Annotated in this window: 45 protein-coding genes, 12 tRNA genes and 3 rRNA genes (2 of these 60 cut by a window edge); 53 read left to right on the top strand and 7 right to left on the bottom strand. The window is 42.8% G+C overall.

The features are described 5' to 3' along the window. Positions 1-299 carry the 5' portion of an MmcQ/YjbR family DNA-binding protein gene (locus ACVPPQ_RS03445; RefSeq protein ID WP_463495710.1) on the bottom strand. 385 nt of this gene lie to the left of the window's left edge, so 299 of the gene's 684 nt are visible here — the first part of the coding sequence; the start codon lies at positions 297-299; its stop codon lies off the left edge, out of view. A 328-nt stretch (positions 300-627) separates the two neighbouring features. On the opposite strand from ACVPPQ_RS03445, the gene ACVPPQ_RS03440 reads away from it, so the two are divergent. From ACVPPQ_RS03440 to ACVPPQ_RS03290, 31 genes are all read left to right on the top strand, one after another. After that, on the top strand, positions 628-5,856 hold the full coding sequence (locus ACVPPQ_RS03440) for a SpaA isopeptide-forming pilin-related protein (RefSeq protein WP_463495708.1): 5,229 nt from the start codon (positions 628-630) through the stop codon (positions 5,854-5,856). Between the two features lie 383 nt (positions 5,857-6,239). Then, on the top strand, positions 6,240-7,682 hold the full coding sequence (locus tag ACVPPQ_RS03435; protein WP_463495707.1) for a helix-turn-helix domain-containing protein: 1,443 nt from the start codon (positions 6,240-6,242) through the stop codon (positions 7,680-7,682). After that, positions 7,663-8,013, top strand: coding sequence for a hypothetical protein (locus ACVPPQ_RS03430; RefSeq protein WP_463495706.1), 351 nt, complete (start codon positions 7,663-7,665; stop codon positions 8,011-8,013). Before ACVPPQ_RS03435 ends, ACVPPQ_RS03430 begins: the two co-directional genes overlap by 20 nt. 13 nt (positions 8,014-8,026) lie before the next feature. Beyond that, positions 8,027-8,482 carry a MarR family winged helix-turn-helix transcriptional regulator gene (locus ACVPPQ_RS03425; protein WP_463495704.1) on the top strand — a complete coding sequence of 152 codons (456 nt, stop codon included), beginning with the start codon at positions 8,027-8,029 and terminating at the stop codon, positions 8,480-8,482. Between the two features lie 228 nt (positions 8,483-8,710). Then, positions 8,711-10,420 carry a MucBP domain-containing protein gene (locus ACVPPQ_RS03420; RefSeq protein WP_463495703.1) on the top strand — a complete coding sequence of 570 codons (1,710 nt, stop codon included), beginning with the start codon at positions 8,711-8,713 and terminating at the stop codon, positions 10,418-10,420. Between the two features lie 231 nt (positions 10,421-10,651). Then, the gene (locus ACVPPQ_RS03415) at positions 10,652-11,323 is read left to right on the top strand and encodes a YoaK family protein (RefSeq protein WP_463495701.1); all 672 of its coding nucleotides are present in this window, start codon (positions 10,652-10,654) and stop codon (positions 11,321-11,323) included. A 26-nt stretch (positions 11,324-11,349) separates the two neighbouring features. Further along, positions 11,350-11,961 (top strand): LysE/ArgO family amino acid transporter, encoded by a 612-nt coding sequence (locus ACVPPQ_RS03410; RefSeq protein WP_463495700.1) that lies wholly within the window; start codon positions 11,350-11,352, stop codon positions 11,959-11,961. Positions 11,962-12,132: 171 nt separating this feature from the next. Beyond that, positions 12,133-13,701: an Nramp family divalent metal transporter gene (locus ACVPPQ_RS03405; protein WP_463495699.1), complete on the top strand. Its 1,569-nt coding sequence runs from the start codon at positions 12,133-12,135 to the stop codon at positions 13,699-13,701. A 21-nt stretch (positions 13,702-13,722) separates the two neighbouring features. Beyond that, entirely contained in the window at positions 13,723-14,151 is a 429-nt protein-coding gene (locus tag ACVPPQ_RS03400; protein ID WP_413476543.1) for a universal stress protein, read from the top strand. A gap of 93 nt (positions 14,152-14,244) precedes the next feature. After that, positions 14,245-15,087 (top strand): alpha/beta hydrolase, encoded by an 843-nt coding sequence (locus tag ACVPPQ_RS03395; RefSeq protein ID WP_463495697.1) that lies wholly within the window; start codon positions 14,245-14,247, stop codon positions 15,085-15,087. 130 nt (positions 15,088-15,217) lie between these two features. Continuing rightward, positions 15,218-17,068, top strand: a complete 1,851-nt coding sequence (locus ACVPPQ_RS03390) for a heavy metal translocating P-type ATPase (RefSeq protein WP_463495695.1) — start codon at positions 15,218-15,220, stop codon at positions 17,066-17,068. Between the two features lie 75 nt (positions 17,069-17,143). Then, positions 17,144-17,365 carry a heavy-metal-associated domain-containing protein gene (locus ACVPPQ_RS03385; protein WP_025083987.1) on the top strand — a complete coding sequence of 74 codons (222 nt, stop codon included), beginning with the start codon at positions 17,144-17,146 and terminating at the stop codon, positions 17,363-17,365. 13 nt (positions 17,366-17,378) lie between these two features. Beyond that, complete coding sequence (locus ACVPPQ_RS03380; RefSeq protein ID WP_463495693.1) at positions 17,379-17,921, top strand: ferritin-like domain-containing protein; 543 nt, start codon at positions 17,379-17,381, stop codon at positions 17,919-17,921. Between the two features lie 21 nt (positions 17,922-17,942). Next, positions 17,943-18,611, top strand: a complete 669-nt coding sequence (locus ACVPPQ_RS03375; protein ID WP_463495692.1) for a Crp/Fnr family transcriptional regulator — start codon at positions 17,943-17,945, stop codon at positions 18,609-18,611. Positions 18,612-19,148: 537 nt separating this feature from the next. After that, positions 19,149-20,720, top strand: a 16S ribosomal RNA gene (locus tag ACVPPQ_RS03370). 90 nt (positions 20,721-20,810) lie between these two features. Further along, positions 20,811-20,884 (top strand) — tRNA-Ile (locus ACVPPQ_RS03365). A gap of 29 nt (positions 20,885-20,913) precedes the next feature. Then, positions 20,914-20,986: transfer RNA gene (locus ACVPPQ_RS03360), tRNA-Ala, on the top strand. Between the two features lie 167 nt (positions 20,987-21,153). After that, positions 21,154-24,072 (top strand): 23S ribosomal RNA (locus ACVPPQ_RS03355). A 90-nt stretch (positions 24,073-24,162) separates the two neighbouring features. Beyond that, a 5S ribosomal RNA gene (rrf, locus tag ACVPPQ_RS03350) occupies positions 24,163-24,279 on the top strand. Together the 16S, 23S and 5S rRNA genes with 12 tRNA genes alongside form the textbook arrangement of a ribosomal RNA operon. Before the next feature lie 10 nt (positions 24,280-24,289). After that, positions 24,290-24,362: transfer RNA gene (locus ACVPPQ_RS03345), tRNA-Val, on the top strand. Between the two features lie 2 nt (positions 24,363-24,364). Next, a tRNA-Lys gene (locus ACVPPQ_RS03340) sits at positions 24,365-24,437 on the top strand. 27 nt (positions 24,438-24,464) lie between these two features. Beyond that, a tRNA-Leu gene (locus ACVPPQ_RS03335) sits at positions 24,465-24,548 on the top strand. A gap of 39 nt (positions 24,549-24,587) precedes the next feature. Then, positions 24,588-24,660 (top strand) — tRNA-Thr (locus ACVPPQ_RS03330). 7 nt (positions 24,661-24,667) lie between these two features. Next, positions 24,668-24,739: transfer RNA gene (locus tag ACVPPQ_RS03325), tRNA-Gly, on the top strand. A 14-nt stretch (positions 24,740-24,753) separates the two neighbouring features. Then, a tRNA-Leu gene (locus ACVPPQ_RS03320) sits at positions 24,754-24,839 on the top strand. 14 nt (positions 24,840-24,853) lie between these two features. After that, positions 24,854-24,927, top strand: a tRNA-Arg gene (locus ACVPPQ_RS03315). A gap of 5 nt (positions 24,928-24,932) precedes the next feature. Further along, positions 24,933-25,006: transfer RNA gene (locus ACVPPQ_RS03310), tRNA-Pro, on the top strand. Positions 25,007-25,034: 28 nt separating this feature from the next. Next, positions 25,035-25,106 (top strand) — tRNA-Gly (locus tag ACVPPQ_RS03305). Between the two features lie 36 nt (positions 25,107-25,142). Continuing rightward, positions 25,143-25,216 (top strand) — tRNA-Pro (locus ACVPPQ_RS03300). 142 nt (positions 25,217-25,358) lie between these two features. After that, positions 25,359-25,829: a CtsR family transcriptional regulator gene (locus tag ACVPPQ_RS03295; RefSeq protein ID WP_463496329.1), complete on the top strand. Its 471-nt coding sequence runs from the start codon at positions 25,359-25,361 to the stop codon at positions 25,827-25,829. A 17-nt stretch (positions 25,830-25,846) separates the two neighbouring features. Then, entirely contained in the window at positions 25,847-28,327 is a 2,481-nt protein-coding gene (locus ACVPPQ_RS03290; protein WP_463495690.1) for an ATP-dependent Clp protease ATP-binding subunit, read from the top strand. 50 nt (positions 28,328-28,377) lie between these two features. On the opposite strand, the gene ACVPPQ_RS03285 is transcribed toward ACVPPQ_RS03290, so the two are convergent. Beyond that, positions 28,378-30,309, bottom strand: coding sequence for a fructose-1,6-bisphosphatase (locus ACVPPQ_RS03285; RefSeq protein WP_463495689.1), 1,932 nt, complete (start codon positions 30,307-30,309; stop codon positions 28,378-28,380). 183 nt (positions 30,310-30,492) lie between these two features. Between ACVPPQ_RS03285 and ACVPPQ_RS03280 the strand changes: the two genes are divergently transcribed. From ACVPPQ_RS03280 to ACVPPQ_RS03255, 6 genes are all read left to right on the top strand, one after another. Then, a complete protein-coding gene (locus tag ACVPPQ_RS03280; protein WP_463495687.1) occupies positions 30,493-31,416 on the top strand; it encodes a peptidase U32 family protein in 924 nt (307 codons plus the stop codon). A 1-nt stretch (position 31,417) separates the two neighbouring features. Beyond that, positions 31,418-32,647 carry a peptidase U32 family protein gene (locus ACVPPQ_RS03275; protein WP_463495685.1) on the top strand — a complete coding sequence of 410 codons (1,230 nt, stop codon included), beginning with the start codon at positions 31,418-31,420 and terminating at the stop codon, positions 32,645-32,647. A gap of 618 nt (positions 32,648-33,265) precedes the next feature. Further along, on the top strand, positions 33,266-33,562 hold the full coding sequence (locus ACVPPQ_RS03270; RefSeq protein ID WP_463495684.1) for a hypothetical protein: 297 nt from the start codon (positions 33,266-33,268) through the stop codon (positions 33,560-33,562). 2 nt (positions 33,563-33,564) lie between these two features. Continuing rightward, entirely contained in the window at positions 33,565-33,726 is a 162-nt protein-coding gene (locus ACVPPQ_RS03265) for a hypothetical protein (protein ID WP_463495682.1), read from the top strand. Between the two features lie 510 nt (positions 33,727-34,236). After that, the gene (locus tag ACVPPQ_RS03260) at positions 34,237-34,398 is read left to right on the top strand and encodes a hypothetical protein (protein WP_463495681.1); all 162 of its coding nucleotides are present in this window, start codon (positions 34,237-34,239) and stop codon (positions 34,396-34,398) included. A gap of 413 nt (positions 34,399-34,811) precedes the next feature. Beyond that, positions 34,812-35,000 (top strand): hypothetical protein, encoded by a 189-nt coding sequence (locus ACVPPQ_RS03255; RefSeq protein WP_254680368.1) that lies wholly within the window; start codon positions 34,812-34,814, stop codon positions 34,998-35,000. A gap of 142 nt (positions 35,001-35,142) precedes the next feature. On the opposite strand, the gene ACVPPQ_RS03250 is transcribed toward ACVPPQ_RS03255, so the two are convergent. Continuing rightward, positions 35,143-36,069, bottom strand: a complete 927-nt coding sequence (locus ACVPPQ_RS03250) for a DMT family transporter (protein WP_254680367.1) — start codon at positions 36,067-36,069, stop codon at positions 35,143-35,145. Positions 36,070-36,246: 177 nt separating this feature from the next. On the opposite strand from ACVPPQ_RS03250, the gene ACVPPQ_RS03245 reads away from it, so the two are divergent. Together ACVPPQ_RS03245 and ACVPPQ_RS03240 are read left to right on the top strand one after the other, a co-directional pair. Next, positions 36,247-37,923 (top strand): aryl-sulfate sulfotransferase, encoded by a 1,677-nt coding sequence (locus ACVPPQ_RS03245; protein ID WP_463495679.1) that lies wholly within the window; start codon positions 36,247-36,249, stop codon positions 37,921-37,923. Between the two features lie 144 nt (positions 37,924-38,067). Further along, entirely contained in the window at positions 38,068-38,904 is an 837-nt protein-coding gene (locus tag ACVPPQ_RS03240; protein ID WP_463495677.1) for a YitT family protein, read from the top strand. Between the two features lie 212 nt (positions 38,905-39,116). Here the strand turns inward: ACVPPQ_RS03240 and ACVPPQ_RS03235 are convergent, their stop codons facing one another. Beyond that, positions 39,117-40,337: an MFS transporter gene (locus ACVPPQ_RS03235; RefSeq protein ID WP_463495676.1), complete on the bottom strand. Its 1,221-nt coding sequence runs from the start codon at positions 40,335-40,337 to the stop codon at positions 39,117-39,119. A 192-nt stretch (positions 40,338-40,529) separates the two neighbouring features. Here ACVPPQ_RS03235 and ACVPPQ_RS03230 point away from each other — a divergent pair, with 192 nt between their 5' ends. Beyond that, positions 40,530-42,059, top strand: a complete 1,530-nt coding sequence (locus ACVPPQ_RS03230) for a YfcC family protein (RefSeq protein ID WP_254680170.1) — start codon at positions 40,530-40,532, stop codon at positions 42,057-42,059. A 300-nt stretch (positions 42,060-42,359) separates the two neighbouring features. Here the strand turns inward: ACVPPQ_RS03230 and lepB are convergent, their stop codons facing one another. Together lepB and ACVPPQ_RS03220 are read right to left on the bottom strand one after the other, a co-directional pair. After that, the gene (gene lepB, locus ACVPPQ_RS03225) at positions 42,360-42,971 is read right to left on the bottom strand and encodes a signal peptidase I (protein ID WP_254680171.1); all 612 of its coding nucleotides are present in this window, start codon (positions 42,969-42,971) and stop codon (positions 42,360-42,362) included. Positions 42,972-43,057: 86 nt separating this feature from the next. Further along, complete coding sequence (locus tag ACVPPQ_RS03220) at positions 43,058-43,258, bottom strand: hypothetical protein (RefSeq protein ID WP_463495674.1); 201 nt, start codon at positions 43,256-43,258, stop codon at positions 43,058-43,060. A gap of 145 nt (positions 43,259-43,403) precedes the next feature. Between ACVPPQ_RS03220 and ACVPPQ_RS03215 the strand changes: the two genes are divergently transcribed. The 4 genes from ACVPPQ_RS03215 to ACVPPQ_RS03200 are packed head-to-tail and all read left to right on the top strand — an operon-like array spanning position 43,404 to position 47,257. Further along, positions 43,404-44,657, top strand: a complete 1,254-nt coding sequence (locus tag ACVPPQ_RS03215) for a carboxylate--amine ligase (RefSeq protein WP_463495672.1) — start codon at positions 43,404-43,406, stop codon at positions 44,655-44,657. A gap of 6 nt (positions 44,658-44,663) precedes the next feature. Further along, positions 44,664-45,374 (top strand): aspartate/glutamate racemase family protein, encoded by a 711-nt coding sequence (locus ACVPPQ_RS03210; protein WP_025082624.1) that lies wholly within the window; start codon positions 44,664-44,666, stop codon positions 45,372-45,374. A gap of 12 nt (positions 45,375-45,386) precedes the next feature. Further along, positions 45,387-46,061, top strand: coding sequence for a 2,3-bisphosphoglycerate-dependent phosphoglycerate mutase (locus ACVPPQ_RS03205; RefSeq protein WP_254680173.1), 675 nt, complete (start codon positions 45,387-45,389; stop codon positions 46,059-46,061). An 8-nt stretch (positions 46,062-46,069) separates the two neighbouring features. Next, positions 46,070-47,257 (top strand): serine hydrolase domain-containing protein, encoded by a 1,188-nt coding sequence (locus ACVPPQ_RS03200; RefSeq protein ID WP_463495670.1) that lies wholly within the window; start codon positions 46,070-46,072, stop codon positions 47,255-47,257. Between the two features lie 68 nt (positions 47,258-47,325). Here ACVPPQ_RS03200 and ACVPPQ_RS03195 read toward each other — a convergent pair whose 3' ends face one another. Further along, on the bottom strand, positions 47,326-48,120 hold the full coding sequence (locus ACVPPQ_RS03195) for a tyrosine-protein phosphatase (protein WP_025082626.1): 795 nt from the start codon (positions 48,118-48,120) through the stop codon (positions 47,326-47,328). A 252-nt stretch (positions 48,121-48,372) separates the two neighbouring features. Here ACVPPQ_RS03195 and guaB point away from each other — a divergent pair, with 252 nt between their 5' ends. The 9 genes from guaB to ACVPPQ_RS03150 form a co-directional block, all read left to right on the top strand. Beyond that, positions 48,373-49,854, top strand: a complete 1,482-nt coding sequence (gene guaB, locus ACVPPQ_RS03190) for an IMP dehydrogenase (RefSeq protein ID WP_463495668.1) — start codon at positions 48,373-48,375, stop codon at positions 49,852-49,854. 208 nt (positions 49,855-50,062) lie between these two features. Continuing rightward, entirely contained in the window at positions 50,063-50,749 is a 687-nt protein-coding gene (croR, locus tag ACVPPQ_RS03185) for a response regulator transcription factor CroR (protein ID WP_025082628.1), read from the top strand. After that, positions 50,749-51,945: a sensor histidine kinase gene (locus ACVPPQ_RS03180; RefSeq protein WP_463495665.1), complete on the top strand. Its 1,197-nt coding sequence runs from the start codon at positions 50,749-50,751 to the stop codon at positions 51,943-51,945. The genes croR and ACVPPQ_RS03180 overlap by 1 nt, the downstream gene beginning before the upstream one ends. Before the next feature lie 4 nt (positions 51,946-51,949). Next, entirely contained in the window at positions 51,950-53,278 is a 1,329-nt protein-coding gene (locus ACVPPQ_RS03175; protein WP_463495663.1) for a serine hydrolase, read from the top strand. A gap of 120 nt (positions 53,279-53,398) precedes the next feature. Continuing rightward, the gene (locus ACVPPQ_RS03170) at positions 53,399-54,943 is read left to right on the top strand and encodes a UDP-N-acetylmuramoyl-L-alanyl-D-glutamate--2,6-diaminopimelate ligase (RefSeq protein ID WP_463495661.1); all 1,545 of its coding nucleotides are present in this window, start codon (positions 53,399-53,401) and stop codon (positions 54,941-54,943) included. Positions 54,944-55,064: 121 nt separating this feature from the next. After that, on the top strand, positions 55,065-55,673 hold the full coding sequence (locus ACVPPQ_RS03165; protein WP_025082631.1) for a hypothetical protein: 609 nt from the start codon (positions 55,065-55,067) through the stop codon (positions 55,671-55,673). 146 nt (positions 55,674-55,819) lie between these two features. Next, entirely contained in the window at positions 55,820-56,704 is an 885-nt protein-coding gene (locus ACVPPQ_RS03160; RefSeq protein ID WP_463495659.1) for a metal ABC transporter solute-binding protein, Zn/Mn family, read from the top strand. Continuing rightward, positions 56,704-57,384: a metal ABC transporter ATP-binding protein gene (locus ACVPPQ_RS03155; protein ID WP_025082633.1), complete on the top strand. Its 681-nt coding sequence runs from the start codon at positions 56,704-56,706 to the stop codon at positions 57,382-57,384. The genes ACVPPQ_RS03160 and ACVPPQ_RS03155 overlap by 1 nt, the downstream gene beginning before the upstream one ends. A gap of 34 nt (positions 57,385-57,418) precedes the next feature. Next, positions 57,419-57,671: the 5' portion of a metal ABC transporter permease gene (locus tag ACVPPQ_RS03150; RefSeq protein WP_035438852.1), read on the top strand. The gene runs 524 nt beyond the window's last position; only the first 253 of its 777 coding nucleotides appear in the window; the start codon lies at positions 57,419-57,421; its stop codon lies off the right edge, out of view.

The following is a 57,671-nucleotide window of genomic DNA, read 5'->3' as shown; positions in this document are numbered from 1 at the left end:
TCAGCCAGTTGTTCAATCTGTTGCCGCACAGCTTGGCGTAATTGACTGACGAACGGGCCAGTCGCTTGTTCCGATTGATAGGGTGGATAAGGTAATTCGGTTGTATTATCTGTAATTTGAGTCGTCAGTTGCTGATCAACCGTTAACAAAACCGTTAGTGTGAATTGTTGATCGAGAATGGTGGTCTGGTAACGATAATCCCCGGTCGCGGTCTGCTGAAAACCATAAGCTAGCAACTGTTCGGGACGCGTACTTTGGGTAGCGATTAAATCATTGAGAAATGTTTGATGGGTATACATAGGAAGAAGCCTCCGGGGGTAACGAAAAAGGATTATGTCAATTAAAATTAGTATGGCGGTGTTGGCTAGTAAATGCAATTGAAGTAGCTTTTATTTTGAGAAAATAGGAGTGCGGGTAGTTAATCAGGAATGAATGACGTCAAAATGATTGTACACAATGTACTTTGCTAGATTTTTAATTCGGTCAAAAATCCAGGAATAATAATGATTGAATAGGCTATGAATACTTAAAGGTATAAATTATACTTAACTGTACGTAATAACGTGTTGAATAATATTGAATTATTTATTTAATGTGATTAATTTTTTAATTCAGGAGGATGTTTAAGTGAATAAACTGAAAAAAGGGTTCCAAATAATATTAATGCTGATGATGATTTTTACGCAATCAGGTATTGTCAACGCGGTTGGCAATCAGAGCGTCAAAGTAAGTGGCGACGATCCAGGCGTAACGATTAAAGCGACTGATCCAATTGAATCACGATGCCAAGTTGAACTTGATGTGACCGTGTCGAGTTCAGCCGGTAAATTGGATGAAGATGGTAGCGTCAATGTGACAATACCCAAGAGTATTGTAGAAGATCCGAGCCAATTAGCAGATGATATTGTGATTGGGGATCCTTTTTATCTTGGTTCGCCAGCCTATACCGATGACGGTAAGGGCAACTATGTTCTGAATGTTAAATACGATCATACCAAAATTGACCAAACTTCAGCTGTTGGTTATACCTTCAAGGTGATGTTTAAAGCCCCTTATTTTGTTGATAATAGTACAATCCCAGAATCAGTTGATTTCAACACACAACTGAATGTCGGTAATAATCAGGTCAGTACCGACCAAACGACCTCTCAGACTAAGCTTAGTCAGACAGGCCAACCCGCATTTATAAAGTATACTAATTTACCGTTTAAAACGATTGACGGTCAAAAGACGTTCCTCTTAGATACGACTGCTGGGACAAAAGAAAATACGTTTATTCTAATCGTTAACTATGACCGCCAATCATACGATGATGTGACGATTACGGATCAATTACCTGCTGATACGACTATGGCTGATGGTAATTCGATGTTGACCGGAATGACGAGTGGTGATGCAACACCCTATCAACATATTAATTTGTATAAGGTTGATAAATGGAGTGCAGCTGGTACCCCAGAACATTTTACTTATGTGACTTCGCAATTAACGAATGATATTACCACGACCACAGATTCATTAGCCATCCATCTTGGCAAGTTAACGAGCGATGATGCTTACGTCATTACTTATGGGTTGAACGTCGATCCTAATATGACTGCCGAAACATTTGGTACTCGGTATAATGATGCCCAAGAATTAAATAATAATAGTGTGATTAATCAAAGCAAGATTCCTGTAGCGATTAATGAAAATCAATATCAAGCCGTCACGTTAAATAAAAGTGTCGATCATAAAACGTTGGCCACTAAAAATGGCGCGATCACGTATTCATTAGATTTATCTAGCCTTAACGATAAAGTTAAAGCGGGAACGGTGATTACTGATCCGTTACCAGCGAATACGACATTTGATCAAACGGTTAGTTATGATGCTGATTATGTCTCGGCCGTTAAATATGATCAAGCTAGCAATACAATCTCATATACCTTGTTAAAAGATTTAGAGATGGGTAAAACGACGACGATTAAATTCAAAGTCAATTATAGTAATCCGGACGCCCAACCGGGAGAAAAAATTATCAATAAAGCCTCGATTGATTATGCGGGGAGCGATATCTACAGTAATGATGCGACGACGACGTTAAACGGGAGTGCCTACCTCTATAAAACGGATAAAGAGACTAAAAATCCGTTAGCGGGTGCGACCTTTAAGATTGTCGATACTTCAGGGAAAGTGGTTGCTGATCAATTAACGTCCGATGCGGACGGTTTTATTAATTCAGGTTTATTGGAAGTTGGCGATTATTCGTTTATCGAAACCAAAGCGCCTGCTGGGTATGAATTAGATGCCACGCCAATTCCGTTCAAGGTGACTGAAGGTCAAGAAACACCAGTTAACTTGGCGGCCATCAATCAGTTAACCCCTGGCGATGTCTTGTTAACGAAACAAGATGACCAATCTGGGGATGTTTTGCAAGGCGCCGTCTTTGAATTGAAAGATGCCGATGGTAAAGTGATTCAAAGTGGTTTAACGACTGACAAGCAAGGTCAGTTGAGTGTAACGGATTTAGCACCCGGCGATTATACGTTTGTTGAAACGAAAGCCCCGACCGGCTATGAACTGGAGACAACACCAATCGCTTTCACCATCAAAAAGGGTCAAACGAGTCCGGTTAAAGTGGTTAAAACCAATCAATTAAGTCCCGGCGATGTTATTTTAACGAAAAAAGATCATCAATCAGATGTCACTTTGCAAGGTGCGGTTTTCGAACTGAAAGATAGCGCCGGTAAGGTCATCAAAACGGGCCTAACCACTGATGCGAGTGGTCAAGTTTCTGTGACGGATTTAGCGCCCGGTGATTATACATTTGTTGAAACGAAAGCCCCAACCGGCTATCAACTCGATAAAACACCTGTTAAATTCACGATTACTAAAGGCCAAACAACCGCCGTTAAAGTGGTTAAAACGGATAAATTAATTCCCGGTAGTGTTATTTTGACCAAACAAGATCATAAAGATAGTGCAACACTCCAAGGTGCGGTCTTTGAACTAAAAGATGGCGCTGGCAAAGTCTTACAAACGGGCTTAACGACTGATGCGAGTGGTCAAATTGTCGTTAAGGATTTGGAACCAGGTGATTATACGTTTGTCGAAACCAAGGCCCCAACCGGTTATGATCTCGATCAAACACCCGTTAAATTTACGATTGTTAAAAGTCAAAGTAGCGCCGTTAAAGTGACTAAGACGGATAAACTGACGCCGGGCAGTGTCATTTTAACGAAGCAGGATAACCAAGACGGTTCAACACTGCAGGGTGCTGTCTTTGAATTAAAAGATAGTCAAGGCAAAGTCTTACAAACGGGCTTAACGACCGATGCGAGTGGTCAGATTGCCGTCAATGATTTAGAACCAGGTGATTATACGTTTGTCGAAACGAAAGCCCCAACCGGTTATGATCTCGACCAGACACCAGTTAACTTCACAATTACTAAGGGCCAAGCAAGTGCGATTAAGGTCGTTAAAACCGATCAATTAACGCCCGGCAGTGTCATCTTAACCAAACAAGATCATAAAGACGCTTCTGTTTTACAAGGGGCTGTTTTCGAATTGAAAGATAGCAATGGGAAAGTCCTACAGACCGGTTTAACGACCGATGCGAGTGGTCAGATTGCCGTTAATGATTTAGAACCCGGCGATTACACGTTTGTCGAAACCAAAGCGCCCATGGGTTATGACTTGGACAAAACGCCCGTTAAATTTACGATTGTTAAAAACCAAGGGAGTGCGGTTAAAGTCATTAAAACGGATCAGTTGACGCCGGGCAGTGTTCTCTTGACCAAACAAGATAACAAAGACGGTTCAACACTGCAAGGTGCGGTCTTTGAATTAAAAGATAGCGCTGGTAAAGTGCTCCAAACGGGTTTAACGACCGATGCGAGTGGCCAAATTGCGGTTAAAGATTTAGAACCAGGTGATTATACGTTTGTCGAAACGAAAGCCCCAACCGGTTATGATCTCGATAAAACGCCAGTTAAATTCACCATCACTAAGAATCAAGGCAGTGCGGTGAAAGTGACTAAAGCCGACCAATTAACACCTGGCAGTGTCATTTTAACGAAACAAGATGATCAATCTGGAGAAATTTTACAAGGCGCGGTTTTTGAATTAAAAGATAGCAAGGGGAAAGTCCTCCAAAGTGGTTTAACGACCGATGCGAGTGGCCAGATTGCCGTTAAAGATTTGACGCCTGGGGATTATACGTTTGTCGAAACCAAAGCGCCAACGGGATACGACCTCGATAAAACGCCAGTTAAAGTAACGATTGTAAAAGGGCAAACAACGGCCGTTAAAGTCGTAAAAACGGATCGATTAACACCAGGGAGTGTTGTTTTAACCAAACAAGATCACAAAGATGGTTCAACGTTGCAAGGTGCGGTCTTTGAATTAAAGGATAGCGCTGGTAAAGTTCTAAAAAGCGGTTTAACGACCGATGCGAGTGGTCAGATTGCCGTTAATGATTTAGAACCAGGCGATTACACGTTTGTTGAAACCAAAGCGCCAACCGGTTACGATCTCGACCAAGCACCAGTGGCCTTTACAATAACTAAGAATCAAGGTAGTGCAGTCAAGGTGATTAAAGCCGACCGGTTAACACCGGGTAGTGTGATTTTAACGAAACAAGATAACAAAGAGGGTTCAACCTTACAAGGTGCGGTCTTTGAATTGAAAGATAGTGCTGGTAAAGTCCTGCAAACTGGTTTAACAACCGATGCGAGTGGCCAAATTGCCGTTAATGATTTGGCACTTGGTGATTACACATTTGTTGAAACCAAAGCCCCAACCGGCTATGACCTCGATAAAACGCCGGTGGCCTTCACAATTACTAAGGGCCAAACAAGTGCGGTTAAAGTGACCAAAGTGGATCAATTAACACCAGGTAGTGTGCTCTTAACGAAACAAGACAATAAAAATGGGGCAACACTCCAAGGTGCGGTCTTCGAATTAAAAGATAGCAATGGCAAAGTTTTACAGAGCGGTTTAACGACCGATTTTAGCGGTCAGATTGCCGTTAATGATTTAGAACCGGGTGATTACACATTCGTTGAAACCAAAGCACCGACGGGATATGAATTGGATAAAACCCCTGTTAAATTTACAATTACTAAAGGGCAAACAAGTGCCGTTAAAGTGACCAAGACGGATCAATTAATTCCGGGTAGTGTGATTTTAACCAAACAAGATGCTCAAACCGGTGCTGCATTAGCCGGTGCCACTTTTAAAATTATGGATAATCAACAAAAAGTCATTAAAGAAGATTTAAAATCAAACCAAAATGGTCAAATTGTGGTCACTGATTTAGCACCCGGTGACTATACGTTTGTTGAAACAAAAGCGCCAACGGGGTACGTTTTAGACGAGACACCAGTAGCCTTCACGGTTAAGTCACAAAAACAAGCAGTTCAAGTGACCAAAGAAAATCAACAAGCAACCCACCAAGTGCGGGTTGAAAAAAGAGCACAGACCACTAATCAATTATTGGCCGGTGCGGTGTTTAAATTAGTGGATCAAAAAGGAAAGACTATTCAAACTAATTTAGTCACTGGGCAAGACGGAGTCGTTTTATTGAAAGACTTACCAACCGGACAATATCAATTAGTTGAAACCAAAGCGCCTAAAGGGTATCAATTAGACCCAGTACCGTTAAGTTTTGAAGTGACTCAAGCGCAGAATAGTTTGACACTCGTCAAATACAACACGCTAGTTACTAAGCCAAAGCAACCAACGAAACCAACCTTTAAATTGCCACAAACGGGTGTAGCGGCTAGCAAGTGGGCTATTATTCTTGGTGGTCTGGTCGTTATTCTAGTGGCGATCATTTATTGGTTTAGAAGTCGTAAGAAAAAAATCGGCTAATGTTTAATCGATAAGACTGAAATTCTTTTAGCGTGAGACGTGACAGTAGACAAAAGAGACTACCAACCAAGTAATGACTGGCAAGTAGTCTCTTTTGTCTATCTTATGGAATCATTTTTTGTTGATAAATTTTCTGGTTTTAAAAAATGCTGGAAAATAGTTCGAAAATAAGTCACCTATATAGATTATTAACCGATATACTGAATCTATAGCCTAATTATTAATGGCAAAAATAATCGCGAAGCGGACTAATTGTGACAACACTTTGGGATGAATCGATAATTGGGCAACGGTGGCCACCTATTTAGTCATTGATAAGTAGGATTGGAATTATTTTTGATTATCAAAAAAGAAGTCATCAATCAATGCAAATGGAGTTCATTATGAATTTTAATTACTTATTAACTGAAGACGATCGGTATCAATACTATATATTACAGTATTTAGAGTTAAACAAGACGAACTACATGTCAATTGACTTAGTCTGCGAATTTTCGGGGCTGTCGAAGTTTAAAGTTAAAAAATATTTAAATCAATTAAATCACGATTTAGCCGAACTTGGGGGAGCTACGGGTATCGATATTTTAGATAATAGCGAGATAACGGTTCAAGCGTTGAATACTTTAATGGTCAAAAAAATACGATTGCAATATTTACAGCAATCAGGCATCTATTTATTGTTGCAAAATGCGGTCACGGAAAACTTAGGAATCGAAGCTTTTGCCAAACAGCATTTCTACAGTAAGTCGTATACGTATGCTTTAAAAAAGCAATTGACGAAATTATTAAAAGAATATCAGATTGAGTATCGAAACAATGAACTTCATGGGGATGAACTGGTCGTTAGAAACTTTTTGTATACCATTTACTATGATTTCTATAATGGTTTGGACCGTGTTTTTACGCGCGAAATTGAGCAATTAATTGAACAGTTGGGCAAACAATTAACGCGTTTCTATACACTAGATTTATCGTTAGTTAAAAAGATGAAGCTTAATTTATTTCTAGGCGTTTGCATTCAACGAATCCAGCGACAGCATACACTGAGTGTGGTATATTTTACGACAGATGATGTGACTGATAAGGGTGTCAGTCTGATTGAAACGGTTTTGAAATTAAAATTAGGCTCGGTAGTTAATCAATGTGAATGCGATTATATTTTAACGTTTCTATTTGCTGAAAATATAACAACTACTTATTTGGGGCAAGCTCGATTAAAGCAATTTGAAGTCGTAATGGCTGGCACGCAAGCGATTAACGGAATTATTATGCGGGAATTGGCCTTGCCGACGACTGTTGAAGAACCACTTTATCAGCAGCTGGTCACGGTTAATTTGCGGTTAGCGTTATTCTATGCCGAAGTCAGTACGTTTACTTCAGAACATCAGATTACGTTTTTTCAAGAAAGTTATCCGACAAGTAGTCGGGTTGTGTTAAAACAATTACCGACTTTTTTAGAATTAGCGACCGTCAACTCACGGCTGCGAGTTAGTTTGTTCTATCAATATTTGTTCGCAATTATCGAGAGTGTCCCCTATCAAATATTGAATCCTGCGATTTACGTGTGTGTCGATTTTAGCATCGCGCAATCTTACACGCACTACATTGAAAAACAAATCATGGGTTTTAAAAATCTAAATATTATTTTAGAAAAAAAGATTACTCAAAAAACGCAGTTATTTGTTTCTGATTTTGCACAAGAGGCGTTAAAAATTAATCAAATCATTTGGAAGAACCCGCCAAGTACCGAAGATTGGGGCGACTTTGGTGATTTAATTATTCAGATAAAGAAGGGGCTGGTGTTGGATGAAGAAGCTAACCAATAGTATTGTCTTGATGGCGATATTAGTTGCGCAGGCAACCAAGCCCTATCTCTTCTGGGCTAAAGAAAAACCGCAATTAACTGAGAAAGGCCCTACTGAATATCAAGCGCGTTCACAAGACGATGAGTCCGTTATTATTTTAACCAAGAGTAACCAGCGGATTAATCAAGAGCAACGGCGGATTGTTTTGCAGGATATAACGAGTCTAATGGAGAGTAATATTATGAAAATTGAGGCAGCGAGGCAGCCAACTGTTCCTGAAACACATAGTGAATTAGGCAAATTATTGAGTCGATTATCCGGAAATGTATTATTTGGGGAAAAGAAAAAATAGAGGGGTGCTGACCATGACAACAAACGAACAAGAAATGTTAAAATTTAATCGAATTTATCAATGGTTAAACAATGATCTACGACCATTTTTAGGAGAAATTAGTCAAAAATATCATTTAACCTATGATCAATATACGCTATTGAAAGTGATTCAAACCCATAATCATATATCTGGCAGTGAATTAGCTGCGACATTGCATATTTCACGGGCCGCTATATCGCGCCGTTGTCGAGAATTGCAGATTTTAGCGCTAATTGAGGGTATCTCCCGACAAGAACCCGATTATCGTTTAACTTATTTTGAAACTTCGCAGTATGGTGATGAGGTGTTGGCTGCTTTAAATGAGCATTACGAAAAGTGGCTTGAAAAAGTCAACGAAGGTTATGGCTCAGAAAAATTCACACAGTTAGTGCAGTTAATGGATGAATTGGTCGTTCAAACCAATGTGGTTAAACGGCGTTTAGGCTAATTGAAACGTGATTAATAGAACGAATAGGCAATCATCTTTTTTAGGGTGGTTGCTTTTTTGGTTCACCTGATAAGTGCTCGGAAATAAATTAAGGCGATTAATTAAGTTAACTTTTTCGCCAGTTTAAGGTGGGTTGAGTGCAACTAAATTAAATGATATTTTTAAACGGTTATAAGTCGTAACTAAAAAGAAAAATAACAATCATCGTTATTTCATGGGGGATTTTAAGTGAAAAGTCTTAAATCAAGTATCGTTACTAGCGTCTTAATGTCAAGTTTGTTGTTACCAGTAATTAGCCCAGTCGCTAATGTGTTGGCGGCCGTACCGACTAATACTGATACGATAGTTCAAACTGATAAGTCAACGAATCAACCAGTGAGCGTCCCAGTTGCTAAGCCCGTCAATGCCCGAGGCTATGCGGTTGAAAATACAACTACGGTCGATCTAAGTCAAATGAACGCTGGTTTTGGAGCGACGACTTTACCAGATGGGTTTGCGTTTAAATATTCAATCGGCAAAGACGGTGCCAGTTCTAAAGGCTATTTAGTCGATCAAACGGGTACGCCTAATTTAGAAGTTTGTAGCTTGTTGGGCGATAGTAACTATATTCAAGCCAATACAACGATGCAATATTTTGTTAAAATTGATGGGACTTGGCATTTGCGTGCAATGAAGTTTATCAATACGCAAGCAACGGCAGGTGTGAAAGATTTTTATTTTGATACGACTGCCATCAATCAAGCCGCTATCAACGATGTCTATGGGAATACCATTAAAGAAACGATTGCGCCTGGTGTTGGAGTGTACATTAGCGCGACCGCTAATAAAGATGTGGTTCAAACTGCGACCGTTGAATATCAAATTTCACTTAGTGGCAGCAATGTCCCCGATTTTGATTTAGACGGTAACAATAATCACGATGGCTATGTTGCTGACACCGGCCGTCTCAATCAAGACACGACCTTCACGTTCTCGTATTTCAATGAACAAGGTAAGATGATGACTGGGGTGCTACATTTCAAGAAGGACGATGTCAAACCAGTTGCGAAACCGGTCACTGTTAATTATGTGGATGGACAAGGTCAAAAATTAGCGGACAGCACGACGTTGACGGGTGCGACCGGCGCTAGTTATCAAGCGACTGCTAAAACCGTTACGGGTTATGAATTAACGGCAACGCCAACGAATGCGAAAGGGACGTTTACCGACCAAGCACAAACCGTTAATTTTGTTTATAAAAAGACGGTCACAACGCCTGAAACAGCGAAACCAGTCACAGTCAAATACATTGACGAACAAGGTCAAACGATTGCCACCAGTGAAACACTCACCGGGAAATTGAATGAAGCGTATCAAACAACGGCTAAGGAAATTACTGGTTATGAACTCGTTAAAACACCCAGTAATGCAACTGGTCAATATAGTGTAGCGGCACAAACGGTGGTGTATGAATATCACAAGACAGCCGTTGCGAATACGGCGGTAAAAGTGACTGCGCAATACGTCGATGAACAAGGCAAAGAATTAATTGCACCAATTTCGAAAACGGGTCATACTGGTGATACATACGAAGCTAAGGCGGCCGTCATTAGTGGTTATGAACTCATCGCAATGCCAAGCAACGCTAAAGGCACGTTGGGGACCGAAGCGGTGAACATTAAGTTTGTTTATCGGAAGATTAACAACCAAACTGATAACAGCAACAGCAACAGCAACAGCAACAGCAACAGCAACAGCGATAAAACTAATTCTTCAGATTCAAAACCAGGGCATTTAGTAACCAATCAAAAGAAACAACCAGTAGTGACTAAGAAGACGACTAAAAAACTACCACAAACGGGTAGTCAAATGAGTATCGCGACGTCAGTGATTGGGAGTTTGATGGTCATGGTTGTTGGGATTATGCACTTCTTTAAAAAAGCGATTCGTAACCATTAACCAGTGGAACAAACGGCGTAATCGGTTTTAAAATGTTAAAATAAATAAGGCGTTAGCTTAGATAAACAATCAGAACACTGTCCGATTTATTTAATCTATTCGTCATTCGCGAGAGGTTTCAATCTGAAACCTCTTTTTTGTATGGATAAAAGTGCTGGAACCACTAGACTAACCGTTCAAATTCAGATAGAGTAGAAGTTTATAGTTTGATTTGAGGAGTCGAATATCTGAATGACAGAAAGAATGGTTTTAAGCGACAAATTATTGTATGGGGGCTTGCTCGCGGCCGCCGGTGGGTTTGATTCATACACTTATTTAGTTCACGGGGAAGTTTTTGCGGGGTTACAAACAGGGAATCTCATTTTGTTAGGGACACATCTAGGTCAAATGAAATGGGGCGTTTTACTACAGCATATGACGCCGGTCTTGGCATTTATGGTGGGGACAATTTTAACGCGGATGTTACAACACCGGTTTAAGGCTGCCGACTCGATTAATAAGCGCCAACGAATTGTTTTAGGGATTGAAGTCTTAGTTTTAACCATCGTGGCGGTAATCTCGCCATACGTCTCTGATTTATTATCGAGTGCACTCGTGTCGATGGTTGCTGCGGCGCAATTACAAGAATTCCGTCAACTCAAAGGGACACCATTCACCTCGCTAATGATGACCGGTAACGTCCGGACTTTAGCGGAAAGCTTGTATGATGGGGTTTCGAAGAAGAATCCATTAGCAATCGCCAAGGCGTGGGAGATTTTTAGAATTATGGTTAGTTTTACACTGGGGGCCGTCGTGGTCGGCTTAATGGTCGCCTGGCTGGGTGAACACACGATTATTATTTCGGCGTTATGCTTGTTGGGGACACTGACGATTTTACAGTTGAATCCGCAGAAAAGTATTTAATTAAGGGTTAGAAAAGGGGTTGTATGATGATTTTTTTAAAAGGGATGTTAATTGGGTTCGCGTTTGTGGCGCCGATTGGGATGCAAAATATTTTTGTTTTTAATAACGCCTTGTCCAATACGACCAAACGGGCTGTTTTGAATAGTCTGTTTATTTGGTTTTTTGACGCTTTATTTTCATTGGTGGCCTTTTACGGGATTGGCGCTTTGATTATTAAAAATGAAATGGTCAAATTAACGATTATGGGGATTGGCGGTTTGTTAATCTTATGGATTGGCTACACGATTATTCGCAGTGCCCGGGCCGCCGTTGAATTCGGTTCGCTACAAGCCATGCCGCTTAAAAAAGTTATCTTGACGGCTTTTGTCGCTGTTTGGGGGAATCCGCAAGCGTTGATTGATGGTACGTTGATGTTGGGCGCGTTGCGCGGTGATATGACAGCGAGTCAGACACTGCCATTCATTATCGGGGTGGTCACGGCGACGGCTAGCTGGTTCTTTGGGATTGCGATTCTATTCAGTATTTTTAGAAATAAAGTTTCGCCGAAATTCTTGATGTGGGTCAATCTGATCAGTGCTTTGATTATTATTGGCTACGGACTAATGTTAATCACCAAGGTTGCCTTTGTTTTATTCTAAGTTGAAAAGGGCGTTCTCAAACGAGAACGCCTTTTTTTAGTTCAATAACGTCTTATTTGTTTGAAAATAAAATATAAAAGTTAGGCACTACTAAAAATATTCTTTACATCTGGTTAAAACGGCGTACAATAAGGATGTCGTAGACAAATGGGATGTAAGGAAGTGGGATGAATGACCGCAACAAAAGCACCAAAGAAACATAAGTTGATTGAATATGCCAACGGGCCATCGCTAGAAGAAATTAATGGAACCGTTGAAGTGCCGGAAGGTAAAGGTTTTTGGAAGCTATTATTAGCTTATTCAGGGCCAGGCGCGTTAGTGGCAGTGGGGTATATGGATCCAGGGAATTGGTCGACATCGATTACCGGGGGGCAAAATTTCCAATACTTACTGATGTCCGTGATTTTAATGTCTAGTTTAATCGCGATGTTGCTTCAATATATGGCGGCTAAACTAGGCATTGTAACTCAGATGGATTTGGCGCAAGCAATTCGGGCGCGCACGAGTAAGTCATTAGGGATTGTTTTATGGATTTTAACAGAATTGGCGATTATGGCGACTGATATTGCCGAAGTCATTGGGGCCGCGATTGCCTTGTATTTATTATTCGGGATACCGCTGATGATTGCGGTGTTCATTACGGTTTTAGATGTCATGCTCTTATTATTGTTAACTAAGATTGGTTTTCGGAAAATTGAAGCAATTGTCGTCGCTTTGATTGTGGTTATTTTTGTGGTTTTTGCGTATGAAGTCGCCTTGTCCAATCCTGATTGGAGTGGGGTCATCAAAGGCTTGGTACCAAACGCCCAAACTTTTTCGACCACTAAACATATTGGTGGGCAAACACCACTAACGGGTGCCTTGGGAATTATCGGTGCGACGGTTATGCCACATAATCTGTATTTGCATTCCGCAGTGTCACAAACGCGGAAAATTGATCGTCATAATGAAGAACAGGTCGCTCAAACCGTTCGTTTTTCGACTTGGGATTCGAATATTCAATTGACGATGGCCTTCTTCGTCAACGCGCTGTTGTTAATTATGGGTGTGGCGGTTTTCAAAACCGGGGCAGTTAAGGATCCGTCATTTTTCGGGTTGTTCGAAGCCTTATCTGATACGTCGACAATGAGTAATGGTTTGTTGGCCAGTGTCGCGCGAACAGGTGTCCTTTCGACACTATTCGCGGTTGCCTTGTTAGCTTCTGGTCAAAATTCAACGATTACTGGGACTTTAACCGGCCAAGTGATTATGGAAGGGTTTGTGCATTTAAGAATGCCGTTATGGCTGCGTCGTTTAGTGACGCGGTTGTTATCGGTGATTCCGGTTTTAATCTGTGTCATGTTAACGAGCGGTAAGCCGGCAGTTGAAGAACACGAAGCGTTGAATACGTTGATGAATAATTCGCAAGTCTTTTTAGCGTTTGCCTTACCATTTTCAATGTTGCCATTATTGATGTTTACCGACAGTCGGGTTGAAATGGGCGAACGGTTCAAAAATAGTTTACTGATTAGAGGTTTGGGCTGGTTGTCCGTCATCGGATTAACGTATTTGAATATGATTGGTTTACCGGGACAAATTGAAGCCTTCTTCGGTGATCAAGCCACTAACGGGCAACTCGCTTTGGCAGATGATATTGCCTATGTGTTGATTGTCGGTGTATTAGCGTTATTAGTCTGGATGATTGTTGAATTGCGTAAAGGTAATCAGCGGTTCGAACAGCAATTAGCAACTGAAAAATAAGGGGAGGTTGGCAGTATGACGATGGTGGCAATGCACCGTATTTTAGTAGGCGTGGACGATTCACCAGATGCGTTAATGGCATTTGACTACGCGATTGAAGAAGCGAAAAAAGAAAATTTAGAATTAGTAATTGTTTCAATTCTTGAAAGTGATGAGATGAACGTTTATCAAGCGTTGAATAAGGATTTTGTGCACGGTGAATATGCTGATTTAGAAAAGCACGTCTTAAATTATCGCAACCAAGCCATGCAACGTGGCGTTCAAAATGTGCGGGTGGTGATTGCAGAGGGCGAACCAGGCGAAACAATCATTGACCAAGTGATTCCAAAAGTCCAACCCGATTTGTTAATTGTCGGTTCGAAATCGCAAAAAGGGGTCGCTAAATATTTTGGGAGTCAAGCGGCCTATATGGCGAAATACGCACCGATTCCAGTATTAGTTGTCCGTTAAAGGCGATAAAAAAAGAAGGCTGTGAGCCTTCTTTTTTTATTAGGGATTGAGATGTGCTAAAGTGGGTTTAAAAGTTTGTGGGAGGATTGGCTGATGCGTAAAGGGGTTAAAATTATGCTGGGGAGTTTAGCGATTGTCGGGTTACTCGTTTGGTATTTTGTCGCTAATACGCCACCCGCCAAAGTCAGCGCACGCGATCAAGTGCCGACTTTTTATCTGCACGGTTGGGGTGGGACTGCCAATTCGACCAATCAAATGATTAAATCCGCAGAACAGCAAAAAGACGCGACCAAAGTGTTAACGGCCAAGGTCAGTTCAACGGGGCAAGTGGCGTTAATCGGGAATTGGCACGCACCAACCAAACGTCCGATTATCCAGGTCTTGTTTCAGAATAATAAACAGAGCAATTATCAAATTACGAGTCGTTGGTTTAAAAAAGTAATCGTTGCGGTCAATCAGCAGCATCATTTTAAGCAATTTAACGTCGTCGCGCATTCGATGGGCAATCTCACGTTGGCTTACTATTTATTAAATAATGCAGAAAATGCTAAACTACCGCAGTTGGCGAAACAAGTGAATATCGCCGGCCATTTTGATGGCATTTTAGGAATGGACGATCAAGCCAATCAGAATCGGTTGAAGGCATCAGGCGAACCAGTGACAATGAATGCGACTTATCGGCAGTTATTAGCCTTACGCCAAGTCGTGCCAGCTAAACAGCTGCAAATTCTGAATATTTATGGTGATTTGGGCGATGGCAGCCATTCCGATGGTCGAGTCAGTAATGTCTCATCACAATCGCTCGCGTATTTATTGAAAGAGCGCGCTAAAAGCTATCGAGAGGTTAAGATGACGGGTAAGCAAGCCCAACACAGCACGCTACATGCCAATGCTCAAGTCGATCACCAAGTAGGACAGTTTTTGTGGGAGAAATAAACAATAGCGACTAAATTCGACAATATATCGGGTTTAGTCGCTATTTATTTGCAAACTTGATCCCCATCAATTATTAAAAAGCCGTTTCTTTCTATAATAAGGACATTCAGATAGAAGGAAGGCAATACAGATGCAAATTCAAAAATGGTTTCAACAACATAAAAATCACATCGCGTTGGTCAGCGGCTTATTAATTGCCGGCGCTTATAGCAGTCACTGGTTCGGTTTGCCGGATGGTTTCATGGACAGTTTATTAGTGACGGCGTCGATTATTGGGGCGATACCAATCATGTTGCAAGCGTATCAAGCGCTGAAGGTCAAAGTGATTAGTATTGATTTATTGGTTTCAATTGCGGTCATCGGGGCTTTTATCATTGGCGAATATCATGAATCGGCAATTGTCACGTGGCTATTTTTATTCGGCGGTTTTTTGGAACAGCAAACGTTAAAAAAGACGCGCGAATCGATTCGCTCATTAGCCGCGATGGCACCCCAAACGGCCGTTAAAATTGTAGGCCCGGATCAATTTGAAACGGTCGCAGTCGATGAGATTGCAGTCGGCGATCAGGTCTTAGTGAGAGCGGGGGCGCAAGTGCCGGTCGATGGCCAAGTCGTTGCCGGGACGGGTTATGTTAATGAAGCCAGTATTACCGGGGAAGCCCAATTAATCACCAAATCGGTTGGTGCAGCCGTTTATTCTGGGTCATTAGTTGATAACGGTACGCTGACTGTGGTCGCAAATCAAGTCGGCGATGATACGGCTTTTGCTAAAATTATCGAATTAGTGGAAGATGCCCAAGATAGCCAGTCAACTGCGGAGCGCTTTATTGACCGTTTTGCGACCTACTACACACCGGCAGTTTTAGTGTTAGCGGTCTTGATTGGCTTGATGACCCGCGATTTTAAATTAGCAATCACGATTTTAGTGCTCGGTTGTCCAGGGGCGCTCGTGATTGGCGCGCCGGTTTCAATTGTGGCGGGGATTGGTAATGGCGCTAAGAACGGCGTGCTAATTAAGGGTGGTGAGGTCGTTAATACGATGGCGGGTGTTGACACCATGATTTTTGATAAGACCGGTACTTTAACGCAGGGCAAGATGACGGTGGCGCAAGTCACGTCGTTTACAGCTGATAAAAATGCAGCGCTAGCAATCGCCGCCGCGGTTGAACGGCAATCGAATCATCCATTAGCGCAAGCGATTGTGACTTATGTCGCACAACAATCGTTAGCGGCGATATCGAAGATTACTGACAGTCAAACGGTTAAAGGCTTAGGGATTCAAGCGGTAGTGGGTCAGCAAACGGTTCGAATTGGTCGGGCTAAACTCTTAACGCAAGCGGGGATTGTGTTAACCCAAGACCAGATGCGGGCGATTGATAGCGCTCAAAAAGCGGGTCAGTCAATTGTGTTAGTCGCGATTGACCAACAATTGGCGTTATTAATTGGGGTGGCCGACACGCTTAAACCGGATGCGGCCGAGATGGTAACGGCGCTTCAGCAAAACGGTGTTAAGCGGTTGATGTTGTTGACGGGTGATCACGATCAAGCGGCTCAAAATATCGCCCAAGCAGTGGGCATTACGGAATACCATGCTAATTTATTGCCAGCTGAAAAGGTAACTTTCGTTAAAAAAGCCCAAGCGCAAGGTCAAACGGTCGCTTTTGTCGGGGATGGCATTAACGATAGCCCGTCACTAGCAACGGCGGACATCGGGATTGCGATGGGCGCCGGGACCGATGTCGCTATTGAAACATCGGATATCGTTTTAATGCAGTCCACTTTGACGGAACTAGTGAAAGCCAAGCAATTGGCGCGGCGTACAGCGCGGAATTTGCGACAGAATATTGGGATTGCGATTGGAACAGTGGCGTTGTTATTAGTTGGTTTGGTTTTAGGTAAAGTGCAAATGGCTAGTGGGATGCTGGTTCACGAATTAAGTATCTTAGTTGTGATTTTGAATGCGATGCGCCTGATTAAATAAAACTTGATGATGGTCAATTTTTAATCGGAGAGGTTGCAGTATGGTTAGGGTAATCAAAGAAAGGTGGTCATTAAAATGGCAAAATTAGTTATGCAATTGGATGAACTTTCATGTCCATCCTGTTTACAAAAAATTGAAGCGGCAGTCGAACAACAGGTCGGCGTCAAAACTGTGAAAGTGTTGTTCAACGCGAGTAAAGTCAAAACGGAATACGATGAAACGGCGACGAATCCAGAACAGTTAGCACAAGTTGTCACTAATCTGGGGTACACCGTTCAAAATATTAAAGTGAAGTAGGAGTGACTTAATCATGGATAAAACAACAATTGAAACCCAGTATCAAGCCGAAATTAAACAAGCTGATGTTGATCACCACACACCAACCGCTGGCGCAATGATTGGCCATATCATGGCGAACTTAGCGATTGAACAACGAAAGTTACAACAGATGAAATGGTGTGTCACTGGTCCGGCAAGTCTGGCTTTCAAAAACGTGGTGGCTGATTTATTAGTCGAAAATGGGGTACTATTAGAGAGAACCGCCCAACGATTACTAGATGAAGGGGAGGTCATTCCGACGACAACCACCGAATATCAGGAATATGGGATGTTGACCGAAGATGCGCGCATTAAATATTGGACACCGGTCATGATGACGACAGAACTGGTAGCCGATTACCGGACGGCTAATTTGTTTGTGACGCGGGCGATTAAATTAACGCAAAAAGAAGAACGCTTAACCTTGGCTAACGAATTAATCGATTTGTTGGGGCGCAATCAACACCAAATTCGAGTGTTACAAAGTTTATTGAATCTAACACCGCAAGATGGTTTAGAGGAAGAAGCCGATTAATAGATAGAAGGAAGTGGGTTAATGACAGTTGAAAAGCAACATATTTGTGCCGAACTAGTGCCAATTTTTAATCAATTGGACCATGACAGCCTAATTAAGATTTCGCAGATCACCCAACACGAGGTTGTTGCTAAAGGCACGCAAGTATTTAGTCCAGTGATGGCAGACCGGTTGGTGATTCTGGCGAAAGGTCAGATCAAGGTCTATCAATTGGCTGCGACGGGTAAAGAGCAGTTGCTGCGGATTATGGAACCGGGCGCTTTCGAGGGTGAAAAAGCCTTGTTTACGAAACAGGAAACGACCATTTATGGTGAGACACTGGTCGACAGTACGTTATGTACGTTATCGCGGACTGCATTTCAAAAATTGTTATTAACCTATCCGACAATCAGTTTGTCATTATTAGAAGATGCTGCCGATAAAATGACACAATTGGAAAGACAGGCGAATCTAATCAATATCGAATCAGTTGAATCGCGAGTTGCGACCTATTTATTAGATTTAATGAAAGTGACTAATCAAACGCAACTGATGATTCCGATGAAGTTAAAGGAACTAGCGACTTTTATCGGAACCACGCCAGAAACGTTATCGCGAAAATTAAAAAAATTAGAAGAAGCGGGTCTGATTGAACGGCAAGGACGGGCAATTAGGATTCTAAATTCTGAAAACCTTGAAGATTTTTATTGAAACAAATGAATAAAAGGCCATTTTTAGTGATTAAATCGCTAGAAATGCCCTTTTTTTAATTGTTTTAGTCGATTTCGTATTCAGGTATACCAATTTTGGATAATTGGAAACTAAACGCGTTGTTAAAGAGTTGTTAGAAGATAATCAATAGTGATTTTATGAAGGTTTTAAAAGATATGTTTAGCTATTTATGCATAAAAACAGGTTTTTTGAAAAAATATGTAATTTGTGATTGACGTTACTCCCGTACGGTGGTAAGATATTCTATGTCGTCGAGAGATGAACGTGTGCTTGATTCGCTAATCAATAATTTTTAAAAAAGTTATTGACAGTTAATTATCCACATGGTAAGATTTATTGTGTTGCTTGTTAAGAAATACAGAGCGAGCAACTTGCAAATATCTGATGTAGACCTTTGAAAACTGAACAAAGTTTCGACAAATCAAATGTGTAGGGTCGCCCTTCGGGGCACAACATATTTGCGAAGTCAATTCGCTAGCAAATAAATTAAGTAACAAAAACAAGAGCTACAAACTTTTAATTGAGAGTTTGATCCTGGCTCAGGACGAACGCTGGCGGCGTGCCTAATACATGCAAGTCGAACGCACTCTGGAACTGATTGAAGAAGCTTGCTTCTGATTGAAGCTCATTTGAGTGAGTGGCGGACGGGTGAGTAACACGTGGGTAACCTGTCCTAAAGTGGGGGATAACATTTGGAAACAGATGCTAATACCGCATAAAACCTAGCACCGCATGGTGCAAGGTTGAAAGATGGTTTCGGCTATCACTTTAGGATGGACCCGCGGTGCATTAGTTAGTTGGTGAGGTAAAGGCCCACCAAGACTGTGATGCATAGCCGACCTGAGAGGGTAATCGGCCACACTGGGACTGAGACACGGCCCAGACTCCTACGGGAGGCAGCAGTAGGGAATCTTCCACAATGGACGAAAGTCTGATGGAGCAACGCCGCGTGAGTGAAGAAGGTTTTCGGATCGTAAAACTCTGTTGTTGGAGAAGAATGTATCTGATAGTAACTGATCAGGTAGTGACGGTATCCAACCAGAAAGCCACGGCTAACTACGTGCCAGCAGCCGCGGTAATACGTAGGTGGCAAGCGTTGTCCGGATTTATTGGGCGTAAAGCGAGCGCAGGCGGTTTTTTAAGTCTGATGTGAAAGCCTTCGGCTCAACCGAAGAAGTGCATCGGAAACTGGGAAACTTGAGTGCAGAAGAGGACAGTGGAACTCCATGTGTAGCGGTGAAATGCGTAGATATATGGAAGAACACCAGTGGCGAAGGCGGCTGTCTGGTCTGTAACTGACGCTGAGGCTCGAAAGCATGGGTAGCAAACAGGATTAGATACCCTGGTAGTCCATGCCGTAAACGATGAGTGCTAGGTGTTGGAGGGTTTCCGCCCTTCAGTGCCGCAGCTAACGCATTAAGCACTCCGCCTGGGGAGTACGATCGCAAGATTGAAACTCAAAGGAATTGACGGGGGCCCGCACAAGCGGTGGAGCATGTGGTTTAATTCGAAGCAACGCGAAGAACCTTACCAGGTCTTGACATCTTCTGAAAATCTTAGAGATAAGACGTTCCCTTCGGGGACAGAATGACAGGTGGTGCATGGTTGTCGTCAGCTCGTGTCGTGAGATGTTGGGTTAAGTCCCGCAACGAGCGCAACCCTTATTACTAGTTGCCAGCATTTAGTTGGGCACTCTAGTGAGACTGCCGGTGACAAACCGGAGGAAGGTGGGGACGACGTCAAATCATCATGCCCCTTATGACCTGGGCTACACACGTGCTACAATGGATGGTACAACGAGTCGCAAAACCGCGAGGTTAAGCTAATCTCTTAAAACCATTCTCAGTTCGGATTGTAGGCTGCAACTCGCCTACATGAAGCCGGAATCGCTAGTAATCGCGGATCAGCATGCCGCGGTGAATACGTTCCCGGGCCTTGTACACACCGCCCGTCACACCATGAGAGTTTGTAACACCCAAAGCCGGTGAGGTAACCTTCGGGAGCCAGCCGTCTAAGGTGGGACAGATGATTAGGGTGAAGTCGTAACAAGGTAGCCGTAGGAGAACCTGCGGCTGGATCACCTCCTTTCTAAGGAATAATACGGAAAACCTTGTACATTTGTTAGCGTCGAAACTTTGTTTAGTTTTGAGAGGTCTACTCTCAATAAACACGTTTTTTGGGCCTATAGCTCAGCTGGTTAGAGCGCACGCCTGATAAGCGTGAGGTCGATGGTTCGAGTCCATTTAGGCCCATTGTACCAAGAATTAGATAGTTACAACACGGGGGATTAGCTCAGCTGGGAGAGCGCCTGCTTTGCACGCAGGAGGTCATCGGTTCGATCCCGTTATCCTCCATAGATGGCAATAGTCATCGAAACTTTGTTCTTTGAAAACTGGATAATAAGTAATATTAGATTTAAAAGCCGAGAAAAACATTGCGTTTTAAAGAGTTTTTTAATAGAAGTATGAATTAGTTCATATCGCTAAACTCAAATAATAACCCTTTACCGTAGGTAAAGATAGGTTAAGTTATAAAGGGCGCACGGTGGATGCCTTGGCACTAGGAGCCGATGAAGGACGGTACTAACACCGATATGCTTCGGGGAGCTGTAAGTAAGCTTTGATCCGGAGATTTCCGAATGGGGGAACCCAATACCTTTAGTCGGGTATTATCATTAAGTGAATACATAGCTTAATGAAGGTAGACGCGGGGAACTGAAACATCTAAGTACCTGCAGGAAGAGAAAGAAAAATCGATTCCCTAAGTAGCGGCGAGCGAACGGGGAAAAGCCCAAACCAAGAAGCTTGCTTCTTGGGGTTGTAGGACAGAACATTGGAGTTACCAAGTTAAGTTGTAATCGAATCAGCTGGGAAGCTGAGTCAAAGAGTGTGATAACCACGTAGATTAAACAACTTAACCTCCGTTCTGGATCCTGAGTACGGCGGAACACGTGAAATTCCGTCGGAATCCGGGAGGACCATCTCCCAAGGCTAAATACTCCCTAGTGACCGATAGTGAACAAGTACCGTGAGGGAAAGGTGAAAAGCACCCCGGAAGGGGAGTGAAATAGATCCTGAAACCGTGTGCCTACAATTAGTCAAAGCTCGTTAATGAGTGATGGCGTGCCTTTTGTAGAATGAACCGGCGAGTTACGTTTATATGCGAGGTTAAAGTGAAAAGCTGGAGCCGTAGCGAAAGCGAGTCTGAAATGGGCGAGTGAGTATATAGATGTAGACCCGAAACCAAGTGACCTACCCATGTCCAGGTTGAAGGTGTGGTAAAACACACTGGAGGACCGAACCCACGTCAGTTGAAAATGGCGGGGATGAGGTGTGGGTAGCGGTGAAATTCCAAACGAACTTGGAGATAGCTGGTTCTCTCCGAAATAGCTTTAGGGCTAGCCTCGGAATATTGGATCATGGAGGTAGAGCACTGTTTGGACTAGGGGCCCGTCTTGGGTTACTGAATTCAGATAAACTCCGAATACCATTGATTTAGTTCCGGGAGTCAGACTGCGAGTGATAAGATCCGTAGTCGAAAGGGAAACAGCCCAGATCACCAGTTAAGGTCCCAAAATTTATGTTAAGTGGAAAAGGATGTGGCGGTGCACAGACAACTAGGATGTTGGCTCAGAAGCAGCCACCATTTAAAGAGTGCGTAATAGCTCACTAGTCGAGTGCCGCTGCGCCGAAAATGTACCGGGGCTAAACATAATACCGAAACTGTGGGTGGACACGTAAGTGTCCGCGGTAGGAGAGCGTTCTAAGGGCAATGAAGCTAGATCGTAAGGACTAGTGGAGCGCTTAGAAGTGAGAATGCCGGCATGAGTAGCGAAAGATCAGTGAGAATCTGATCCACCGTATGACTAAGGTTTCCTGGGGAAGGCTCGTCCTCCCAGGGTTAGTCGGGACCTAAGGCGAGGCCGAGAGGCGTAGTCGATGGCCAACAGGTTGATATTCCTGTACTAGTTTATTTTGTTTGAACGATGGAGGGACGCAGGAAGCTAAGGAAAGCACACGACTGGAAATGTGTGTCCAAGCAACGAGTCTTGAGTTGAGTGAAATGCTTGATTCTTTAAGGACAAGTTGTGATGGGGAGCGAAATTAAGTAGCGAAGTTCCTGATGTTACACTGCCGAGAAAAGCTTCTAGTGAGAAATAAACTACCCGTACCGTAAACCGACACAGGTGGTCGAGGAGAATATCCTAAGGTGAGCGAGTGAACTCTCGTTAAGGAACTCGGCAAAATGACCCCGTAACTTCGGGAGAAGGGGTGCTGACCGTCAGGTCAGCCGCAGTGAATAGGCCCAAACAACTGTTTATCAAAAACACAGGTCTCTGCAAAATCGTAAGATGACGTATAGGGGCTGACGCCTGCCCGGTGCTGGAAGGTTAAGAGGATGAGTTAGCGCAAGCGAAGCCCAGAATTGAAGCCCCAGTAAACGGCGGCCGTAACTATAACGGTCCTAAGGTAGCGAAATTCCTTGTCGGGTAAGTTCCGACCCGCACGAAAGGCGTAATGATTTGGGCACTGTCTCAACGAGAGACTCGGTGAAATTATAATACCCGTGAAGATGCGGGTTACCCGCGACAGGACGGAAAGACCCCATGGAGCTTTACTGTAGCTTGATATTGAGTGTTTGTATAGTTTGTACAGGATAGGTAGGAGCCGTAGAGATCGGAACGCTAGTTTCGATGGAGGCGTTGGTGGGATACTACCCCAACTGTATGACCACTCTAACCCGCGTCACTTAGCGTGACGGGAGACAGTGTCAGGTGGGCAGTTTGACTGGGGCGGTCGCCTCCTAAAGTGTAACGGAGGCGCTCAAAGGTTCTCTCAGAATGGTTGGAAATCATTCGTAGAGTGTAAAGGTATAAGAGAGCTTGACTGTGAGATTGACAAATCGAGCAGGGACGAAAGTCGGACTTAGTGATCCGGTGGTTCCGTATGGAAGGGCCATCGCTCAACGGATAAAAGCTACCCTGGGGATAACAGGCTTATCTCCCCCAAGAGTCCACATCGACGGGGAGGTTTGGCACCTCGATGTCGGCTCATCGCATCCTGGGGCTGTAGTCGGTCCCAAGGGTTGGGCTGTTCGCCCATTAAAGCGGTACGCGAGCTGGGTTCAGAACGTCGTGAGACAGTTCGGTCCCTATCCGTCGCGGGCGCAGGAAATTTGAGAGGAGCTGTCCTTAGTACGAGAGGACCGGGATGGACATACCTCTGGTGTACCAGTTGTTCCGCCAGGAGCATCGCTGGGTAGCTATGTATGGAAGGGATAAACGCTGAAAGCATCTAAGTGTGAAGCCCCCCTCGAGATGAGATTTCCCATTCCTTTATGGAAGTAAGACCCCTGAAAGATGATCAGGTAGATAGGCTAGGAGTGGAAGTACAGCGATGTATGGAGCGGACTAGTACTAATCGGTCGAGGACTTAACCAAAGGTGCAATGTTTTGGGCTTTTGAGATGATATTACTTATTATGCAGTTTTGAGAGAACGAAGTTCTTCTCAGTGCGAATAGCACAAATAGTGTGGTGGCGATAGCAAGAAGGATACACCTGTTCCCATGTCGAACACAGAAGTTAAGCTTCTTAGCGCCGATAGTAGTTGGTGGGAAACTACCTGCGAGGATAGGACGTTGCCACGCTATATTTGATGGAGGTTTAGCTCAGCTGGGAGAGCATCTGCCTTACAAGCAGAGGGTCACAGGTTCGAGCCCTGTAACCTCCATTGAGTCGTTAGCTCAGTTGGTAGAGCATCTGACTTTTAATCAGAGGGTCGACAGTTCGAGCCTGTCACGACTCATCGGCCAAAGTTACACGCCAAGAAAATGCGGGTGTGGCGGAATTGGCAGACGCGCTAGATTTAGGTTCTAGTGTCTATATAGACGTGGGGGTTCAAGTCCCTTCACCCGCATACAATTGAATAGTTTTTTTAATGAAAGCAATCTTTTTTGCCGACTTAGCTCAGTTGGTAGAGCATCTGATTTGTAATCAGAGGGTCGGGCGTTCGAATCGTCTAGTCGGCATTAAGATGCGGAAGTAGTTCAGTGGTAGAACATCACCTTGCCATGGTGGGGGTCGCGAGTTCGAATCTCGTCTTCCGCTTTCATTATGATATCGCCGGGGTGGCGGAACTGGCAGACGCACAGGACTTAAAATCCTGCGGTAGGTGACTACCGTACCGGTTCGATTCCGGTCCTCGGCATCATAATGAAAAATGCACCCATAGCGCAACTGGATAGAGTGTCTGACTACGAATCAGAAGGTTGTAGGTTCGACTCCTACTGGGTGCATAGAACGGGAAATAGCTCAGCTTGGTAGAGCACCTGGTTTGGGACCAGGGGGTCGCAGGTTCGAATCCTGTTTTCCCGACTGGATACAAAAAAAGTAAATAAGAAATGCGGAAGTAGTTCAGTGGTAGAACATCACCTTGCCATGGTGGGGGTCGCGAGTTCGAATCTCGTCTTCCGCTTTTTTTGTATCCGTAACACATCACCAAATAAGTTTCCGGGAAGTAGCTCAGCTTGGTAGAGCACTACGTTCGGGACGTAGGGGTCGCAAGTTCAAATCTTGTTTTCCCGACTCAAAAAGGCTTGCGACAGCAAGCCTTTTTTGTTGTCTACTGAAAAGTCAGTAAACTTTCTTTTTAAGGGAATAATCGTTATAATAATAGTCAACGTTAGTCAAAGTTAAACTTACGAATGAATAAAAGGGATTGATATATTTGCAAAGTCAGAACATCTCAGATATCATTGAGGCCTATTTGAAAAAAATATTGGCTGATAATGAACAGATTGAAATTCGGCGCTCGGAAATTGCAAAATTATTTAACTGTGTGCCTTCGCAGATTAATTACGTCATCAATACCCGTTTTACAGAACAACGGGGCTACGTTGTTAACAGTAAACGGGGTGGCGGTGGTTACATTCGGATTGTTAAGGTGCAATTTTTAGACGATCGCGATTTCTTGGAGGCCTTGATTAACAATATCGATTCGCGAATTTCGCAGAACGATACCTTGGCGATTATCCAAAAGCTGTATGATGAAGATATTCTCTCGCAAAAAGAGGGCAATCTGATTCTGGCGGCGATGAGTCCACAAACGTTAGCCTTGAATGATAAACAATTGGAAGAGCAACTGCGAGCGCAAATATTGGTTGCTGTATTAGAACGACTACGATACGAAATTAAGTAAAAAGTGAGGGGTTATCTATGAATAATCTATTTACACCTAGCGCCAAGAATGTTTTAATGTTGGCCCAAGAACAAGCACAAAAGTTTAATCACCATGCCTTAGGGACTGAACATTTATTGATTGCATTGGTATTGGAAAGTGAAGGCATCGCTGGGACAACGCTCCGTGAATTAGGGGTGACACCGACTGATGTCTTAGAAGAAATCGAACGCTTGACCGGTTACGGTAATGCGGTTGTTGCACTAGGTGCGAGTGGTTATTTGCCATACTCACCGAAAGCGAAGCAAGTTTTAGACGTCGCGCGGGGGGAAGCCCAACAAGTTAACGCGATGAAAATCGGGACAGCTCATTTATTATTGGCCTTGTTGCGAGACGACGATATTATTGCCGCGCGAATTCTATTAAACTTAGGATTGAGTTTGGCTAAAACACGTCAATTGCTATTACAAAAAATGGGTGTCGATAGTGCAACTGCTAAAAAACGGTCAAAGACGAAACCTAAAAATAATGTGCAAGAAGGCACACCGACGCTTAACCAATTAGCGCGCGATTTAACCCAACTGGCTCGTGATAATCAGATTGACCCCGTCGTTGGTCGGACTGCGGAAGTGCAACGACTCGTTCAAATTCTAGCACGTCGTTCGAAAAATAATCCTGTATTAGTTGGTGAACCAGGGGTCGGTAAAACAGCGATTGCGGAAGGTTTCGCCCAACGGATTATTGATGGCGATGTACCAAGCGATATGCTACACAAACGGTTAATGATGCTCGATATGGGTTCGCTAGTCGCGGGGACTAAATACCGTGGCGAATTTGAAGACCGTTTGAAAAAGATTATTGATGAAATTTATGCGGATGGTCAAGTCATTCTCTTTATTGATGAATTGCACACGTTAATCGGGGCCGGTGGGGCAGAAGGCGCAATCGATGCTTCTAACATTTTGAAACCCGCTTTGGCTCGTGGTGAATTACAATTAATCGGGGCGACGACGCTCGATGAATATCAAAAATATATCGAAAAAGATGCCGCTTTAGAACGCCGTTTTGCGACGGTGACGGTTAATGAACCAACACCAGAAGATTCCGAACAGATTCTAGCGGGGTTACGGCCACGTTATGAAGCATATCACGGTATCACGATTACCGACGACGCGTTACACGAAGCCGTGGTGTTAGCCAACCGCTATATCACGAATCGCTTCTTACCCGATAAGGCCATTGATTTAATGGATGAAGCATCGGCGCGCGTTCGTTTGGCGGCGGTTAACCAAAAAACACCGTTGGACAAGCTAGAATTAAAACTACAAACGTTAGCACAAGAAAAAGAAACAGCGGTTGGTCTGCAAGATTTTGAAAAAGCAGCGGCCCTGCATGAAAAAGAAGTCGCAACTAAAGTTAAAATCGTGAAGTTGCAAGCTGAAGCCCAAGAAAATGGGGTGCGCTCAGATATTAAAGTGACTGGTGAAAGCATCGCAGAAGTCGTCGCTCAGTGGACGGGTGTGCCCGTGACTCAGTTGCAACGCAAAGAAAGTGAACGGTTGATGCAACTTGAAAAAGTCTTGCACGAACGAGTTGTGGGTCAAGAAGAGGCGATTTCAGCCGTTTCACGGGCGATTCGTCGTGCGCGTAGTGGTTTGAAGGATCCGAAACGACCAATCGGTTCATTTATGTTCTTAGGGCCTACCGGGGTCGGGAAGACGGAATTAGCGAAGGCGTTAGCCGAAGCGATGTTTGGTTCCGAAGATAATTTAATCCGAGTTGATATGTCGGAATACATGGAACGTTACAGTACGAGTCGCTTAGTCGGGGCTGCCCCTGGTTACGTCGGCTTTGAAGAAGGTGGTCAGCTGACTGAAAAAGTCCGTAATAAACCTTATTCAGTGGTCCTATTCGATGAAGTTGAAAAAGCCCATCCAGATGTCTTCAATATTTTGTTGCAAGTCTTGGATGATGGTTATTTAACGGATTCAAAAGGGCGCAAAGTCGATTTCCGGAATACGATTATGATTATGACATCGAATTTAGGGGCGACAGCTTTACGCGATGATAAATCCGTTGGTTTCGGCGTTAAAGACGTAACGGCGGATTACAAAGCGATGCAAAGTCGGATTTTGGAAGAACTCAAGAAAACGTTCCGACCAGAATTCTTAAACCGAATTGACGAAACGGTCGTTTTCCATTCCTTAACGAAACCTGAATTGCGCGAAATCGTCAAAATTATGGCGAAGAGTGTCTTGAAACGATTAGAAGCGCAAGGTGTGACGATTAAGATGACGGCTGCGGCGATGGATGTGGTTGCCAAGGCGGGCTTTGATCCGGAATACGGTGCGCGACCAATTCGGCGGGCGCTACAAACCAAGGTTGAAGATCAGTTGAGTGAAGCTCTCTTGTCAGGTCAAATTACGACTGAATCACCGGTGACAATTGGCGCAACAAAGGGTCAAATTACAATTACTAGTAAAAATCAACAAACTGAAGAAACTCCAATTAAAAGTTAAACCAAAAAGCTTAGATTCAGGCGTGTAAACTCGTCCGAACCTAAGCTTTTTTAGTTTGTTTTATTCTGATGAAGAGCCAATAAACTTTCTAGTTGGGTAATTTCGGTTTTAATGTGAGCACCAATATTGGTTTGGCTGACCCGTTGACGTTGACTGACCTGATCAATCACCCGTTTCGTCGAGATGATGTCGGTCATATTGGCGATGGCGTCAGCTTTAGTCGTGAACGGTTGATGGGTAATCAGCTGCATACCGTATGAATTGTAGAGTAAAGTGAAGCCACCAATGCCAGTTGTATGGTGATAAGCTTTCGAAAAGCCACCGTCGATGACGATCATTTGGCGGTTAGCCATGATTGGATCGTGGCCTTTTTTTACTGGCGTGTGGCCGTTAAGAATGTGACCCGTGGTTGGGGATAAGTCGAATTCTGTTAATAACTTCTGGATAAAATCGGTTTGATGCCGTAATTGATAGTATGGATTCTTAGCTTCGACGTGTAATTGTGGATTAGTACTGAAATATCGTTCAAAAGTGGTCATTGCAGTCTTACCAAAGAGTGGTGACAGCGGACCTGTCCACAGATACCACAATAAGTCGGTGGATAAGTTATCCTGTTGGGCCGGGTGATTGAAACTAGTGCGGATTTGATGATCGAAGAAATCTAATAAAGCCTTACCGGCATAAGCTTGGTTGGCGATGGTTAGACTTAAGAATTCGCCGTCAGCATCAACCGGGATACAACCATGGAAAAGTAAATTCTGATTATAAATTTGGTACATACTGCCGTGGTCGATTAAAAAAGTCAGATGTCGGCGTAATTTCTGACAATGGGTAAAGGCGGTCAACAAATCTTGAATAATACGGGCTTCTTCTGGGGTTAATGCCGCCGGATCTTTAGGATTAATCGTTTGGAAGCAAGTATTGGTCAGCGGATAAATTTGCCCGTTAATGTGTAGTGTGTGTTGGCTAAAATCGATTTTAGATAATAATTGTCGATGCCCCATTTCAAATTCAGGATTTCGCGTGATCACGGTTTGTTCCAATTTGAATTGCATGATGGCTAAAGCCTGTTGGACTTGGCTAATCTTGAGTTGTTCCGGTGTCGATAAAGCGGGTTGATTGGGATCGTCGACGGGTAAAAAGGCGGGATTAGCTTGGTAATGGTGTTGTGCAAATTGGACTAAATTGGTTAAATCAATGCCATACGAGTCTTCGATAATCGCTAAATTATTGTAACGGGCACAAATTCTTAAGAGGTTTAATAAGCAGAGTTGGGAACCACTCGCTGCGCCAAACCAAAGAATATCATGATTGCCCCATTGAATATCGACGGCGGGTAAACGGGTCAGTTGTTCGACGATTAAATCGGGATGTGGCCCTCGATCATAGATATCACCGATGATGTGCCAATGGTCGACAACTAATTTTTGAATTGTATGGCAAGTCGCGATGATTAAAGCATCGGCTTGGCCCAAGGTAATAATCGTTTGGGTGATTTCTTGGAAATATTGGCGTTTATCACTGTTGGCGACGTCATCGTACATTAATTCTTCAGTGATGTAGACGAAGTCGGGCGCCATGGCTTTACGGACTTTTGAACGGGTATATTTAGTGGAGACGAACTTTAATAATTCAATCAAGCGTTTGAAATTCGTCAGGTACCATTGGGCTAACTCCGCTTCCGATAATGTTTCGTGTTTGCAAGCGATTCGTTGCGTGGGATAATACACCAAGAAAGCGAAGGCTTGCAAGGTTTCTTCGGTCATCTCACCGGAAAAAACGGCCGCAATTTTTTGCCGTAGATTACCGGCCCCTGTTCGGATTAGATGTTGAAAGGCGTCGTATTCACCATGCAGATCGCTCATGAACGCTTCGGTCGGTTTGGGCAAATTCAAAATGGCTTTGAGGTTAATAATCTCGGAGGTAATGGCCATGGTGGTTGGATATTGATCGGATAACGTTTTCATTTTTTGATTAATCATAAATAGGCTCCTTTCTAAATCAATAATTTGATTATACCAATTATTGGAATGAATGTTAAATTAAGAATTGATTAATATTCGTTAGTCTATACCAATTTAGGGTGTCGGAATAAGGGGACTCCCGCAATGGCCTGAAATGTGCTATTCTAGTTAGTATTGAAAAAGTTAAATACGGAGGCAGTTATGATTGAAATTGTGGCAACGCCAGAATCAGTTGCGCAGGCAAAAGCGCTGTTGGCTCTTGGAGTCGATAACTTATATTTAGGGGAAGATTACTTTGGTTTGCGGTTACCGCATAGCTTTGAACGAGCGGAATTGACCGAAGTGGTGGCCCTCGCACATGCGGCTGGCAAAAAAGTGACGGTGGCGGTCAATGCCATTTTCCATAACGACCGAATAGTCCACGTTTTGGACTATTTGCAATTCTTAGCTGGCCTGAAAGTTGATCAAATCACGATTGGCGATGCTGGTGCGATTAATTTATTGCTTGAAAATCAAGTGTCGTTGGCTTATTTATACGATGCTTCGGTGACGGTGACGAGTGCCCGCCAGATTAATTTCTGGGCGAAACACCAAGCGCAAGGCGCGGTGATTGCGCAAGAAGTGCCTTATGAAGAATTGAAAACATTGGCACCCGCATTACAAGTGCCCGGTGAAATGTTAGTTTTCGGGGCAACTGCGATTCATCAATCGGGTCGGCCGTTAGTCGATAACTATTTTGACTTTGTTAAAGCCCACCAAGAAAAATCAGATCGTAAACGGGGGCTATTCATTTCGGCACCCCGCAAGCCCGAAACCCATTATTCGATTTATGAAGATCGCAATGGCACGCACGTTTTTGCGAGCAACGATATTGATTTAATGCCACGCTTAGACAAACTAGTCGAACTCGGTTTAAATCGCTGGAAGTTAGATGGTATTTTCTGTCCGGGGGATGATTACGTCACGATTACCGGCTTGTTTATCCAAGCAAAAAACGCTTTTGAAAACCAACAATGGACATCGGCGTTAGCGACTGATTTAGACGCGCAACTCCACGCTCTTTTACCTAAGAACCGCGAAGTCGATACCGGCTTCTTCGACATTGATCCTAGTGAGGTACAATAAAATGACCAGAGTAATTACGAATAAACCAGAAGTCCTCGTACCAGCCGGGACGCCTGAAAAATTAAAAGTTGCCATTGATTACGGTGCTGATGCCGTTTATATCGGTGGCGAAGCTTACGGGTTACGGACCCGTGCGGCTAATTTCTCATACGATGATATGGCCGTCGGTGTGGCGTACGCCCACGAACACGATGCCAAGGTCTATGTGACGGCCAATATTGTCGCGCATGAAGGCAATACGGATGGCGCTGGCGAATTCTTCAGAACATTACGCGATATTGGGATTGATGCCGCGATTGTTTCTGATCCAGCATTAATCGAAATTGCGATTACTGAAGCACCAGGCCTTGCTGTCCATTTATCGACGCAAGCCTCGGCCGCTAACTATGAAACCCTCAACTTTTGGCAAAAGGAAGGCTTGGAACGCATCGTTTTAGGTCGTGAAGTCGGGATTGCTGAAATCAATGAAATGCAAAAGCATACGGATGTTGAAATTGAAGCGTTCATCCACGGCGCGATGTGTATCGGTTATTCAGGCCGCTGTACGTTATCCAATCATATGTCACAACGGGATGCCAACCGTGGTGGTTGTGCGCAAAATTGTCGTTGGAAATATGATTTATTTGAAATGCCAACTTTAGGCGATCAAGATTCTGAAATTAAGGCGGATGAAGCCTTTTCGATGAGCGCGGTTGATATGTGTATGATTGAACATATTCCGGATTTGGTTGAAGCGGGTGTCAATAGTTTGAAAATTGAAGGGCGCATGAAGACGGTCCATTACGTTTCGACGGTCGCTAACGTTTATCGTAAAGCGGTTGATAGTTATTGTGCCGATCCCGATAATTATGAACTCAAACCAGAATGGGTCGATGAACTTTGGAAAATTGCCCAACGAGAAATGTCGACTGGTTTCTATTACGGTGCGCCAGATCAAGATGATGAATTGTTTGGTAAGCGCCGAAAACGACCACAATACACGTTTATTGGTGAAGTGCTAGCGTATGATGCTGATCAACAAATTGTGACTGTCCAACAACGGAATAACTTTGGGGTTGATGATACAGTTGAATTTTACGGCCCGAATTTCCGGCACCATCAACAAGTCGTCGCCGATATGTGGGATGACGAAGGCCAAGCCATTGACCGCGCGCCACATGCGATGCAAATCATCACTTTCCACTGTGCCACCCCAGTCCAACCAGGAGACTTTTTGAGAAAACAAAAATAGAAGTACTGACTCAGCCGATTAACTTCTGAGTATAGCCTAAAATCGGACGTTGTGACTGGTATTTAGTCATGACGTCCGATTTGTAGCTAGACGGAAGAAGTTGGCTGAGAAGCACGTTAAAAATAGAAGTGCTGGAACTCACGGGTAGCTTCTGAGCATTAGCCTAGTTTTGTGAATAAGGTCTGGGTTATAGACTTTATTTGCGAAACGTAGCTAAGCGCAGGAAGCTGTGAGTGCAAGCACGTTATCATAGAAGTGTGTTGAGTTGCGGTCAGCAACTGAGCATTAACAGAAAATCACCAGTTATCTTGAACTTAAGATAATTGGTGATTTTAGGTTAGGCGGAGGTTGTTGCAACTCAAAAGCACGTTAAAACTGAAGTGTCTGACTCAAGTTGTTAGACTTTGAGGATTAACCTAGAACTGGGTGTTATGAGTGTTTTTTACTCATGACACCCAGTTCGTAGTTAACCGGAAAAGGCTACTTGAGAAGCACGTTAAAATAAAAGCGCTGATGCTAATACTTTTAGAAATGGACTTTCAAAAAATAATTAGAGTAAAATTAAATGAATTGTTGTAAAATGATTGTAAAGAATAATTTTTATTTGGGGGCATTAATATGGGATTACCGGCAAAAGTTGATACGACTAATATTGAAATATCGTTACGCAGTTCGTTTACAAAAAAGGAAGCTACCGAAATTTCAGAAGTATTAAAAAATGAGATTTCAGTCGATAAAATTGCAATAGTTACTGAAAGAATATTAGCTGATAATCCTGGAATATCCAGTCAATTATTGGCATTGAAAGCAATGGAACATGATTACAAAATGAGTCGTTCAAAGTTTGTTAAGTTGATTTTGGAGAAGGCGATTAAGCAACAAAAAAGAGTGATTAAGGGCGGTTGGAATAGCTAATTATGGGGAAATTAAGTGACTTTAAGGAATGGATCAAAAAAGTATTCAACTTTTTTTCAAAACATAAAGAAGAGATGGCAGAGTTTACAGTAATGGTAATTAATATATATAACAAGGTTGCCGAGGAAAAAAAGAAACAAGCAGATAGAAATCAAACACTATAGTATACTTTTAATCGCTTGTGGATAGATAGTTTCACGATAGTTATTTATTGAGAAAATACAGTCAGTTTAATTAATAAAGCGAACATCTAGCCTAATCGTTAGATGTTTTTTTGATAGGTCTAATGAATATCAGCCATGATATGGTATGTTAGTAGTGAACAAAGTCAATTTGTGGGAATACTTTAATTAGGAGGAAAGCAATGCTTGCCTAAAAGAAAGGACTGCTTTCTGGGCCAGATTCGTTTTTGAGGAGCATACTAAATAGTGTCAAAAAAAGTCGAATAATTGCCTGGGGAATAATTGCTATTGGTACGTTGAGTTGCGGGTTATTATATGTCAAATACCAATATAACAGTTACCAATGTCAATGCTTAGACAAGGTCCATTATACGAATAGGTCACACCTGTTCGTATAACTAACGCGCGGGCCGCTTAGTATGGCTTACAAAAAAATAATTGACCTAAAAGTAATCAGTCATTTTAAATTGTGAGTCAATCAAAGGCGATCAGATGGAAAAGAAATTTAGAAACGGGCTAATTGCCGGGTTAATTGTTTTTATAACGGTATTAATTGTGGGAAGTTTGAAGCTACAGGGCTTGACCTATAAAATAACGATTATCGGAGCATTACTGCTGGCGGGTCTTTTAATTAATCAGCTGATTAAGAAGTAAGAGATGCGTTAATAATAGCTAGTAACACCCCAGTTAAAGTAATTAAGCACTGTCGAGTAACCGATATAAACATTATAAAGAATGGCCACAATACAAACGAGATAGACGATTTTATAAAAGGTATTCAATCTTTTATTCCGCCACATGATAATTGGCGCCACAAAAATACCTAACGGTGCAATAACAAATAAGAGACACGATAAGATGAGGAGAATCAGACCCTCATCTTTTGTTTTTTCAATTTGGTTATTTACCTGGTTTAACTTTTTGGTTTCTATTTTGATTTGTGGGTCATTGGTAGCGAGTTTTTCACGTAGGTCCGTATTTTCCTAGAGCACCCAAGCTACTTGCTAATTGAAATCCGTTATTTGAGTTATACTAGGGCTAAATAAAAAACAAGTGGAGGTCACCAGTTGGCTAAATTAAAAAGAATACTGGATCAACATCCGTATATTAGTTTGTTGGTGATTGTGGTGCTGTCTAGTTTAGTTGGGATATTGGTTGAATATATTGTCAATCGTGATTTTATAAAAGACGGTTTCGGGACGACAGGTTTCGTGGTTCTAATTGCTTTAGGGATGATTAGATGGCAGCGTAAATAGCGCCGGCCATGCAAAATGGTTATCTGCATCTCCCAAAGCGACAATCGAGTGAAATGAGATGTACTAATATTAAGAAGAGGCTAAAAAAATAGTCCAACAATTACGGCCTGAATGGCGAATTGTTGGACTATTTTAATATTTATTAAGCGAGTGGATCGTTTTGAGCTTCTTGATAACGTTGTAGCACATAAATTGCGACAATCACCAAGACGGCACCGGCTAATTCAACCCAACTGAATAGCGTGTGGAAGAAAATCATACTCAAGATGAAAGTAATGATGGGTTGAATCGCGTCCACGATACTGACGACGGTGGCTGGTGCGAAGTTTAAACTGTGGAGCAGTGCTAAGAAGGCGAAGACTGTCCCGATTAAAATGACGGCAAGAATCGCTAATATTCCAGAAGCGTTTAACGTGGGTGGTGCTTGCCAGAATGGTCGGTAAATATTGAAGAGGACCCCACTGATGAACATCCCCCAGCCAAGAACTAAAATTGGTGATTTTTCTTCAACGATTGGTTTAGGTAGAACGACGTAAAAGGCGGCCGTGACCCCGGATAAAACACCCCAAATCAATGAATTAAGCGGCACCGTTAAGGTATTGAGATTGCCCTTTGTGATGGCGAGAAAAACGCCGATTAAGGCAATTCCGAAAGCAATTAAATCAACTTTATTGGGCCATTTATGCGTAAAGGCTAATGTGCCTAAAACGATGAAGAGTGGGCTTAAGTATTGGAGAATCGTGGCCGTGGCTGCGTTACCGGTTTGAATACTCATAAAGAACGTGTAGAGATTCCCCATAATTCCGAAGAGCGCGTAGGCGATCAGCCAAGCGGTCAAGCGTTTTGATTTAAAGATACTGAAAATATCGAGTTTGAATTTAAACGCTCCGATAATCAGTAGAATCAAACCCGCGCCTAACGTCCGCACGGATAAGAACCAAGTGGCCGGAATTTTTTGACCCTGTGAAATAAATTCTAGAATCGTGCCGGAAACACCCCAAAGTGCCGACGCCATAGTGGCCCAAAACATCCCTTTTGCGATGTTCTTAGGCTGTACTTTATTATTCATCTTAACTTAACCTCGTTATTTTTATGTTTTTTGCTAAGGTTTAATTATAAAGCAAATGGCACACATTAGCTATTTAGAAATGACAGACCACCCACTTTTTTTCAGAAAATAGGCATAAAATGTTCATATTTAATCGCTAATATTACAAGTACTAAAGTGATTAAGGGGTTTGAAACGATGCGAAAACGAATTAAAATAATATTAGCGGTTCTTATTAGTTGCTTGGTAATAGGCGGATTAGTCTATCAATTTACCGGTGTTAAAACATTTTTTAATAAAGATATTTTGAGTACTGCTCAAATTAAAAAGAATATCGGTAGCAAAACGATTAAAACGCGGGCCACTAAACAGAAGAAGCTGACCGCGGCCTACCAAGCTAAATTAGATTCTGGTGATTATACAAGTGCCAATCCGTATGTCAAAGTCAATCCATACGGGACGTCACCTTTGAGTGCTTTGGTTGTTTTCAAAACGGATTCGGCGGTTAAAGTCTCGGTTGAAGTGGTCGGTAAAACCGCTAAAACCAGTATTAAGAGTAACGTTGAAACCAGCTACCAAAAGAAGCATACGATTTCAGTCTTAGGGTTGTATGCCGACTATCAAAATAAAGTTAAATTAACGTTAACCGATAAGGACGGCCATAAAACGGTTAAGACGTTGACGATTAAGACGGATGCTTTACCTGAAGCCGTTCAGTCGATGTCTTTAAAGGTCACTAAAAATGATAAGACGAAGATGTCAATCGGCGACAGTAATCTAACCTTCTTGGTCCGTTCAACGCAATACCCAGTTGGCGTCGATGCCGATGGTCAAATTCGCTGGTATTCAACGAATTATGTTCAACACATTTTTAAAGTGTTAAGCAATGGTCATTTACTCTATTTGACGAAACCGGACAATGCCGACCTCGTCTATAATGATTTGGTTGAAACCGACTTTATGGGTCGTGTTTATCAGGAATATAAATTCTCAACGGAAACCAAGAGTAATGAATCGGCGAATAGCAAAGATGAAACCACGATTATTCACCATGATGCAATCGAATTGCCGAACCACAACCTATTATTAACCGTGTCGGATGGCGGTTCGAAATACGTCGAAGATACGATGGTCGAAATTTCACGAAAAACCGGTAAAGTCGTTAAGGTCATCGATCTGAAGAAGTTGTTGCCCGCTAAACTGTACAAAGAGTACAAGGCAACGAAACGCGCCGATGGTAAGTTGGATTGGTTCCATCAAAATTCAATTGATTACGATACGAGCGATGATAGCATTGTCATTTCAAGTCGTAGTCAAGATACCATCATGAAATTGGATTATCAAACGGGCAAGATTAAATGGATTTTCAGTAGTAAGGCTGCCAGCAAGTGGCCAGCACGTTATCGGAAGTTACTATTGAAAGCGGCGGATGCCCAAACCACCTTCACCGGTGGCCAGCACGCAGCCACCATTTGGGCCACTAATGAAACTGACCAGAAGCAACTGGTCCTCTTTAACAATAACGTTGCGATTTCAAATGGTGATAAAAAGACGAGTGGTCAATATTCGGAAAGGGTTAGTTATCTGATTGATGAAACCAATAAGACGATTAAGAAAACGTGGTCATATGGTAAAACATTAGGTAAAACTAATTTCAGTAACGTGATTGGGAGCAATCGAAAGATGACCAATGGTAATTATCTGATTGATTTTGGCTTTAATAATGCCGGGAAAACCAGTCACATTGTCGAAGTTGATCCGACGACCAATCAACAAGTGTTCAATTTAACGTTTACGAATTTTGGTGCGAAAGGTTACGCGTATCGCGCAGAACGTTTTGCGTTATATTCAAGCAACTATCACTTTAAATTATAATCAGAAATAAACAAAAAATCGACGTCCCGCTTAGGGTTATCAAGTGGCAGGCCGATTTTTTGATGAGTTCAATAATGTGACTAGATTTTTGATTGATATTCATATATACTTATAGTAACAATAAAAAAAGAAATGGGTGAAGCGATGTCTATATCAAGGATGAAACAAACAATCATTCAAATGGGCTTAATTTTAGTCGCGTTAGAAACAATCACAGTTGGGATTAAATTATTCTTTGCACCACATGAAGTTGCGGCTGGTGGCGCGACGGGGATTGGGATTTTGCTAAAGGAAGTTATGGGTTGGCAAATTTCGACCGTCGTTTTTGTGATTAATATCGGGATGTTGATTTTGGCCTACTTCTTGTTGGATAAAAAAACAACGCTTAAGATTTTATTTGGAAGTTTGATGTTACCTGTCTGTTTGGCGATTACACCGCAAGTGATGGTGGTTGAAGATAAGATGTTAGCCATTATCATTGGGAGTGTGATTTACGCAGCGGGGATTGCCTTGTTATATCGAATTGATGCCTCAAGTGGGGGCTCAACAGTCCCACCTTTAATTTTTAAAAAGTATTTTAACATTAATACCGCCGTCAGTTTATTGGTGGTGGATATGCTCGTTTGTTTCTCGAACGTCTTTGTATCGGGATTTGAAACATTTATGATGGCGACTTTTTCTTCCGTGATTACGTTAATGACGATGAATTACATTGAAACTGGTTTGAATCGTAAGAAAATGTTATACGTGATGAGTAATGATCAAATTGCTGAAATTCAGGCGCATTTGCTCGAAGAAGAAGAAGTTGGCGTCACGATTTTTGACGTGACCGGCGGCTACACGAACGAAGGCAAACAAATGTTAATGTTAGTGGTAACCAACCAAGCCTATCAACATATTATCAACGAAATTCACGCGGTTGATCCAAAGGCTTTCACAATCGTCGGTAACGTCGCAGAAGTCAGAGGCGGCAGTCTATAGATAAAAGTTGCTGATAAACCGGTTAGCTTCTGAGTATAGCCTAGAATCGTAAGTTATGACGAGTTAGGTCATGACTTATGATTTGTAGCTAAGCACAGGGACCTTTGCACCGAAGCGCGTTATCTCAATCATGCGACTTATAAAAGCCCATCAAAAAACGTGTCCTCACAGAATGAATGGCGAGGACACGTTTTTTATCTTTTATGATGAGATTAATGATTAAAATAATATTGGGCTTTTAAATTTTGGATGGTTAACATGATTAGTAAACTAATGACGTAGAGGGTTGAGATGAAAATCATCACCATCATCATTGAATAGTGATCGAGTAACCAACCAATCATAACGCTGGAAAAACCACCGATGCAGCGTCCGACGTTCATGATGACGTTGTTGGCCGTTGCCCGGACTTCAGTGGGATATAAGCGGCTAACAACTGCGCCGTAGCCGGCGAACATCCCGTTTGAGAAGTAACCGACCAATGCGCCGACTAAGAGTAAGGTTGGCATGTCTTTGGGTAAGGTCAAAATATAAACACCTAAGGCTGAAGCGACTAAGAAGAGGCCAAAAGCGATGCGGGGCCCGATGCGGTCTAGAATCCAACCGAAAGTTAGCATCCCGGCTGACATGCCGACAATCGTGGCTAACATCCAAGTGGATGAACCAGCAACACTAAGGTGCAATTGTTGTTGCATCATAGTCGGTAGCCAATTCATTAAGCCGAAGTAACCGGCAATTTGGACGACGGCCATCACCATTAGTGCGACTGTTTGGTAAGCTAACTGAGGTGTTTTAAATAACGCTTTGATTTGGCCTTTAGGTTGCGTAGTCCGATTAGTGAAGGTGGTGCTTTCAACTAAATGGCGGCGAATGAAGAAGGTGATGACAACGGGGAGTAATCCGAATAAGAAAAGAGCGTGCCAACCGAATTGGGGTAAAATCCAAGCGGCTAAAAGTGCGGCCAAGATAGCGCCGATTTGGCCAGCAACCCCAACGAATGACGAAACACGACCGAGTTGTTTCTTGGGGAAACTTTCGGCGAGAACGGTCATGCCGATACCGTATTCACCGCCAGCACCAATCCCAGCAAGGAATCGACAAAGATAAATTAAGGGGAGACTGTTGGCCCAAAAGAGGGCGGCCGTTGCGAATGCGAAGATAAAGATAGTATAGGTAAAGGTCTTAATGCGCCCGACGCGATCGGCTAAAACGCCAAAAAAAACGCCACCTAACAACATCCCGATATTAGTAATCGTTGCAATCAAACCCGCCTGTGTGCCGCTGAGATGTAAATCAGCGATAATCGACGATAGCGCGAAAGACAAGAACATGACGTCCATGTTTTCGAGTCCAAAGCCCGCCGTTGTTGATGCGACGACCTTAGACTGGTAGCTTGATAAATGATGTTGGCTGTGTGCCGTGATAGGTTTCATATTCAATTTTCCTCCAAAAAGGCCGCTCTCTGACGGCCCTTATTTTGTTCCAAGTAAGCTTAGCACAAAAGAGGCGTGAGGCGCAAGTGATGATTTGGCGTGTAAGCGGTTAAAATTAAAGGAGCAAGGCTTGACCAAGTCGACGTAACCCTTTAAAATTAGGGAGAACAATATAATTAGGGAGGTCATAATATGACAGATGTCAAACGCAAAAAGTTTACCTTTCCAAGTGCCTATACGGTCATTTTGTTAGTGCTCTTATTGGTGATGATTTTAACCTATTTTATGCCGGCTGGGAAATATGCAAGTTTGCAATACAATACTGATAGCAATCATTTTACAATTACCTCGCCAACCGGTAAAACCAAATCTGAACCGGCAACTCAAGCGACGTTAAAGAAGTATAACGTTAATACGAGTTTAGCGAAATTCAAGGATGGATCGGTGTATAAGCCGGTTGCTATTCCAAATACGTACCAGAAATTAAAGAAAGCTAAAAACGGGCTCTTTGGGGCAGTGACACAATTTTTAAATGCGCCAATTCAAGGCCTAGCTGAAACGATTGATATCATCACGTTCGTCCTAATTTTAGGCGGGATCGTGGGGGTCGTCAATAAAACCGGTGCGTTCGCGGCCGGAATGGCGAGTTTGTCAGTTCGATTGAAAGGTAAAGAAGCTTGGTTAATCGTGATTGTGACGAGTCTGATTTCTTTAGGCGGGACCACTTTTGGTTTAGCCGAAGAAACGATTGCCTTTTATCCGATTCTTGTGCCGATTTTTATGGCGGCGGGTTATGATGCGATTGTCGCGATTGCGGCGATTTATCTCGGTAGTTCGATTGGGACGATGGCTTCGACGGTCAATCCGTTTTCCGTCGTAATCGCCTCGAATACGGCCGGAATTAGTTTTGCCGATGGGATGGGCATGCGGATTGTGATGCTGGTATTAGGCACGGCCATCTGTATTTTCTACACAATTCGGTATGCTGAAAAAGTTAAAAAGGATCCAACCAAGTCATTGATTTATGCTCAAAAAGCAGAATTAGAAGCGCATTTCTTAGGTGATCAAGATAGTAATGAAGTGCCTAAGTTTGATTTTCGTAAGAAATTAATGTTACTGATTTTCGCAGCGGGCTTTGTGGTCATGGTTGTTGGCGTTAAAGAGTGGGGGTGGATGTTCAGCGAGATTTCGATGCTCTTCTTAGGCATTACTTTCATCTTAGCCTTTGTTTCGGGTCTCTCGGAAAGTGATTTCGTTGGCGAGTTTGTGACCGGCGCGTCTGATTTATTAGGGGTGGCATTGGTCATTGCGTTAGCCCGTGGGGTGACGATTATTATGGAACAAGCCCAAATTAGCGATACATTATTGTTCTGGCTGAGCAACGGTGTATCACATATGAGTGGGGTTCTCTTCTCAACGGTGATGTTCTTCGTCTTCATCTTGCTCGGCTTCTTTATCCCATCAAGTTCTGGATTGGCTGTCTTATCGATGCCAATCATGGCACCGTTAGCCGATGTTGTCGGCGTTAATCGCGATGTGATTATCAGTGCCTATAACTGGGGTCAAGGGATTATGTCATTCATCACACCAACTGGTTTGGTCTTGGCATCGTTAGCGATGGTCCACGTGACGTTTGATAAATGGTTGAAATTTGTGATGCCGTTAATGATAACAATTGGTATTTTGGCAATTGTGTTATTGGGTGTCAGTGTTTATCTATAAAGTTAAAAATAAAAGGCTAATCCATGATGGATTGGCCTTTTTGTGTGAAAACGTGTTAACTTAAACAGTCTTTTGCGTTTAACTACAAAATCAGCCACACGATTAAACATCTAATCATGTGGCTAATTTTTAGGTTAATCCTCAAAGACTAACCGGTTAAGTTAACACGCTGATTTAAAACGTGCTTCCCAAGCCAACTTCTTCCGTCTAGCTACAAAAAGAAGTGTGTCACCAAAAATCGGTAACACACTTCTTTTTTAGGCTATACTCAGAAGTTAACCGGCTTGGGCAACACTCTGATTAATAGACCTTAAATTCTGTTAGTGGCCAGTAGCGTAGTTTGACGACGCCTTGGATGCCGTTGTATTTTTTCGAATTGTCGCTGATGAAACCGACAGCTTTGTAGCGGCTGTCTTTTGAGACCGTTCGGTTATCACCCATCACGAAATAATGGTTGGCCGGCACGGTACTGCGGCCTAATAAATCTTTCAGGTCAAATGACGAATCGGTTGAATTCGGTTTGACGGTGAAGTAATTAGAACCGGCGAGATAGGTTGAATAATCAGCCTTATATTCTTTTAAATAAGGTTCGCTAACTTTCTTATTGTTAACGTAGAGTTGATCTTTGTCGAAGCGGACGGTATCGCCTGGTAAGCCAATGACCCGTTTGATGTAGAATTCACCGGGGGCATCAGGGGCTTTCAAGATGACGACGTCGCCACGTTCAACTTTCGTGTGGCGTAAAGCAATTACCCGATCGTATTGAGAAAAGTTGGGTTGCATTGAAGGCCCAAAAATTTGCTCGTTGGCAATCACAAAGGTGAGCAGCAACTGAGCAATCCCAATCATTACAGCAGATAATAATATGATTTGTAAGACAGATTTCCAGAATTCTTTTGTTTTAGCTGACATTTCCGCACATCCTTAATAAGTCAATAATCTCATTGTACTACAACTAATCAATTGATGACAACGAAATTGTATAGCTGATTAACTAATTAACGTTGCATACGGTGGAAACCTTGTAGGGACTGACGATCGGCTTGAACAGTTGTGCTTGGTTGATGAGTGGGTAGATAGTGGCCCAACATTAAATAACTAATACCCAAAATGCCAATGAGTGGCACCATCCAACTTGCGATTTTACGTAACATATTCAAGACCCCTTTATTTGATGTTAAGTCCATTTTAGCGGGCATTGCTCATCAGCGCCATTGAATCAACTAACGAATCGGCAGCTGGTGTGACAAAGTTGTTAGGTAATTGATAAATCATAAACAGAATTTATCAAGGCAGCGGTGTTCGTGGTATACTAAGAACAATATTGCTTAAGAGGTGAACGGAATGCCAACAATTCAATCAAAATTTACACCGATTTTATTAGGAAGCGACTTTAACGTTTATGGGATGGCGCGTTCGTTTTATGAACTAACGGGAAAACCAGTCCAAGCTTACGCAGGTGCTGAACTAGCACCAACTCGTTATACTAAAATTGTCGATGTCGAAATCGTACCAGGTTTCAGCGAAGATCCCGTTTTTATTGAAAAAATGCGGGAATTAATTTTAACGTACCAAACCCATGATGAACCCGTGATTTTAATCGGTTGTGGGGATGGGTATGCCGAATTGATTGCCAAGCATAAGCAAGAATTGCAAGCTGCTTTTGTTTGTCCTTATATCGATTATGATTTGTTGAAACGGTTAAATAACAAAGAAAATTTCTATCAAGTCTGCGAAGAATACGATTTACCTTATCCTAAAACCAAAACGATTACGCATGAGATGGTGAATGCTGGACAAGTAACGCAACCATTTGGTTATCCAGTCGCATTGAAACCAGCGAATTCAGTTGAATGGTTAGATGTGCATTTTGAAGGCCGTAAAAAGGCGTTCCGAATTCAATCACAGGCTGAATTTGATGCGATTATTCAAAAAATTTACGCTAGTGGTTATACGTCAGATCTAATTCTACAAGATTTCATTCCTGGTGATGACAGTCGGATGCGCGTGTTAAACGCCTACGTGGATCAAAACCACCAAGTGAAGATGATGTGTTTGGGTCATCCTTTATTGGAAGATCCAGCGCCAGCTGCGATTGGAAATTACGTGGCGATTATCCCTGAATATAATGAAACCATTTATCATCAGATTCAAACCTTCTTAGAAGCGATTGGTTTTACGGGTTACGCTAATTTTGATATGAAATTTGACGAACGGGATCAAACCTTCAAGTTATTTGAAATCAATTTACGGCAAGGTCGCAGTAGTTTCTTTGTCACGTTGAACGGTTATAATTTAGCGCAATGGGTGGTTCAAGATTACGTAACGGGTGATTTAAAAGACCAACCAACCGTTTATGGTAATCAAGATGATAGTCAAGCAGCTTTATGGTTAGGCGTGTCTGTTGACGTCTTTAAGAAATATACGCGGGATAATGCGGACAAAGATCGCGCATTAGCGTTAATTAAACAAGGCCGCTACGGCACGACTTTCCAATATGCCAAGGATAATAACGTTAAACGTTGGTTATTGACGAAATGGATGTTGCATAATTATCGTAAGAATTTTGCACGTTATTTTAAAGAAAACAAAGGGTAATTGATGATGAAACAATTTTTTACAGTGCTTGGCGGGATGGGAACGGCCGCGACTGAAAGTTACATTCGGTTATTAAATCAGCGGACACCATCTAAAAAAGATCAAGATTTCTTGGATTATATCGTGGTCAATCATGCGACGATTCCTGATCGTTCGACTTATTTAATGGACCATACGCAACCTAATCCAGCCCCTTACTTATTAGAAGATATTCAACAACAAAGCTTATTGAAGCCGGCTTTTTTCGTGATTGCTTGTAATACAGCGCATTATTTCTATGATGAGTTGCAAGCAGCGGCTTCAGCACCAATCGTGCACATGCCCCGTGAAACGGTTAAGAGTATTCAAACGACTTATCCAACCGCAAAACGGATTGGTATTCTAGGGACTAAAGGGACCGTCACTGACGGTATTTACGACCAGGAGTTGGCGACCGTTGGTTACAAGATTGTTAAACCAAGCGAAGCATTGCAAGAGCGGACGATGGATTTAATTTTTAACGACATCAAAGGTCAAGCGAAGATGAGTGGTGCTAAATATCACGCCATTTTAGAAACGATGATCACTGAAGGCGATTGTGATGCGGTCATTTTAGGCTGTACTGAATTATCATTAGCGCAAGAATGGGCACCGGATCACACTTTTCCAGTCGTTGATTCACAATCAGTTTTAGTTGATCGGTCGATTGAATTGGCGTTGAAGTTACGAGAAAAGTGAGTTTGATGAATGATGGCAAAATTAGTAATTGTTAGACATGGTGAAAGTTTGGCCAACCAATTAAACACTTACACGGGTTGGTCAGATGTACCACTGACGGATAAAGGTCGTTTGGAAGCCCACCAAGTTGGGCAACAACTTCAAGCGACTGGGATTCAATTTGCCCAAGTCCATACATCGCTATTAAAACGGGCGATTTTAACTAGCTATATCATTTTGGAAGAAATGGATCAATTAGCCATTCCAATGACCAAGAGTTGGCGATTAAACGAACGACATTACGGCGCTTTGCGGGGGTTGAATAAAGAAACCACGCGAAGTGTTTTTGGTGTGGCGCAAGTCGCACGGTGGCGCCGGAGCTATACAGCTATTCCACCATTACTTACGCAGGTGTCGCAGGAACGGCGCTATCGATTAGTCCCACTAGCAAGTCGGCCACGGGGCGAAAGTTTGGCCCAAGCGACCCAACGATTATTGCCGTATTGGCAAGATCAAATTGTACCGGGATTAAGACAAGGTCGTGATCAGTTAGTGGTTGCGCATGGGTCGACATTGCGGGCGCTGATTAAAGTCATTGAGCAGATCTCAGATCAAGCAATCGATGGGGTTGAAGTCGCTAACGGGGAGGCATTGTACTATCAATTTGATGCAACACTCCAATTGATTGAGAAAGGACGTTTAGGCTAAAGTTGATGATGAAACAGAAAATAACAATCGCGATTCTGATCGTTGGACTATTTGTTTTGGGAATTGGTGCAACGGCCCACCACTACCGACACCAATTGGTGGTGCAAGCAAGTCAGTCTAATCAACGATTAAAACAAGTGCAACAACAATTACAAACAACTCAAAAGCAATTGGCAGAGCAAGTGGCTAAAGATAATCATTCCGCAATCGATACTCGCAAGACGAACCAGTTAACGGGTGTCCAACAACAAGTATTACAGAAAAAATTAACGGATAGTCATTTTAGTGGCACGATTTTATTAGTTAAAAATAACCGGATTATCTATCAAGACGGTCGCGGTTATGCGAATTATGAACAACAAAAACTAATTACACCGCAAACGACGTATCAGATTGCCTCGGTCCAGAAATCATTGACGGCTGCACTTGTGATGAAAGCGGTCGAAGCGGGTCAATTAAAATTAACGGATAAGATTGGCCAATATTACCCACAAATTAAAGAGGGTCAGAAAATCACCATTCAAATGATGTTGGACATGCAGTCGGGATTGATTGAAACTAAGGCGCCGACTGTTGATTTGACGGAGCAACAACGATTCGCGTTTGCGTTTGATCATTTGAAAGTTCAAAATATTGGCAAACATTTCTATGCGCCAGTGAACTATTTATTATTAACGGGTGTTTTAGAAAAGGTGACCCATCAATCGTATCAACAACTATTTGAAAAACAAGTGAGTGAACCGCTGGCGTTGACGTCATTTGGATTTATGCCAAATAGTATTGCCGGTCAGCAAGCTGTTTCGTATACCGTTGAGAATAATTTTTATGGTGAAGCTGTTCCGGTGCCCATTTTTACGTATACCCGGGAAATTGGCACGGGGAATATGTACGCCACGGCCAGTAGCTTATTTCAAGTTGAACAGGCAATTGTGCAGGGGCGGATTATCAGTAAAAATAGTTTACATCAATTACGGCATACGCAAACTGGTAGTTACAGTGGTGGCGTGTATAATTGGCCAACTTATTTTACGAGTCATGGGGTTGAATCAGGTTACGAAAGTGCCATTCAAATCAGTCAAGACGGCCAATCAGGCGTTGTTCTGTTGTCCAATCAATATAAGGTCAAACCAGTCCCCTTGGTTGGGTTGACGAAGTCGCTGTACCAACAATTCTGTGAAATGCAAACAAAAGCATAAGCAACAAAACAAAGACACGCTAGTCCAATTCGGGCTAGCGTGTCTTTGTTTGATTGATGATTAGGTGATTATTCTAAATAGTCGTTTTTGAGTTGTTCAATTTCGGTTGGTTTCAACGCCATCGCTTGGGTTAGATAATTAGCCATGCTACCGAAATGTTGGTCAATCACATCATAGACGTGGTTGATACTTTCAATCGAGATGGCTTGCGCGTTCATCGCGGCCACTTGCGCATCATTGCTGTTGATTCGTTTTGGTGTTGCAGTGTCTAATCCGAGGACTTGATTCGATAATAAGAAATCATTGGTAATCGTTTCACGGTCGACGCCTAAAGCACTCAAGATTAATAAAGTGCCGACACCAGTTCGGTCTTTGCCGGCCGAACAATGGTATAAAACGGCGCCATCCGTGTCATGATTATTTAATAAGACGGTTAATAGATCACGATAGGCGGCTTGGGCGTGCGCGTCGAGGACTAATTGTTGATACATTTTGTCCATACTTGATAATTCGGGTTCTGCGGATGATTGATGACCGAATAGTCGACCGAATAAACCCGCTTTGGGCGTTGGTTCGGTTGATTGATCAGTAAATGGGAAGACGGATAAACGGTGGTAAGTCACGAATTGTTCATCAAACGGATCGGGTGCGACTTTAATTTCGTGGCGTGATCGAAAATCAACGTCGAATAAGATGCCATATTGAATCAAACGTTGGATATCATCATTGGTCAGTGCGTTTAAACTACCGGAGCGTAATAATTTATGCCATTTAATGGTACGACCGTCCGCTGTTGGATAGCCGCCGAGTTCGCGCAGATTGTTGCTACGGGTGAGTTCTAAAACGCGTTGATGCTCTTGCATACTAATCAGTCCTTTGCTGTTTTATTCTAAGTACTATTGTATAACGAAGTTGTCGAAAAAACAGCAACAGTTTAAACGTTCGGTTTCTACTAAATAAGGAGCGGTACTGAAAATGAATTTTTAATAAGAGCTAATTGACGTATCACTAAAAATTTGCTATAGTTTTAACAATTTTAAAATAACTAATTTTAGCGGTAAAGCGAACAATTGGTTAGCTTTTCAACACTTAAGTTCATGAATGGAGGAAGATTTATGTCTGCATGGGAAACAAAGTTTGCGAAAAAAGGGTTTACGTTCGATGATGTGTTATTGGTCCCCGCTGAAAGTCACGTATTACCCAACGAGGTTGACCTTGGTGTTCAATTAGCCAAGAATATTAAACTGCAAACACCGATCATGAGTGCGAGCATGGATACCGTTACCGAAGCACCAATGGCGATTGCGATGGCCCGTCAAGGTGGGTTAGGTGTCGTTCATAAGAACATGAGTATTGACCGTCAAGCTGACGAAGTGTTAAAGGTTAAACGTTCAGAAAATGGGGTCATTATTGATCCGTTTTATTTAACGGCTGATAAACCGGTTAGTGCGGCGGATGATTTGATGCGTAAATACCGAATTAGCGGGGTACCCATTGTTTCTAATCTAGATGATTTGAAATTAGTTGGGATTATCACCAATCGGGATTTACGCTTTATCACCGATTTCTCTGCTGAAATCGGCACAGTAATGACGCGTGAGAATTTGGTGACTGCGCCTGCTGGGACTTCATTAGTTGAAGCTGAACAAATCCTCCAACAAAATCGAATTGAAAAGTTACCATTGGTCGGTGATGATGGTCGGCTAGCGGGTTTAATCACGATTAAAGATATTGAAAAAGTACAAGAATTTCCGAATGCGGCTAAAGATCAATACGGTCGTTTATTAGTGGCTGCCGCAGTTGGTGTCACGAGTGATACGTTCGATCGGGCCGAAGCGTTGTTAAAAGCCGGGGCCGATGCGATTATTATTGATACGGCGCATGGTCATTCAGCCGGCGTCTTACGTAAGATTACCGAAATTCGCGCTAAGTTCCCTGAAGCAACTTTAATTGCTGGCAACGTCGCAACCGCTGAAGGCACCCGCGCATTATACGATGCCGGTGTTGATGTGGTTAAAGTTGGGATTGGCCCTGGTTCGATCTGTACGACTCGGATTGTGGCCGGTGTTGGGGTCCCTCAATTAACCGCAATTTACGATGCGGCAAGTGTCGCCCGTGAATATGGTAAGACGATTATTGCCGATGGTGGGATTAAATATTCTGGCGATATCGTCAAAGCATTGGCGGCTGGTGGCAACGCCGTGATGCTGGGTAGTATGCTAGCTGGGACGGATGAAGCACCTGGTGAATTTGAAATTTATCAAGGTCGTCGGTTTAAAACATATCGTGGGATGGGTAGTTTAGCAGCCATGTCACACGGTTCTTCAGATCGTTACTTCCAAAGTGGCGTTAACGAAGCGAACAAACTAGTCCCAGAAGGAATCGAAGGGCGCGTTGCGGCCAAAGGTGCTTTGGGCGATGTCATCTATCAATTATTGGGTGGTTTACGTTCAGGGATGGGTTACGTCGGTGCGGCTAATTTGATGGCATTACAAGATGATGCGCAATTTATCCAAATCTCAAATGCCGGTTTAACGGAATCACATCCGCATGATGTTCAAATTACCAAAGAAGCGCCTAACTACTCAGCACGTTAAACGTTGAATTAGCGGTTAGTCTTAAAATTTGCAGTATCGGAATCATTAACGTTAAAATAACAATGATCCGTTCTCGATTAGGAGAACGGATTTTTTGGCTAACAATTGCGGATTTAAAGAATTCTTTAACCCTAAAAACCGAATAGTTTGTTACAATGATAGCGAATCACTCGAAATGAGTTTAAATTAAAACGAGGTAAACTAAATGATGAAAATTTTAATTGTTGATGATGATAAAGAAATTGTTGAATTATTGAGTATTTACGTTAAAAATGAAGGTTACGATCCAATCCAAGCGTTTACCGGTAAAGAAGCTTTAACGAAGATTGCGACTAACCCAGATATTGATTTAATGATTCTAGATATTATGATGCCTAATATGAGTGGGATTGAAGTCATTAAAGCGGTGCGCAAGGATTCCCAAGTGCCGATTATTGTCGTCTCAGCCAAAACAACCGATATGGATAAAATTCAAGGGTTGATTACCGGCGCGGATGATTACGTTTCGAAGCCCTTTAATCCGCTTGAAGTCATGGCGCGGGTTAAATCACTTTTGCGTCGGAGTCAACAACACGTCACGACTGAAGTCCCAGATATTTTGGAAGTCGGGCCGTTGGTGATTAAACGCGATTCACACGAAGTCACGACGATTGCGGGCAAACAAATTCAATTGACTGCACTCGAATTCGGGATTCTCTATCTATTGGCGAGCCATCCCAACCGAGTCTTTTCGGCGGACGATATTTTTGAACGGGTCTGGAAACAAGAAAGTATTGTATCGGCGAAGACGGTTATGGTCCACGTCAGCCATTTACGGGATAAGATTGAAGAAGCCACTGACGGTGAAAAAGTGATTGAAACCGTCTGGGGCGTTGGTTACAAGGTCGAGGTCTAATGGACGAACAACATAATAATCAACCCTTAAAAAAAGTCGCGTTAACCGGTAAAGAAAAAAGTGAACTATTCGCCGAAGGGGTCGTTACAGTCATATTGTTATTGCTGTTAAACCTCTCAATCATGGTGCTTTTACAACAAGCGATTATCACTAACCCGCAATTGCGGGGTGGTGTTTGGATGATTAAAAACGCCATCACCATCGGACCGAATGAATGGCATATTTGGAGTTGGCAGAATTGGTTTGTCGTCTTAATGGCGGTGGCCGATATTCTCGTCGTCTATTGGCGTCTTATTCGGCGGTACCACCAAATGCAAATGTGGCACGTCATTGGTGAACTACATTTCATCGCGGACGGCCATTTAGAACACCGAATTAATTTACGGGTCAATCGTGATTTACAACGGGTAATTGACAGTGTGAATACGCTAGTCGATAGCACCGTGCGGTCGATGGACGAAGAACGCAAGATTGAAAAGAGTAAAGATGAACTGATTACCAACGTCAGCCACGATTTACGTACGCCGTTAACCTCGATTATCGGTTATTTGGGTTTAATTGAGGATCAGCAATATCAAACGCGTGACGAATTAACGAAATATACGCACACGGCTTACGTAAAAGCCCAACAGATGAAGGTGTTAGTCGAAGATCTATTCGAATATACGAAGGTCCGTCAAACGTCGACACCGATTACTAAAACAACGTTTGATATGGAACAGATGTTGGAACAATTAGCGGCGAGTTTCGAATTAGAAGCGCAGAAAAAAGGGATGCAAATTAACGTGCAATGTCATCCAACCCCGTTAATGATGGAAGCTGATACTGAAAAGTTGGGCCGGGTTTTTAATAACTTATTAGCGAATGCTTTGAAATACGGCAAAGGCGCCAATCAGATCACGTTAGAGGCTGAAAAAATCGGGCAAGAAGCGATTATTAAAGTTTCAAATGACGGTCAACAGATTCCCAGTGATTCATTGAGTCAGTTATTTGATCGTTTCTACCGAGTTGAAGCATCCCGTTCGCAAGAAACCGGTGGGACTGGGTTAGGCTTGGCGATTTCGCAGAGTATTATTGCGTTACATGGTGGTTATATTTATGCGGATTCAACGCCAGAATTAACCAGTTTTGTGATACACTTACCTTTAAAGTTAGGTCAGCCAGTTAAGGCTGATACTCACCATAGTCAGGAGTAAGATTGTGTTTAAAAAAATAATCCAGTATCTCATGGTTGGTCTGTTAGTCGGTGCGCCAGCCAGTCTTGCAATGCAAACAACGGTTAGTCAGGCAGTAACTGCAACGACGACCCCGGCGACATTACCAACCGCCCCTAAGATTGATGCGAGCGCCGCGATTGCCGTTGATGCTAAATCGGGCCAAGTTTTGTTTGAACAAAATGCAGACCAAGCGTTGCCAATTGCGTCGATGACTAAAATGATTACAGCCTATATTGTGCTGACCCAGATCAAGCAGGGTAAATTGAAATGGGAACAGACGATTAAACCCGATACCACGATTTACAAGTTGAGCCAAGACAAAGATTTAACCAATGTGCCATTGCAAGCTGAGGGGCAATATACTGTCCGCGAGTTATACCAAGCGATGCTGATTGCGTCGGCTAATGATGCCGCGATGATGTTGGCCAACGCGGTTGCCGGTTCGCAAAAGGACTTCGTCGATTTGATGCGGCAACAGGTTAGTCAATGGGGCATTCAAGATGCTAAGTTATATTCCGTTTCAGGGTTAAACAACGAATATTTGACGGGTGCCATGTATCCGGGTAGTGCGAAAGATGCCGAAAATGAAATGAGTGCGGTCGATATGGCGATTGTGGCTCAGAAGTTATTAACTGATTTTCCCGACGTGTTGACGACGACCAAGCAAGCAAGCTTCACGTTTGGTTCTAAAACCAGTGATGAAACCAAATTTACGACGTTTAATTTAATGTTACCCGGTCAAAAGAATGCGTCGACCGATTATGTCGTTGATGGGTTGAAAACCGGCACAACTGATAAAGCGGGCGACTGTTTTACGGGAACGGCGACGAAAGAGGGTCAACGAATTATCACGGTGGTCTTGCACGCTAACGGGAGTGATACCGGGCGTCGATTTATCGAAACGGGTAAATTGATGACTGACGTTTTTGATAATTGGGCACCACAGACGTTGGTGAAACCGCAAGCCAGTATTGCGGGGTATGAAAAAGCCACCGTTAAATACGGTCGACAAGCGACGGTGCCATTAGTGGCCAATCAAGCGATAATGCTCTGGTTGCCGAAAGGTGCGACGAGCAAGAACGTTGATTGGCAGTACCAAGCCGTCAAAGGTGGTACCAAGCGTCAAGTCCAAGCACCGATTAAAAAGGGCACCATGGTTGGTCAAGTTAGTCCGCAAATTGCTGGGACGACAACGCGCTTCTTAAAAACGCAACCCACTTATTCATTAAAGACTCAAAAAGCTGATCCGAAGGCCAATGTTTTTGTCTTAATTGGGATTGGGGTTAAAGAGTTTTTTACTGATTTATTTTAATTAGAAACCAGACGCGTCATCAGCCTAATTGAAGGTTGACGGCGCGTTTTAATTTGGCCGAAAAATGGCTGATTATGCTATACTTAATTCAATTCACAGTGATTCACTAGGAGGATTCAGATGGCATTAACACTCGATGCATGTATATTACTTTTGAAAGAACATCATTTATTAAAAAGCGTGGCTTTAAATGATCCAGCCACTTTAAATATGACCGCAATTGCGTATGACTCCAGAAAAGTAACGGAAGAGACCTTGTTTTTCTGCAAGGGCAATTTCCGACCCGTATTTTTAACCAATGCTAAGGCACAAGGGGCGGTCACGTACGTCGCCGAACAACCGATTCCCGAAGGTAATGGTATGAACGCATTGATTGTTACCAATGTTCAAAAGGCGATGGCAATCCTATCGGCAGCCTTTTATGATTATCCGCAAGATGATTTGTTCATTATTGCCTATACCGGTACGAAAGGAAAAACGACGGCGGCCTATTTCACGCAAGCTATTTTGCAAGAAGCCACGACCCAAAAGACGGCTTTATTCTCAACGATTGATCGCGTATTAGGTCCTAAGCCGGAACAACGGTTTAAATCGGATTTAACCACGCCGGAAAGTTTGGATTTATTCCACGATATGCGCGAAGCCGTTGAAAATGGGATGACGCATTTGGTCATGGAAGTGTCATCGCAAGCGTACAAGAAAAATCGCGTGTATGGTTTAACTTACGATGTGGGCTTCTTCTTAAACATTTCACCAGATCACGTTGGTCCGAACGAACATCCGGATTTTGCCGATTATTTACACTGTAAATTACAGTTATTAGTCAATTCACGGCTTTGTGTGATCAATGCGCAAACGCAGAACTTCGCCGATGTTTATGCGGCTGCGCAAGCCACCACGAATCCGACAGACATTTATCTATTTGCGGAAACCGCTTATCAGGCGACCGAAGCCGTTGAAATTGATTTTCGGTTTGAAAATTTAGAAATGAGTTTGGCCGATAGCCGGTTTAAGGTCACAGCCGTTTCGAATCAAGCTAACGCGTTAGGTGTGGCGGGAGATTATCAATTGCGATTGATTGGTGATTTTAATGAAAGTAACGCCACAGCGGCCATTATCGGATCCGCGCTAGCGGGCGCTGATTTAAAACAAGCACAACAAGGGATTCGTCAATTACAAATTCCCGGCCGGATGGAGACCTTAGCGGTACCTAACCACGGTCAAGTCTATGTCGATTACGCGCATAATTACGCCAGTATGAAGGCGCTATTGAGCTTTTTACAAAAAGAATATCACAATTCTAAGTTGATTGTGGTTGTCGGGAGTCCCGGTGATAAAGGCGTTTCACGTCGGGCCGGCTTTGCCCAAGTCCTCAATGAATATGCAAATCAGGCCATCTTAACGACCGATGATCCCGCGTATGAAGATCCGGCCGCGATTGCCGCCGAGATTCGGGCTGGAATTGATGAAACGAAAGTCCAAACAACGGTCGAACTCGATCGGGCGGCTGCGATTGAACAAGCGATTGAAACGAGTCACCCCGGTGAAATCGTGGTATTAGCCGCTAAAGGTGCGGATGCTTATCAAAAAGTACGCGGGGTGGATACGCCGTATGCGACGGATATGGTGATTGCCAAACAAGTCGCGGACCGTCTTAAAAAATAGGCCAATTAATTCTTAGTGAACAATTTTAAAGAATTCGTAAATCTAGGTAAACTAACTTGCACTATACTGCAACTATCCTTAAAATAAAGGTGTAGTAAACGGTTGCGAAGGAGGAGTTATGATGAAAAGAGTAGCAGTGCTTGGGACGGTTTTAATGACCGGATTAATATTGGGGGCTTGCGGTCAACAAACGACTAGTCAGTCAACTGATAATACTGATCAAAGTTCGGTATCAGTTAGTTTGAAAAAGCGCGAAAGTCGTGTGGCTAAACGTGAAAAACAGGTTTCAAAAGCCTCTAGTCGTTTAGCTGCTAGTCAAAGTCAGTCGGATGCAACGACTGAATCGACGACTTCATCAGCCACGAGTGAACAATCAAGTGTGGCTACTACAACGAGTTCAGCGACGGCCACTAATAGCAGTACTGCGGCAACTAGCCAAACACCGACAACCAGTCAATCAACTTCAAAAACGACTAGTACAAGTGGTACTCAAAATACAAATCCAACAACGCCAACCCAACCGACGACAATCGATGGCAATCAAGCGATTAAATTAGTCGTTCAACAAGCGGGGCAAAAGTTTGGGCAATCTGCCTCTTATTTGAATAACGGGTTGATTACACGTGAGGGGCAACAAGGCTATTTAATCAATATTTATGCGCCTAACGAAGATGCACCAAGAGCGGGATACTTTGTGACTCAAACGGGTCAAGTTGAACAAATCTGGTAATCATGAGACAACAAAAAAGTCGAGAATTAATTTCTCGGCTTTTTTGTTGTCTACCTATTTTCAGAAAACAATTGACAAAATAAAGGAGTCGTGTAAACTTATCTAAGTAAAACGTAACTGTTACTATTTGAGGAATGGAGTATTTTATGCATAAGAAACGTTTTGGGAGTTTGGCGTTAATCAGCGCTTTAGTTTTTTTAATGGTCGGTTGCGGTCAGTCTAAAAAAAACAATGATCAGATCCAAGTGGTCTCATCGTTGGACTTTTATGGTGAAGCGGCCGAAGCGGTATTAGGCCAATACGGTCAAGTGACGTCGATTATTAATAGCCCCAGTCTAGACCCACATTCGTACGAACCAACAACTAAGGATGCCAAAGCGGTCGCGCAAGCGGACGTCGTGATCGAAAATGGCTTAGGGTATGATCAATGGTTAGCTAAAGTGGTCGCTGGTTCGAATTCTAAAACGCAAAAAGTTATTCAGATTAACCAGTTAATGAACCGAACAGACGGTGCTAATGAACATTTATGGTACGATTTAAAAACGATGCCAAAATTAACGCGCCAATTAATCAAACAATTTAGTCAAATCGATCCAACTCATAAAAAGGTTTATCAAAAAAATGGTCAAGCCTATCTCGCAAAATTAACGCAATTACAAACGCAATTAGATGCTTTGAAAACCCAAGCCAAAGGTCAAAAAGTGGCAGTCAGTGAACCGGTTTTTAATTACGCCTTAACGGCAATGGGGTATCAAGTCGCCAATAGTCATTTTGCCAAGGCGATTGAAGATGGCACGGATCCATCACCCCAGGATATTGCGCAAATGCAAGCTTTGATTAAAAAACACCAGATTGCTTTTCTGGTGGTCAACAAGCAAGAAGAAAGTCCGGTTATTCAACAGATGCACAAACTGGCGAAACAAGAAAAAGTCCCCGTGGTCCAAGTAACCGAAACGTTACCGGCTAAACAGACCTACTTAACGTGGATGCAACAACAATTTAAAGCAGTTAGAAAGGCTCAAAATTCATAATGACAGAATTAGTTAAAGCACAACAGCTAGGCATTACCTTTGGAAATCGTGCCGTTTTAAAAGATTTAAATTTTGAACTTGAACGCGGTAGTATGACCAGTTTAATCGGTCCCAACGGTGTCGGTAAGACAACGTTGGTCCGCTTATTGATTGGCACGTTGCAACCGACAACGGGCCAATTATTATTTACACCAGAACGCCAGAATCTGCATATCGGGTACGTGCCCCAGTTCCGGAATCTCGAGGCAGAATATCCGTTATCAATTCGGAGTTTTGTGGGGTTAAATCAATTGAAAAGTCATTTGCCTTGGCATACAAAGGACGAAAAACAAGCATTGAATCAAATATTGGATCAAACTCATTTAACTGATTTACAGAAAACTACATTAGGGAATGCTTCCGGTGGTGAGAAACAAAAAGCCTATCTAGCGCAGGCCTTAATTAGTAAACCCGATTTGTTGATTTTAGATGAATCGACCGCTAGTTTAGACATTGAGACCAAAGAAGAAGTGATGTCGCTAGTCGCTGAATTGAACGCGGAACAAGGGATTACCGTTATTTTTGTCACCCATGATTTAGAATTAGCACGGAAATACACTGATCAATACCTCTTATTGAAACGCGGTCAGTATGAAATGGGCCCCATTGCCGAATTAGATCCAAACTTAGAATTAGATTGATGTGGAGGACGATTAAGTGTTAACTTTTGATTTTATGCGGCATGCGTTTGTCGCCAGTACTTTTATAGCAATTACCTGTGGGTTGATCGGCGTTTTTGTGGTCGCTCGGAATATGTCTTTTCTCGCCCATACATTAGCGGAAATCGGTTTTGCTGGCGCCTCATTTGGGGTTTTCCTAGGCATTGCACCATTAAACGGAATGTTATTATTCACGATGCTCAGTTCGGTGACGATTGGCCAGATGAGTGCTAAAGAATCACGCCGTGAAGCGTCAATCAGTGCGATTT

The sequence above is a fragment of the Latilactobacillus parafuchuensis genome, from assembly GCF_055271665.1.
Note: the sequence above shows the minus strand (reverse complement) of the source record. Positions and strands in the feature narration are given on the sequence as shown.

Bases quoted from the DNA above. Each gene is read 5' to 3' on its own strand.
- ACVPPQ_RS03230 (WP_254680170.1), top strand. From the start codon at position 40,530: ATGACAGATGTCAAACGCAAAAAGTTTACCTTTCCAAGTGCCTATACG.
- ACVPPQ_RS03410 (WP_463495700.1), top strand. From the start codon at position 11,350: ATGATTTTTTTAAAAGGGATGTTAATTGGGTTCGCGTTTGTGGCGCCG.
- ACVPPQ_RS03245 (WP_463495679.1), top strand. From the start codon at position 36,247: ATGCGAAAACGAATTAAAATAATATTAGCGGTTCTTATTAGTTGCTTG.
- ACVPPQ_RS03220 (WP_463495674.1), bottom strand. From the start codon at position 43,258: ATGCCCGCTAAAATGGACTTAACATCAAATAAAGGGGTCTTGAATATG.
- ACVPPQ_RS03155 (WP_025082633.1), top strand. From the start codon at position 56,704: ATGACAGAATTAGTTAAAGCACAACAGCTAGGCATTACCTTTGGAAAT.
- ACVPPQ_RS03235 (WP_463495676.1), bottom strand. From the start codon at position 40,337: ATGAAACCTATCACGGCACACAGCCAACATCATTTATCAAGCTACCAG.
- ACVPPQ_RS03275 (WP_463495685.1), top strand. From the start codon at position 31,418: ATGACCAGAGTAATTACGAATAAACCAGAAGTCCTCGTACCAGCCGGG.
- ACVPPQ_RS03415 (WP_463495701.1), top strand. From the start codon at position 10,652: ATGACAGAAAGAATGGTTTTAAGCGACAAATTATTGTATGGGGGCTTG.
- ACVPPQ_RS03250 (WP_254680367.1), bottom strand. From the start codon at position 36,069: ATGAATAATAAAGTACAGCCTAAGAACATCGCAAAAGGGATGTTTTGG.
- ACVPPQ_RS03180 (WP_463495665.1), top strand. From the start codon at position 50,749: ATGGACGAACAACATAATAATCAACCCTTAAAAAAAGTCGCGTTAACC.
- ACVPPQ_RS03280 (WP_463495687.1), top strand. From the start codon at position 30,493: ATGATTGAAATTGTGGCAACGCCAGAATCAGTTGCGCAGGCAAAAGCG.
- croR (WP_025082628.1), top strand. From the start codon at position 50,063: ATGAAAATTTTAATTGTTGATGATGATAAAGAAATTGTTGAATTATTG.
- ACVPPQ_RS03435 (WP_463495707.1), top strand. From the start codon at position 6,240: ATGAATTTTAATTACTTATTAACTGAAGACGATCGGTATCAATACTAT.
- ACVPPQ_RS03240 (WP_463495677.1), top strand. From the start codon at position 38,068: ATGTCTATATCAAGGATGAAACAAACAATCATTCAAATGGGCTTAATT.
- ACVPPQ_RS03390 (WP_463495695.1), top strand. From the start codon at position 15,218: ATGCAAATTCAAAAATGGTTTCAACAACATAAAAATCACATCGCGTTG.
- ACVPPQ_RS03290 (WP_463495690.1), top strand. From the start codon at position 25,847: ATGAATAATCTATTTACACCTAGCGCCAAGAATGTTTTAATGTTGGCC.
- ACVPPQ_RS03195 (WP_025082626.1), bottom strand. From the start codon at position 48,120: ATGCAAGAGCATCAACGCGTTTTAGAACTCACCCGTAGCAACAATCTG.
- ACVPPQ_RS03210 (WP_025082624.1), top strand. From the start codon at position 44,664: ATGAAACAATTTTTTACAGTGCTTGGCGGGATGGGAACGGCCGCGACT.
- ACVPPQ_RS03400 (WP_413476543.1), top strand. From the start codon at position 13,723: ATGGTGGCAATGCACCGTATTTTAGTAGGCGTGGACGATTCACCAGAT.
- ACVPPQ_RS03165 (WP_025082631.1), top strand. From the start codon at position 55,065: ATGAAAAGAGTAGCAGTGCTTGGGACGGTTTTAATGACCGGATTAATA.
- ACVPPQ_RS03430 (WP_463495706.1), top strand. From the start codon at position 7,663: ATGAAGAAGCTAACCAATAGTATTGTCTTGATGGCGATATTAGTTGCG.
- ACVPPQ_RS03160 (WP_463495659.1), top strand. From the start codon at position 55,820: ATGCATAAGAAACGTTTTGGGAGTTTGGCGTTAATCAGCGCTTTAGTT.
- ACVPPQ_RS03265 (WP_463495682.1), top strand. From the start codon at position 33,565: ATGGGGAAATTAAGTGACTTTAAGGAATGGATCAAAAAAGTATTCAAC.
- ACVPPQ_RS03395 (WP_463495697.1), top strand. From the start codon at position 14,245: ATGCGTAAAGGGGTTAAAATTATGCTGGGGAGTTTAGCGATTGTCGGG.
- ACVPPQ_RS03270 (WP_463495684.1), top strand. From the start codon at position 33,266: ATGGGATTACCGGCAAAAGTTGATACGACTAATATTGAAATATCGTTA.
- ACVPPQ_RS03405 (WP_463495699.1), top strand. From the start codon at position 12,133: ATGACCGCAACAAAAGCACCAAAGAAACATAAGTTGATTGAATATGCC.
- ACVPPQ_RS03375 (WP_463495692.1), top strand. From the start codon at position 17,943: ATGACAGTTGAAAAGCAACATATTTGTGCCGAACTAGTGCCAATTTTT.
- ACVPPQ_RS03285 (WP_463495689.1), bottom strand. From the start codon at position 30,309: ATGATTAATCAAAAAATGAAAACGTTATCCGATCAATATCCAACCACC.
- ACVPPQ_RS03215 (WP_463495672.1), top strand. From the start codon at position 43,404: ATGCCAACAATTCAATCAAAATTTACACCGATTTTATTAGGAAGCGAC.
- ACVPPQ_RS03205 (WP_254680173.1), top strand. From the start codon at position 45,387: ATGGCAAAATTAGTAATTGTTAGACATGGTGAAAGTTTGGCCAACCAA.
- lepB (WP_254680171.1), bottom strand. From the start codon at position 42,971: ATGTCAGCTAAAACAAAAGAATTCTGGAAATCTGTCTTACAAATCATA.
- ACVPPQ_RS03200 (WP_463495670.1), top strand. From the start codon at position 46,070: ATGAAACAGAAAATAACAATCGCGATTCTGATCGTTGGACTATTTGTT.
- ACVPPQ_RS03260 (WP_463495681.1), top strand. From the start codon at position 34,237: ATGGAAAAGAAATTTAGAAACGGGCTAATTGCCGGGTTAATTGTTTTT.
- ACVPPQ_RS03170 (WP_463495661.1), top strand. From the start codon at position 53,399: ATGGCATTAACACTCGATGCATGTATATTACTTTTGAAAGAACATCAT.
- guaB (WP_463495668.1), top strand. From the start codon at position 48,373: ATGTCTGCATGGGAAACAAAGTTTGCGAAAAAAGGGTTTACGTTCGAT.
- ACVPPQ_RS03380 (WP_463495693.1), top strand. From the start codon at position 17,379: ATGGATAAAACAACAATTGAAACCCAGTATCAAGCCGAAATTAAACAA.
- ACVPPQ_RS03385 (WP_025083987.1), top strand. From the start codon at position 17,144: ATGGCAAAATTAGTTATGCAATTGGATGAACTTTCATGTCCATCCTGT.
- ACVPPQ_RS03425 (WP_463495704.1), top strand. From the start codon at position 8,027: ATGACAACAAACGAACAAGAAATGTTAAAATTTAATCGAATTTATCAA.